The 57,671-nt window shown below is 42.7% G+C and carries 51 protein-coding genes (2 of these 51 running past the window's edge); 30 read left to right on the plus strand and 21 right to left on the minus strand.

The window, feature by feature from the left end; all coding sequences use genetic code 11:
* Window positions 1-1,127, plus strand: the 3' portion of a protein-coding gene (locus ABIB50_RS10185) for a hypothetical protein (RefSeq protein WP_429379542.1). 55 nt of this gene lie to the left of the window's left edge; only the last 1,127 of its 1,182 coding nucleotides appear in the window; its start codon lies off the left edge, out of view; it ends in the stop codon at window positions 1,125-1,127.
* Here ABIB50_RS10185 and ABIB50_RS10190 read toward each other — a convergent pair whose 3' ends face one another.
* On the minus strand, window positions 1,128-1,355 hold the full coding sequence (locus tag ABIB50_RS10190; protein ID WP_429379544.1) for a hypothetical protein: 228 nt from the start codon (window positions 1,353-1,355) through the stop codon (window positions 1,128-1,130).
* Between the two features lie 650 nt (window positions 1,356-2,005).
* Between ABIB50_RS10190 and ABIB50_RS10195 the strand changes: the two genes are divergently transcribed.
* The 5 genes from ABIB50_RS10195 (at window position 2,006) to ABIB50_RS10215 (ending at window position 10,079) form a co-directional block, all read left to right on the plus strand.
* Window positions 2,006-2,626, plus strand: a complete 621-nt coding sequence (locus tag ABIB50_RS10195; RefSeq protein ID WP_429379546.1) for a DUF6088 family protein — start codon at window positions 2,006-2,008, stop codon at window positions 2,624-2,626.
* Window positions 2,610-3,617 carry a nucleotidyl transferase AbiEii/AbiGii toxin family protein gene (locus ABIB50_RS10200; RefSeq protein ID WP_429379548.1) on the plus strand — a complete coding sequence of 336 codons (1,008 nt, stop codon included), beginning with the start codon at window positions 2,610-2,612 and terminating at the stop codon, window positions 3,615-3,617. The genes ABIB50_RS10195 and ABIB50_RS10200 overlap by 17 nt, the downstream gene beginning before the upstream one ends.
* 709 nt (window positions 3,618-4,326) lie before the next feature.
* Complete coding sequence (locus ABIB50_RS10205; protein WP_429379550.1) at window positions 4,327-7,635, plus strand: SusC/RagA family TonB-linked outer membrane protein; 3,309 nt, start codon at window positions 4,327-4,329, stop codon at window positions 7,633-7,635.
* Between the two features lie 27 nt (window positions 7,636-7,662).
* Window positions 7,663-9,447: a RagB/SusD family nutrient uptake outer membrane protein gene (locus ABIB50_RS10210; protein WP_429379552.1), complete on the plus strand. Its 1,785-nt coding sequence runs from the start codon at window positions 7,663-7,665 to the stop codon at window positions 9,445-9,447.
* Between the two features lie 281 nt (window positions 9,448-9,728).
* Window positions 9,729-10,079: a DUF1801 domain-containing protein gene (locus ABIB50_RS10215; RefSeq protein WP_429379554.1), complete on the plus strand. Its 351-nt coding sequence runs from the start codon at window positions 9,729-9,731 to the stop codon at window positions 10,077-10,079.
* 3 nt (window positions 10,080-10,082) lie between these two features.
* On the opposite strand, the gene ABIB50_RS10220 is transcribed toward ABIB50_RS10215, so the two are convergent.
* From ABIB50_RS10220 to ABIB50_RS10235, 4 genes are all read right to left on the minus strand, one after another.
* A complete protein-coding gene (locus ABIB50_RS10220) occupies window positions 10,083-11,741 on the minus strand; it encodes a glycoside hydrolase (RefSeq protein ID WP_429379555.1) in 1,659 nt (552 codons plus the stop codon).
* Between the two features lie 104 nt (window positions 11,742-11,845).
* Window positions 11,846-13,444, minus strand: coding sequence for a CotH kinase family protein (locus ABIB50_RS10225; protein WP_429379557.1), 1,599 nt, complete (start codon window positions 13,442-13,444; stop codon window positions 11,846-11,848).
* A 321-nt stretch (window positions 13,445-13,765) separates the two neighbouring features.
* Window positions 13,766-15,205 carry an arabinose isomerase gene (locus ABIB50_RS10230; RefSeq protein ID WP_429379559.1) on the minus strand — a complete coding sequence of 480 codons (1,440 nt, stop codon included), beginning with the start codon at window positions 15,203-15,205 and terminating at the stop codon, window positions 13,766-13,768.
* 11 nt (window positions 15,206-15,216) lie between these two features.
* Complete coding sequence (locus tag ABIB50_RS10235; protein WP_429379561.1) at window positions 15,217-18,216, minus strand: glycosyl hydrolase; 3,000 nt, start codon at window positions 18,214-18,216, stop codon at window positions 15,217-15,219.
* A 266-nt stretch (window positions 18,217-18,482) separates the two neighbouring features.
* Between ABIB50_RS10235 and ABIB50_RS10240 the strand changes: the two genes are divergently transcribed.
* The 3 genes from ABIB50_RS10240 to ABIB50_RS10250 all read left to right on the plus strand — a co-directional run bounded on the left by ABIB50_RS10240 (window position 18,483) and on the right by ABIB50_RS10250 (window position 22,977).
* Window positions 18,483-20,684 (plus strand): glycoside hydrolase family 3 C-terminal domain-containing protein, encoded by a 2,202-nt coding sequence (locus tag ABIB50_RS10240; protein ID WP_429379563.1) that lies wholly within the window; start codon window positions 18,483-18,485, stop codon window positions 20,682-20,684.
* Between the two features lie 6 nt (window positions 20,685-20,690).
* Entirely contained in the window at window positions 20,691-21,278 is a 588-nt protein-coding gene (locus tag ABIB50_RS10245) for a helix-turn-helix domain-containing protein (protein ID WP_429379565.1), read from the plus strand.
* A 130-nt stretch (window positions 21,279-21,408) separates the two neighbouring features.
* Window positions 21,409-22,977 (plus strand): CotH kinase family protein, encoded by a 1,569-nt coding sequence (locus ABIB50_RS10250; protein ID WP_429379567.1) that lies wholly within the window; start codon window positions 21,409-21,411, stop codon window positions 22,975-22,977.
* A 17-nt stretch (window positions 22,978-22,994) separates the two neighbouring features.
* Here ABIB50_RS10250 and ABIB50_RS10255 read toward each other — a convergent pair whose 3' ends face one another.
* Window positions 22,995-23,225, minus strand: a complete 231-nt coding sequence (locus ABIB50_RS10255; RefSeq protein WP_429379569.1) for a DUF4287 domain-containing protein — start codon at window positions 23,223-23,225, stop codon at window positions 22,995-22,997.
* Between the two features lie 158 nt (window positions 23,226-23,383).
* Between ABIB50_RS10255 and ABIB50_RS10260 the strand changes: the two genes are divergently transcribed.
* Window positions 23,384-23,743 (plus strand): hypothetical protein, encoded by a 360-nt coding sequence (locus tag ABIB50_RS10260; RefSeq protein ID WP_429379571.1) that lies wholly within the window; start codon window positions 23,384-23,386, stop codon window positions 23,741-23,743.
* Window positions 23,744-23,814: 71 nt separating this feature from the next.
* Here the strand turns inward: ABIB50_RS10260 and ABIB50_RS10265 are convergent, their stop codons facing one another.
* Window positions 23,815-24,009, minus strand: coding sequence for a cold-shock protein (locus ABIB50_RS10265; protein ID WP_429379573.1), 195 nt, complete (start codon window positions 24,007-24,009; stop codon window positions 23,815-23,817).
* Between the two features lie 294 nt (window positions 24,010-24,303).
* Between ABIB50_RS10265 and ABIB50_RS10270 the strand changes: the two genes are divergently transcribed.
* The 3 genes from ABIB50_RS10270 to ABIB50_RS10280 all read left to right on the plus strand — a co-directional run bounded on the left by ABIB50_RS10270 (window position 24,304) and on the right by ABIB50_RS10280 (window position 27,088).
* On the plus strand, window positions 24,304-24,441 hold the full coding sequence (locus ABIB50_RS10270; protein WP_429379574.1) for a hypothetical protein: 138 nt from the start codon (window positions 24,304-24,306) through the stop codon (window positions 24,439-24,441).
* A gap of 2 nt (window positions 24,442-24,443) precedes the next feature.
* Window positions 24,444-24,767, plus strand: a complete 324-nt coding sequence (locus ABIB50_RS10275) for a hypothetical protein (protein ID WP_429379576.1) — start codon at window positions 24,444-24,446, stop codon at window positions 24,765-24,767.
* Between the two features lie 182 nt (window positions 24,768-24,949).
* Complete coding sequence (locus tag ABIB50_RS10280) at window positions 24,950-27,088, plus strand: DUF6259 domain-containing protein (protein ID WP_429379577.1); 2,139 nt, start codon at window positions 24,950-24,952, stop codon at window positions 27,086-27,088.
* Here ABIB50_RS10280 and ABIB50_RS10285 read toward each other — a convergent pair whose 3' ends face one another.
* Together ABIB50_RS10285 and ABIB50_RS10290 are read right to left on the minus strand one after the other, a co-directional pair.
* Entirely contained in the window at window positions 27,089-27,457 is a 369-nt protein-coding gene (locus ABIB50_RS10285) for a response regulator transcription factor (protein ID WP_429379579.1), read from the minus strand.
* 114 nt (window positions 27,458-27,571) lie between these two features.
* A complete protein-coding gene (locus ABIB50_RS10290; RefSeq protein WP_429379581.1) occupies window positions 27,572-28,153 on the minus strand; it encodes a thymidine kinase in 582 nt (193 codons plus the stop codon).
* Window positions 28,154-28,228: 75 nt separating this feature from the next.
* On the opposite strand from ABIB50_RS10290, the gene ABIB50_RS10295 reads away from it, so the two are divergent.
* On the plus strand, window positions 28,229-29,242 hold the full coding sequence (locus ABIB50_RS10295; protein ID WP_429379582.1) for a hypothetical protein: 1,014 nt from the start codon (window positions 28,229-28,231) through the stop codon (window positions 29,240-29,242).
* Between the two features lie 95 nt (window positions 29,243-29,337).
* On the opposite strand, the gene rodA is transcribed toward ABIB50_RS10295, so the two are convergent.
* The 6 genes from rodA to purH form a co-directional block, all read right to left on the minus strand.
* Window positions 29,338-30,615: a rod shape-determining protein RodA gene (gene rodA, locus ABIB50_RS10300; RefSeq protein WP_429379584.1), complete on the minus strand. Its 1,278-nt coding sequence runs from the start codon at window positions 30,613-30,615 to the stop codon at window positions 29,338-29,340.
* A complete protein-coding gene (mrdA, locus tag ABIB50_RS10305; protein WP_429379586.1) occupies window positions 30,605-32,590 on the minus strand; it encodes a penicillin-binding protein 2 in 1,986 nt (661 codons plus the stop codon). The genes rodA and mrdA overlap by 11 nt, the downstream gene beginning before the upstream one ends.
* The gene (gene mreD / locus ABIB50_RS10310) at window positions 32,587-33,105 is read right to left on the minus strand and encodes a rod shape-determining protein MreD (RefSeq protein WP_429379588.1); all 519 of its coding nucleotides are present in this window, start codon (window positions 33,103-33,105) and stop codon (window positions 32,587-32,589) included. Before mreD ends, mrdA begins: the two co-directional genes overlap by 4 nt.
* Window positions 33,098-33,934 carry a rod shape-determining protein MreC gene (mreC, locus tag ABIB50_RS10315; protein WP_429379590.1) on the minus strand — a complete coding sequence of 279 codons (837 nt, stop codon included), beginning with the start codon at window positions 33,932-33,934 and terminating at the stop codon, window positions 33,098-33,100. Before mreC ends, mreD begins: the two co-directional genes overlap by 8 nt.
* Window positions 33,935-34,011: 77 nt before the next feature.
* Window positions 34,012-35,034 (minus strand): rod shape-determining protein, encoded by a 1,023-nt coding sequence (locus tag ABIB50_RS10320; RefSeq protein WP_214071454.1) that lies wholly within the window; start codon window positions 35,032-35,034, stop codon window positions 34,012-34,014.
* 136 nt (window positions 35,035-35,170) lie between these two features.
* Entirely contained in the window at window positions 35,171-36,703 is a 1,533-nt protein-coding gene (gene purH, locus ABIB50_RS10325) for a bifunctional phosphoribosylaminoimidazolecarboxamide formyltransferase/IMP cyclohydrolase (RefSeq protein WP_429379592.1), read from the minus strand.
* 152 nt (window positions 36,704-36,855) lie between these two features.
* On the opposite strand from purH, the gene ABIB50_RS10330 reads away from it, so the two are divergent.
* A complete protein-coding gene (locus ABIB50_RS10330; RefSeq protein ID WP_429379594.1) occupies window positions 36,856-37,395 on the plus strand; it encodes a Crp/Fnr family transcriptional regulator in 540 nt (179 codons plus the stop codon).
* 74 nt (window positions 37,396-37,469) lie between these two features.
* Window positions 37,470-37,838 (plus strand): hypothetical protein, encoded by a 369-nt coding sequence (locus ABIB50_RS10335; protein ID WP_429379596.1) that lies wholly within the window; start codon window positions 37,470-37,472, stop codon window positions 37,836-37,838.
* A 3-nt stretch (window positions 37,839-37,841) separates the two neighbouring features.
* Here the strand turns inward: ABIB50_RS10335 and ABIB50_RS10340 are convergent, their stop codons facing one another.
* The 6 genes from ABIB50_RS10340 to panB form a co-directional block, all read right to left on the minus strand.
* Window positions 37,842-39,068, minus strand: coding sequence for an MFS transporter (locus ABIB50_RS10340; protein WP_429379598.1), 1,227 nt, complete (start codon window positions 39,066-39,068; stop codon window positions 37,842-37,844).
* Between the two features lie 76 nt (window positions 39,069-39,144).
* Window positions 39,145-39,723, minus strand: a complete 579-nt coding sequence (gene purN, locus ABIB50_RS10345; protein WP_429379599.1) for a phosphoribosylglycinamide formyltransferase — start codon at window positions 39,721-39,723, stop codon at window positions 39,145-39,147.
* A 56-nt stretch (window positions 39,724-39,779) separates the two neighbouring features.
* Entirely contained in the window at window positions 39,780-40,283 is a 504-nt protein-coding gene (locus ABIB50_RS10350; protein WP_429379601.1) for a hypothetical protein, read from the minus strand.
* Window positions 40,284-40,358: 75 nt separating this feature from the next.
* Window positions 40,359-41,786, minus strand: coding sequence for an alpha/beta hydrolase family protein (locus ABIB50_RS10355; RefSeq protein ID WP_429379603.1), 1,428 nt, complete (start codon window positions 41,784-41,786; stop codon window positions 40,359-40,361).
* 28 nt (window positions 41,787-41,814) lie between these two features.
* Entirely contained in the window at window positions 41,815-42,537 is a 723-nt protein-coding gene (locus ABIB50_RS10360; RefSeq protein ID WP_429379604.1) for an RluA family pseudouridine synthase, read from the minus strand.
* 87 nt (window positions 42,538-42,624) lie between these two features.
* Window positions 42,625-43,440: a 3-methyl-2-oxobutanoate hydroxymethyltransferase gene (gene panB, locus ABIB50_RS10365; RefSeq protein ID WP_429379606.1), complete on the minus strand. Its 816-nt coding sequence runs from the start codon at window positions 43,438-43,440 to the stop codon at window positions 42,625-42,627.
* A 222-nt stretch (window positions 43,441-43,662) separates the two neighbouring features.
* Between panB and carA the strand changes: the two genes are divergently transcribed.
* The 14 genes from carA to dnaN all read left to right on the plus strand — a co-directional run.
* On the plus strand, window positions 43,663-44,763 hold the full coding sequence (gene carA, locus ABIB50_RS10370; protein WP_429379608.1) for a glutamine-hydrolyzing carbamoyl-phosphate synthase small subunit: 1,101 nt from the start codon (window positions 43,663-43,665) through the stop codon (window positions 44,761-44,763).
* Window positions 44,764-44,881: 118 nt separating this feature from the next.
* Window positions 44,882-45,106, plus strand: a complete 225-nt coding sequence (locus ABIB50_RS10375) for a hypothetical protein (RefSeq protein ID WP_429379610.1) — start codon at window positions 44,882-44,884, stop codon at window positions 45,104-45,106.
* The gene (locus ABIB50_RS10380) at window positions 45,090-45,443 is read left to right on the plus strand and encodes an addiction module toxin RelE (protein WP_429379612.1); all 354 of its coding nucleotides are present in this window, start codon (window positions 45,090-45,092) and stop codon (window positions 45,441-45,443) included. The genes ABIB50_RS10375 and ABIB50_RS10380 overlap by 17 nt, the downstream gene beginning before the upstream one ends.
* Window positions 45,444-46,021: 578 nt before the next feature.
* Window positions 46,022-46,786 carry an ABC transporter ATP-binding protein gene (locus ABIB50_RS10385; protein ID WP_429379614.1) on the plus strand — a complete coding sequence of 255 codons (765 nt, stop codon included), beginning with the start codon at window positions 46,022-46,024 and terminating at the stop codon, window positions 46,784-46,786.
* Window positions 46,787-46,854: 68 nt separating this feature from the next.
* Window positions 46,855-47,976, plus strand: coding sequence for an ABC transporter permease (locus tag ABIB50_RS10390; RefSeq protein ID WP_429379616.1), 1,122 nt, complete (start codon window positions 46,855-46,857; stop codon window positions 47,974-47,976).
* Window positions 47,977-48,075: 99 nt separating this feature from the next.
* The gene (locus ABIB50_RS10395) at window positions 48,076-48,369 is read left to right on the plus strand and encodes a DUF2490 domain-containing protein (RefSeq protein ID WP_429379883.1); all 294 of its coding nucleotides are present in this window, start codon (window positions 48,076-48,078) and stop codon (window positions 48,367-48,369) included.
* Between the two features lie 166 nt (window positions 48,370-48,535).
* Window positions 48,536-49,126 carry a PAS domain S-box protein gene (locus tag ABIB50_RS10400; protein WP_429379618.1) on the plus strand — a complete coding sequence of 197 codons (591 nt, stop codon included), beginning with the start codon at window positions 48,536-48,538 and terminating at the stop codon, window positions 49,124-49,126.
* A 149-nt stretch (window positions 49,127-49,275) separates the two neighbouring features.
* The gene (eno, locus tag ABIB50_RS10405) at window positions 49,276-50,571 is read left to right on the plus strand and encodes a phosphopyruvate hydratase (RefSeq protein ID WP_429379620.1); all 1,296 of its coding nucleotides are present in this window, start codon (window positions 49,276-49,278) and stop codon (window positions 50,569-50,571) included.
* A gap of 480 nt (window positions 50,572-51,051) precedes the next feature.
* Window positions 51,052-52,383: a DEAD/DEAH box helicase gene (locus ABIB50_RS10410; protein ID WP_429379622.1), complete on the plus strand. Its 1,332-nt coding sequence runs from the start codon at window positions 51,052-51,054 to the stop codon at window positions 52,381-52,383.
* A 180-nt stretch (window positions 52,384-52,563) separates the two neighbouring features.
* Window positions 52,564-52,854, plus strand: coding sequence for an FtsB family cell division protein (locus ABIB50_RS10415; RefSeq protein WP_429379624.1), 291 nt, complete (start codon window positions 52,564-52,566; stop codon window positions 52,852-52,854).
* A 101-nt stretch (window positions 52,855-52,955) separates the two neighbouring features.
* Window positions 52,956-53,663 (plus strand): ATP-binding cassette domain-containing protein, encoded by a 708-nt coding sequence (locus ABIB50_RS10420; RefSeq protein WP_429379625.1) that lies wholly within the window; start codon window positions 52,956-52,958, stop codon window positions 53,661-53,663.
* Window positions 53,664-53,743: 80 nt separating this feature from the next.
* Window positions 53,744-54,259: an outer membrane beta-barrel protein gene (locus ABIB50_RS10425; protein WP_429379627.1), complete on the plus strand. Its 516-nt coding sequence runs from the start codon at window positions 53,744-53,746 to the stop codon at window positions 54,257-54,259.
* Window positions 54,260-54,363: 104 nt separating this feature from the next.
* Window positions 54,364-56,763 (plus strand): gliding motility-associated ABC transporter substrate-binding protein GldG, encoded by a 2,400-nt coding sequence (gene gldG, locus ABIB50_RS10430; RefSeq protein ID WP_429379628.1) that lies wholly within the window; start codon window positions 54,364-54,366, stop codon window positions 56,761-56,763.
* Between the two features lie 37 nt (window positions 56,764-56,800).
* Window positions 56,801-57,671, plus strand: the 5' portion of a protein-coding gene (gene dnaN / locus ABIB50_RS10435) for a DNA polymerase III subunit beta (protein ID WP_429379630.1). It continues 254 nt past the right edge of the window; 871 of the gene's 1,125 nt are visible here — the first part of the coding sequence; the start codon lies at window positions 56,801-56,803; the stop codon falls past the right edge of the window.

A 57,671-nucleotide genomic window follows, 5' to 3' on the forward strand; every position in this document is an offset into this window, starting at 1 on the left:
AAAAACTGATTACAAAACAAATCCCGGCGGAGGAATTTAATAAATGGGACCACTTTATCCTAAAGGAAGTCGAGGCCCTAAAAATCTTAATTTATTTTTCTTCTGTAAAAGATAATGGTATAAATGAATGCTCAGTAACAAAATTGTTTAACCAATTAGTTAGTTTGAGTAACATCGTATCCTCTTATTTATTTAAAGGTTTTAATATTTTGAAGCATCACCCGCAAGCCAACGAAATAAAAAAGCATTATAAATTTTCGCGAAATCTTCTTGATGAACTGGTTAGTGGATTAGAGAAATCATTTCCTCAGGAAAGTAAAAAAATAAAAATCACGGCCTCAAATATGCCCGATGTTATAGGGAATCTAAAATATCTGTATAACAATATGCTTCAGAATATAAGTGGTACCAGCATAGATCACCAGTTACAGGAAATTCTAGATAGGGGGTTTAATTACTTAATTGGCAAAAAGGGTATAACAAATTCAGACGTTGAATACATCACGAGCCTGTGTTCTTTAATAATTCGGACAAAGCCGGAAAATTCACCCTCAATGATCGATCTCCTGTTAGCGAATGATTTTAACATTCCTGATTTTTTCCTTTACTGTCTGAATACCTGGGAAGAAAGATTGGTTGAGATACCCGGCCTGCATGAACAAAGTGAGATGTTATTGAGGGAAAAAGACCGGATATTGAAATTGAAGACTCAAAAAGGCTTGCGGATGCCAGGAGTTCCAATTCCATTAATTAAAGAAATGAAGCAATTTTTAAATGAAAAACAGGAGATCGTTGCTCAATTAACCAAAATAAGAAGGCAAGTTATTGAGGATAGTGAAAAACTAAAGTCCGGAAAACGTTTTTTAGTGAATTTACCGGTGTCGCAATTAGGGCTATTTATCCGTTTGCAAATTGAGATGGGGCTGTTGCTCAAAGAGCATGTCGGCGAAATATTTATTTTTTTTGCGACTCATTTTTACACAAATAATGCGTTGTTCATTTCACCGCAAAGTTTACAAAAAAAGTCTACGGATGTCGAATTCGCTACCGCGCAAAAACTTAAAAAGCAGATCATAGGGATGTTAAACTGGCTAAATACAAACTATAATCTTTCCAATTATAGCTAATTAAATATTTTTTTCCTGAAACAGAAGAAGGAGATCGTGCTTTTTAAGGAGATTAAGCAAATCATGGTACCAAAGATATGTAAATTCTTTCTGTCGCTTTAATTGGTTTAAATTCAATGACATTACATCTTCTAATGTACCAATACCCAGTCGTTCGGATTGTTCAATAAATGCATTTCCCATACCTAACTGAGAAAATGGACATTTTAAGGCAATCAGTTCTACCATACCTCAATCGTTTAATTTTAATTACAACAAAATACGAGGTATAAAGCATTTGTCAAGTTAAAAATTAAAAATATATTTCCCCAAAGGTGAATTAAACGTTATGATGCCTAATACAGTCGGCTGTTGTTACAGCTAAAAATGTTTATTATTTAAATACCATATTATGAAAACCAGATGAACGAAAGTTGAAAGCATTTTTATCGAAGCTACCGCATGAGTTCTATACTAAGTCAAAAAGAAGGTATTACTGTTGAAGCAGTTGAAATGAAAAAGTCTATGGCTCCAATCAGCAGAGTCCAGTGACAAAGAAGCTGAATAAACGCAAATCTTAATAGCACTTCATCCCGGATTTTTTAAAATAAAGACTATTTAATAGGATAGTTATGCGCTGTCTCTATTTGAGTAAGGGTGATATGACTTCAACTACAGTCATATCACCCCTAAAGAAAATCAACCTACGTTTTCTTTTCTGAAAGAAAATAAGACCATAACATTACCTTTCGGCCCTGTTCAAATAAGCCACTATACAACGAAATTTGGGACGTAAACACTTAAGTTTTTGTACTCCATTATTAATAATTCTATACAGTGATACTAAAATTTATTACGTCACATTAATATTTTGTCACATTTTTATATAATTTTGTGACATGAATTCTATTCATCAGGAAATATCAAGTCAAATAAAAGACTTTCAACCGGGTGTTATCGTATTCCCCACGGACTTTCGCGGTCTGGGTACGGATGATGCGATCAGGCAGGCTTTATCGAGATTAACCAAAGAAGGCAGAATCGAAAGGCTGGCTCATGGCATTTATTTCCTGCCAAATATACACCCCACTTTTGGCAAGCTATATCCATCGATGGAAGAAGTTGCTAACGCTGTAGCCGCGAATGAACATATGCGTATCAAACCGGCAGGCGCTTACGCCTTAAATAAATTAGGATTATCCACACAAGTACCGGCGCGATTGGTTTATATTACAGACGGACAGGCCAGGCAGATCACGATCGGGAAAGGTGGTGTTAAGTTCAAGCCCGTTAGCCCCAAAAAATTCGGCATGAAAGGGCCAATCAGCAGTTTATTGATTCAGGGGCTGGAAGAAATGAATATTAGCCAGATTACCCCTAATATGGAAGAACGCATTAAACAACTTTTGAACCAAGAAACCATGGATAATCTATATTATGATCTTAAACTTGCCCCAGCACGTATCAATGACTTTATTGTTAAACTATTAAAATATCCCCTAAATGGTCGAGTGGCTTAGTTTGTCAGACGAAGACCGGCTGATCTCTATACAGCAAGCCGCTAATAAAAGCGGGATGTCTACTAAAGTGATTGAAAAAGATTGGTGGGTAACGCTCGCATTGAAGGCCGTATTTCAAAGCGAGTTTGCACCACATTTATCCTTCAAAGGCGGCACATCGCTAAGTAAAGGCTGGCACTTGATCGAGCGCTTTTCGGAAGATATCGACTTAGCTATCGAAAGAAGTTTCTTAGGGTTTGAAGAAGATCTGAGCAAAAATGCAGTGAAAAAATTGAAGCGTGTGGCCTGTGATTTTACTTCAACCGCCTTAAAAGCAGCACTGGAAAAAGAATTAGCAAATTTGGGTGTACCTGACGGTGCTGTAACAGTAACAGCAGACCCCGTCAACCCTACTATTCCTGATACTGATCCGCAAACTTTGCGTATCGCTTACCGCTCTTTGCTTGACCCGCTGCCTTATATCGCGGATAGCGTAAAATTAGAGGTAAGTGCCCGTTCCTTGAACGAACCAGCAGTAGAGCGTCCTATATCGTCTTTATTAGGCGAATATATGCCTGGTTTCCCATGGTCGGGTGAAAGTTTCCCCGTAGCTACAGTAGAGCCTAAACGAACCTTTTTAGAAAAAATATTTTTATTGCACGAGGAATTTTTGCGGCCGGTTGATCGTATTATTTACGAAAGGATGTCCCGGCACTTGTATGACCTAGAGCGGATCATGGATACCGAACATGCGGAGGCGGCCTTAGCAGATCGTGCCTATTATGATTCCATCGTAGAGCACCGCAGGCACCTGATCTTTAAAGCAGGTGTTGATTACAATACGCACCAGCTGAAAACTTTGAATTTCATACCACCGACTAGTATTTTACAAGCATTTGAACAGGATTATTCACTAATGCGCGAACAGATGATTTATGATGAGCATACGAAGGACTTTGTAGATGTTATAGCCCGGTTAAACAATTTGTTAGATCGTATAAAGTTGGCTTAGCACCTTATATTTAACTTTTCTGATCGAAATAAATCTTATAATATTTTTTCCAGTATTAGCATCTACACCGTGCTCGATCAAATCCTGACATCCATGTATAAAACATTCAAGTTTTTGTCTAATTTAATCACACTTTTCATTGTACGAGAGGCTTTTTTAAGGCATTGCCTGAGATTTCAAAATCGTCCGTAATTGTTAGAGATTTTTTAAAATTGTTTTTACGGAATATTTTTTTCATATTTGTTATGAATTAATTGTGAATTTGAAAAATCGATTTATAATTACCTGATTCAAAGCCTACTATAAAGGTAGATCAAACGACTGAAAATCCTTGTGTCGCTGGTTCGATCCCAGCTGATACCACAATTGAAGAAACCTCTTAGTGTAAGCTAAGAGGTTTTTTTGTGCCTATACATTTGTTTTAAAACGACTTAGTGTCAACCCTTCTTGTCGCCTTCGTAATGCTGGCTTCCTGTTTTTAAGGCAGCTCCGGTACTGGTTTCGCACCCTCTTTCCTTCAATATTTATCCGCTTTAAAGAAACTGTGTGAATTGTACACGATTCCAGACCATGTGCCTCATAATATTTGCCATTAAAGCATAGAAATAAAAATGGGTTAACATAGGCTTTACATGTTACAAATAGCTTTGCCCCCATTCTATGCAGTTAAAAACATTAACGAAACTAACCCTAACTAATTTCTATTAAAATGAAAAAAACTTTACTATCCAGGCTCAAGGTAATGGTTTGCGCTTCATCTGCGTTTCTGTGCGCAAATGTAATTTCGGTGCAGGCTATTGCAACCGAAAGGCCGGGCAATTATGCCTACATGGTTAATAAACAGGAATCCGGAACGATAAGCGGAAAGGTAGTCGATGAAAAAGGCGAACCTCTTCCCGGAGCTACTATAACTATCAAAGGACTTAACCAATCGGTTATGAGTGCGGTTGATGGTAGCTTTAGCATAAAAGCTGCCGTTGGTACGTATGATGTTACAGTAACATATGTTTCATATGCTACTGTAACTTTAAACAAAGTTGTTGTGAAAGCCGGTGAAAATTCACCTTTAAACATAACCTTAAAAGGTGAAACAGGGTCTTTGAATGAGGTTATCGTAGTAGGTTACGGTACGCAAAAACGGGCTAATGCTACCGGCGCTGTTGATCAGGTTTCTTCTAAAAGCATTGAGAACAGACCTATCACCAATCTTTCACAAGGATTACAGGGCTTGCTGCCTAACTTAAACCTTAAAATGGGTGACGGTAAGCCAACACAATCTCCTGCCTATAACATCAGGGGTACCACATCTATTGGCCAGGGCGGTAACGCACTTGTGCTTGTTGACGGTTTTGAAGGCGACCCGAGTTTGCTTAATCCCAATGATATCGAAACTATATCTATTCTTAAAGATGCCGCCTCTGCCGCTATTTATGGTGCAAGAGGGGTGTTTGGTGTGGTATTGATCACTACCAAAAAAGGTGAAAAAGGACGTACCAGTGTTTCGTATTCCAGTAATTATGCTGTCAAGTCGCCGGTAACCAGGCCTGACTTTGTAACCGATGGTTACACGTGGGCCAAGATGTTTGCCGCGGCATTTGTTAACGGTGACGGCGCTTTCCCTCAGGCTGCTAACAAAACACAAGTATTCTCGCAAGCTTATCTTGATGAGTTTAAAAGGAGAGCAGAATCAGGCCAGCCATACAGCACTATTGATGTGAACCCTACCACCGGCGTGTACACTTACTATGGCAGCACCGATTATTATTCGTATTTATATAAAGACAATACCAGGGCGTTTGACAATAACGTTTCGGTAAGTGGTGGCAGCGATAAGGCAACTTTCCTGGTTTCGGCCCACCAAACAGATCAGGCAGGTTTGTTTAGATACAACAGCGATGATTACAATTTAAAAAACCTGCGTGCACGTGGTTCTATACAAGTATTCCCCTGGTTAAGTGTTGAAAACAATGCTGATTATTCAACAATGGACTACCACAACCCAATAAACGTGGGCGAAGGTGGTGGTATCTGGAGAAATATTGCGGATGAAGGCCACCCTACCATGCCGATATTTAACCCGGACGGTACATTAACTTTCTCTGCTGCTTATAACGTGGGCGATTTTATCTATGGCAAAAACGGTATTGATACCCATAAAGAGGTGTTCAGAAATATCACTGGCTTAAGAAGTAATTTCTTTAACAATAAATTACGTGTGAATGCCGATTTCACTTTCCGTAATACAGACAACAATAAAGAGCAAAGACGCGTTCAGGTACCTTATAGCAGTACAAAAGGTGTTATCGCTTACGTGGGTACTACTACCAACGACCTGGCGTTCGACTATCGCGAGACGAAATACCTGGCAACCAATATTTATTCTGAGTTTGAAAATCGTTTTGGTAAGGACCATTACCTTAAAGCTATGGTTGGTTACAACTATGAGCAATCAACCTATAACAGGTTGGCGGTACAACGTAACGGCCTGATTTTTGAAGACGCTACCGACTTAAACTTAGCGCTTGGCCAGGCAATTACTACCGGAGGTGGTTATGAGCAGTGGGCTATTTTAGGCGGTTTCTCAAGGTTAAACTACTCGTTTAAGGATCGTTATTTGGTAGAGGTTAACGCTCGTTATGATGGTTCATCAAAATTCCCGTCAAACCAACGTTACGGTCTTTTCCCGTCTGTATCTGCAGGTTGGAGAGTAAATAACGAACCGTTCTGGCATGTATCAGATAAGTTAATCTCTGACCTAAAAGTACGTGGTTCTTACGGTTCATTAGGTAACGGTAATATTGCTTCATACGCTTTCCAGGAAGCTTTCAACCTTAGCCAATCTGGCGTGATTTTAAATGGTTCAAAGCCGCAAACTACGCGTAACCCTAATGTATTGCCCGACGGTTTAACGTGGGAAACGTCAACAACCGCTGACCTGGGTTTGGATATAACTATGCTTCAAGGAAAGTTAAGCTTTAGCGGTGATGTATATCGTCGTAAAACTACCAATATGTTTACCTTAGGTTTAACACCTCCGGCGGTATTTGGTTCTGCCACACCAAAGGGCAATTATGCCGACCTAACTACCCGTGGATGGGAGGCATCAGTAACCTGGAGCGATAAAATTGGCGACAGTGCCAAGCCATTTAGCTACAATGTAAGGCTTACTTTGGCTGATAATATTACTAAAATTGATAAATACAAAAACCCTGATAAACTGATAAGCGATTATTACGAAGGACAGACTTTAGGCGAGATATGGGGTTACGAAACAGAGGGTTTCTTTAAAGATGCTGCCGATATCGCATCGCATGCCAAGCAAGATCCGGAAATGCGTGCATCACCTTCAGGCTTATGGTTCCCGGGCGATATTAAATTAAAAGATCTGAATGGCGACGGGTTCATTAACAGGGGTGAAAACAAAGTAGGCAAGTCCGGCGACAGGAGAATAATTGGGAATTCTGCCCCAAGATATACTTATGGTGTTAATCTGGGTGCAAACTGGCATAATTTTTCTTTCTCTACCTTCTTCCAGGGAGTTGGCAAACAGCAATGGTATCCAAGTACCGAGACAGAAATGTTCTGGGGGCAGTATAACAGGCCATATAATAACATTCCCAAATTTCAAGTGGGTAATATGTGGACACCAGACAATACTGACGCTTATTTCCCAAGAACAATGTCAAGGGCAGCTTCAAGCAATACCAACCGTACATTGGGCGTGGCACAAACCCGATACTTACAAAATGTTGCTTACGTTAGGATGAAAAATATCCAGGTTGGATATACGTTACCAACAAAATTGGTAAACCGTGTAGGTATGCGCAGCGCCAAAATATTCTTCTCTGGCGAAAACCTGTTCACTTATTCACCGATGTATAAAATTGTTAAAAATACTATCGACGTAGAGAACGCCGTACCTACAGATCAGGATCTGAATGCTGGTACTACTACCGGCGATGGTTACAATTACCCGATATTAAAAAGCTACTCTCTCGGTTTAAACATAGGCTTCTAATTAGAAAATTTAAAAGAATAGATCAAAATGAAAAAACACTATATATTAATTTTGCTGGGCTGCCTTAGTTTTGCAGCCTGCAAAAAATTAGACCAGGAACCACAAGCCACACCTACAAAAAAAGCTGTATTTGGTACTGAAAACGGATTGAAGTTGTATACAAACTCGTTTTACAACATGGGTTTTCTTCCAAAAAACTCTACCTCGCAGGATGCCATGTCAGATTACCTGGCTGTGAAGTCTGTGCCTGATTTTATCCGTGATGGTGCGTTTAGCCCAACTAACAGCTCAGGCTGGGACTGGTCGGATTTGAGAAATATTAACTACTTCATACAAAACTGTGTTGATCCGGATGTACCCGCTGCGACACGTAGGGCTTACCTTGGTTTGGCCCGCTATTTCAGAGCATACTTTTATATGGATAAAGTAAAACGCTTTGGCGACGTACCATGGATCAATAAACCAATTGACTATGATGACGCCGCAACACTTAATGCAGGTCGCGATAACAGAACGTTAGTAATGGACTCGGTATTGGCCGATCTGGACTATGCCTGCGCTAATTTACCGGCTGGTAATGATGCAAGCCGCACCACAGTTACCAAATGGGTTGCCTATGCTTTCAAATCAAGAGTTTGTTTGTTTGAGGGTACTTTCAGAAAATACCATACCGAGCTTAATTTAACTGGTACTGCCGACAAATGGTTAAATGAAACCGTATCAACTTCAGACCTGATCATGAAAAACGGTGGTTACAAAATCAACACTACCGGTGGTGCAGGTGTATCTTATCGCCAGGTGTTTACCAGTAATGCCCCGGTGACCGACGAGGTATTGCAATCTGCTGTTGCCGATATTAACCTGGCTGTATTAAACGAAGCTAACTGGTGGTGGACCAGCGGTACCTACGGTGCCAAAGCAAGCTTTACCCGTACCTTCATCAACACTTACTTAAAAATTGATGGTACGCCATTCACCAATGATCCGGCCTATAAGACCATGTTATTCAAAGATGAGGTGAAAAATCGTGACCTGAGGTTAAAACAAACCATCCGTATGGGCGATTACAAACGTATTACCAACGGGGTGCAGGTTCCGGCCCCTCCGGTGTTTTCATACACCTTTACCGGTTATCAGCCAATTAAATGGACACTTGACGATACTTATTATGATAACGGTGCCTTGAATACCAATGCGGTTTCTTTGTTCCGCTATGCTGAGGTATTGTTAAACTATGCTGAGGCAAAAGCCGAATTGGGAACTTTAACCGACGCAGAATGGGCTGCTACTATTGGTGTGTTAAGATCAAGAGCCGGCATCACCGGTGGCCTGGCTACAAAACCAACCGTTGCAGATCCATATTTGATGACAAATTATTTCCCGGGGATTACTGATCCAACTATACTGGAAATACGCAGAGAGCGCGGTATTGAATTAAGTTTAGAAGGGCTTCGTTTCGCTGATCTGTTAAGATGGAAAAGAGGACCATTAATGGAGCAAGAGTGGAATGGTTTCTATGTTCCGGCATTAAACACACCAATGGATCTGAATGAAGACGGCATACTGGATGTAGCTTTCTATCAGGGCACACGTCCAACACCTGCAGTAGCCGGTGTAACTTATGTTGATGTTTCGGCAAAAATAGGTTCTGCCACCAATTCGCAATTATTGAGAAATGGCACATCAGGCGAATTACTTTGGATGAACGAGATCCCAAGGAAATGGGCTGACAAAAACTACTATTACCCAATTCCTTTGGCTGATATTCAACGTAATCCTAACTTAAAACCACAAAACCCGGGCTGGAACTAAATACAGCTGTTTTAAAAACTGAAAACCCCTTTGCAATTTTGTAAAGGGGTTTTCGGTTTTTACTAAATTGAGAGCACCACTTCTCTGGATGATATTCAGCTTTATTCAACCAGGGTTATTCATTCATCAAATCCTTCAACTTTTCTAAAAACAAACTCAGGTGGTAACCATCAACCAGGGCATAGGCCGTAAATTTATCACAACTTTTTATTCTATTTTTCAAATCGATCTAATATTGCATCCGGCAAAATAATTATCTTTAATTTCTATACGAACTAATTATGATACCCACCCTAGAAGCTTATTATGCGTCGAAACCAGAGCCATATCAAAGCTGCCTGTTAGCCTTAAAGGACATTATACTACGCACTAATGCCCGTATTTGCCATGAACGTAAATTCCAGATACCTTTTTTTACTTACAAGGGAAAAAAACTGGGTTATTTATGGTTGAATGGGAAAAAACTAATGGTTGGTTTTTGTTGGGATAAAAGCCTGCAGGAAGTTATCCCTAATGTAAAACCAAAAGACAAATATGAATCTATGCGTATAGACCCTAATGCAGATATCCCTATCGATATTATCCTGGATAAGCTTAATTATTATTTAGAACTGATAGACAAGGCAGAATGATTTTTACCGCTGAAATATCTCGGGGTATTTCCTGATAAAATATACCGGCGTACAGCTCCACGCATGGCAATAACTGTTTACCGGGAAGAACTTATAAGGCGATTTTAATTCGTCTGTAGGGTCATAAACCTCCCAGAAGGTATCCGCACCTTTTTTGATCATGCCACCCCAATAATTTGTTAACGCTTCTTTCGCTTCAGCCTTTAAGCCGCTTTCAATTAATGCGGCTACATAATAGTGAAACATATAAGGCGCACCGGGATGTACAGCATTACTAACTGACGGCAGCGCTTTTAAAGCCTTTTGTGCTTCGGCTTTTGATGCTACGCCGCTTAGCACCATCCATGCCTGCCCGCCATAAGATACCTGCTTGTTTACCCCGCTCACAAATAGCCCCGACGCTTTATCATATAGGTTTTTATGTGCTGCGTCTTTTAATTTTTTGGCAAGTGCAGGCACCCAGGCTATATCATTTTGCTTGCCTAATAACTTAGCCAATGCATAAGTTTGATTTAAAGTATAAATTGTGATGCCTTGTACCGGGGCTTGTTTGTCAAGTCCGTCTTTCCAGTCAAAAAATACCCACCATTCTTTTTGGGCTTTTTGATAGTCCATCATACCTTCTTCGCCGGTATATTTTGTGGCAATGTCCAACTGCTTTTTGGCAACCGGCCAAAGGTCAAGGCCGGTTTGTTTATCGCCGGTGGCTTCAACGTAATCTTTAAGCGCTACGTTATACAAAAAGCAATAATCAAATAAGCGGCTTTTTTGCGCATGAGGTTGGGGCAGCTCAAACGCGTTGGCGTTAAGTATGCCATCGTCATTAGCCAGGCCGGCCAGCATATACAAACAACGTTTAGTAAGATCATTGTTTTTAAACGAGTAAACGTTAGCCAGGGCCTCTAAATACGTATCACCTATCCATAACCGCTGGTCGCGTTTTGGCCCGTCCTCATACACGGTTTGCATGCATTCTTTAAGTGTGATGAGGCCTACGCGGTCAATGTCTTTTATAATAGCTGGTGTGGTAGCTGCCAACGGCGGCGGCGTAACTGTAACCGAGGTAGTGGCGTTAAACCGGATATCAGCAAACCCAAAATCAAAGCTTGAGGACGCCCCTAACCATTCTATTTTAACGTACCTGAAAGCCACCCGGCGTGGTATGGTTATAGTTGCAGGCAAAACAGTAACAGTTACTGTTTCGTCCTGTAACCAGGCACGGCTTAAGCTGCCGGGGTAGGGGTCAAACGGAGTAGCCAGTTCTGAGGGAACCTCGCCAAAAGTCAGTTTTAGCCTAAGAGGGGCATCCATATCGCCCCTTAGGGTTTTAAGGGTGAAAGTGCAGTACCCGGTCAGGTGTTCGCCAAAGTCAACCACTATGCCGCTATTTTTTTTGTTAAATGATGAGTTGTATAGCTGCGCTATCCCGCCGGAGTTTATGGCCTTCCATCCCTGGAATGCAGCTGTATCCTTTGTTATCTTTACAATACCTACTGGTTTTTTTATAGTTTCCTGTAATACAGGTTTAAATTCTTCGGCTTTTTTAAGCCAGCCTTGACGGTAGGCGGCGTAAATATCCTGAGCCTGTGCGTTATTGACAGCAATGGTTATAATGCACGCTAATAAAAACAATAACTTGTAGTTAGGTAATTTTAATGGCATATCGTTGTAAAATTGGCTAACGCAATATACAAACGTTAGGTTATCAATTTCTTAATAACCGTCATAACCTTTGCGGCGGTCTATAATGCTCAGGCCTACCTTAACTATAGGTTATTAATATAGGTATTAAACAGATCATATTGAGCGCTATACCAATTTGTCATATAGGTTGCTTCTGCGTTTAGGTCGGGTTCAACAACAAGCCATATTGCCCGCTCGCGCGAAAAAGCACCGGTACTCACCATAGCTTTTCTATAAGCCTCTATCCGGTTGGCCACCACACTTTTGCTTAATTGATTATTTTTAAGATTGTCCCATCTTGATTTTAGCAGTTCTTTAAAGTTTGCCGGATTTAAGCTAAGTAGCCGCTGGTAAAGATGATTGCTTCCGGCTCCTAATATTTCATGGGATAAAGGTGTGCCATCATAATCACGCCCCATTGTACCATCAAGGTCCCATACAGAATAAAAGAAGCTACCCGCGGTACGATAATCATAAAAACTGAAGAAAGTATTTTTTGCCTGATTGTCCTTAGCTTCCAATACATTCATGAAAATAAAATAATCAACCAAATTATTAATATCTACCTTGTTTTTAATATCGCTGCTAAACGCTTTATCGCTGGCTGAAGTAACAAAGTTTACGATATTATATAAATACTTCCAGTCGGGTGCAGGCGTGTCGCCAATTTCAGGATATGCAAATTGCCAGCCTCCTCCCCAATCAGCATAGTCATTGCTAAACGGGTTAGTTATAGCCGAAAAATTTACCTCATCGCTCCAGTTGTCGGCCTTATACATATTGCCATATTGCTTTTTTACTTTTAATTGCTTGCGGTCAAGCCTTTCGGTAAGACAATAAACGCCCTGGTATTGATCATTAAAAAACACCTCGGTTAAGTACCCCCGCGTGCCGTTAAGAGCATCTGGTTCATCCTCAATATAGGGTACATTATTAAAACTGTTCCATATATCCGTACACAACCTGTTACGCATACGCGACGGATCAATATACATGGCATCCAATATCCAGCCATCATCGTTTCGTAAACCTAATAATGGAATATTAGTGTCGGCCCCTGCATCATCAACCAGCTTTACCGAATATGATTTTTTAGGTAAATTACGTGCGGTAGCACCTCTTAAAGAGATCTTAATATTTGTGGCTATTTCTGCTTTGCTGCTTTGCGTCTGGTAATTGGGATTAATAAGCTTTAATGAGGCCGGTACCTTGTCATCGCCAATAGTAAATGCGGTAGTCTTTAAGATAACTACTGGCAGCCCGGTTATAATTAATTTATAATCGGTGGATGTATTGAAAATGCCCATTGCTTTAATGGCAACAGTCTCGTTAGTAGTAAGCGTATAATCTATGGTCGATCCGGTTTTTGCCTGAACATTGTCCATCAAGAGGTATTTGGTAGAAACGGTGTCGAAACTAATAGCTAATCCCGCTATTGATGTACCTGAAGCAACAGGGTAATAATAAGAATTACTTGTGCTGTCAAACGCGCAACTTACGCCGTTTATTTTGAAGTTTTTTAGCTTGGGCGGAAACGTTGATATAGAAGGATCAGATCCATTGCCGCCCCTTACTCCTGTATTGGGATCTATGGTATAATCAGTGTTAAATTTATCGCTTTTCTTACAAGCAGCCAGCAATAACGTTAGCAATAGCCCATAAAATAAGTAATATTTTTTCATGAATAGGTAAATTAGGTTAGGTACAAAATACAGGGGAAACAAAGGAAAATATTTCTCGATAAACGGGGATTTTTTATCGATGGTAAAGTTTTTTATTGCCTAAAAACAGGCAACTTTCGCCGGAATAAAGACGACCACCAGGGTCTCTTTAAAGCTAATGCCACCAACATAACTGATTGGCAGCCTGTATAATCAAGTCGTTTTTATAATTAGGTTATAAAAATTGCTTTGGTTTGGTAGTGCAAATATAAAAATGAAACTGATATAGAGAATTTTCGATAGGAAAAAAAATCAGAATTTATACAGATTCTGACGTATTCGTCAGCAAACCTTAACAAATTCTACCTCAAGCAACTTGCTTAACTTCTCTATTTTGGAAGCGATATGTCCTTTCCCAATTGCGCAATGGTGCGCCGGGCCATGCGCGTTCCAGGCTTCAACAAAGCTGCGCGCTCCAATAGCGAACTTATATCGGCTATTGGTATTGCCAATTTCCAATATCGGCCCGGCGACTGATTCTGCTTCGGCCACCAGCAGCATGATCTTCCCGTCGACAGTTTCAACAACGGATAACAGCGTAACAGGGCCATGCTTTACCGACATCTCTACAGATAAGCCGCTGCCCACTTTGCCATGGTAAACTTGCAAAGGCTTAACTTTGATTTTGCCTTCGGCGATGGCGGGGTGGCAGGGGCCGTCATGTCCCATCAATACCACATCATCATTAAAATCCATGGCGTAGTATTCAGTGAATGAGCCGCCTGCGCCAAAACTATCCATGATCTTCATAGCCTGGGCGTTTTTTATTTCATACTCGCCGGCTACAGGTATATTATGCCCGGTTAGTAATGAAGTGCCCAGTATCACCGAACTCATCGTATCGGCATTTACATTACCTGTGCCTTTATGGTAATATGCCATCGAGCCTAAATTATATTTAGCCACCAGCTTATCCAAAGCTACGGCTGTAACCGCGGCGCGTTTCAATTCTTCTGCCGAACAATCGGGCTGCACTTCAAACCAGGTATTAAATACCTGAAGCTTTTCTTCAATATCGGCTGCCGATACGCCGTCGCGCAAGCCCGACAATTCATCAACCTCAATAATTTCAATATGCCCGCCAAATGTAGCGCATTGCAGGGTAAGATTGCTGTAGATATCAAGCATCCCGCCATAATAATTGCCCATTACACCAAGGGTGTTGTTATACATTGTATGCGCAACTTTAGCGGCCGCTATCCATTCTTCAACCTCGCGCCAAACGTGGGGGTCGTTATGCAGCATGCCTGTAATTTGATGGAAGGGGATGTTAGACCGCTTAAAAACGTTAGCTATCTCTGGCACCGAACATGCCGAACAGCTGGCCAGCCATTCGCCGGTCATTTTGGTACGGTTGTTTAGTTGGTTAAAGGTGGCGTAATCAATAGCCGCCTCCGGGCTAAGGTTTAGGACTATAACCGGTACTTTGGCCTTTTTTACAACCGCCAATACTGTTGCCGATAGGGCGTAGGTAGTGACGTATAAAAATATTAAATCAACATCCTCGCGCCTGAACCGGCTGCCCGCCTCGAATGCCTTTTTTGTATCATCTATTAGCCCTAAATTAACCACATCAGCACCATAATTACCCAAATTATCACCTACAATAGCTATATAAGAAGCTAACTTTTTTTCCAGTCCTTCAAACTGATCCCAATAAGTATTCAGGCCAATTCCAAAGAGGCCGATTCGTAGTTGCGTGGATTTTGTTGCTGTTGTCATTTTTTAGAATCTCAATTTTTTTGCACGGTTACCGGACCCATCAGGCCCGAGCTTAGCAGTGTTGCGTTTTTATTATATGGGTTGAACGATGTAAAAGTGTAACGTTTACTTTTGCGGGGCTGACCTTTCAGCAACCACTCGGGCCATTTGCCATTTCGTGGTCCATCATCGGGGATTGACGAGTCGCCAATTAAGCGGTTGGGCCAAAGGTTGGCTACTTCAATCTCCAGCTTGTTTTGCTTTTGGAGTAAGCCTGCCGGTATCTCTACCCGCCAGGGCGCAGTCCATACTACGCCCAGATCTTTGCCATTGAGTTTTACCCGGGCAAGGTTTTTAATTTGGCCCAGGTCAATGAAAAGTTTACCTGTTGTAGCCGGCATATCAAACTGCTTGGTATAAGTGGCTAAACCCGAGTAATATTTAATACCTTCTTCGGGTCGTAAGGTCCAATCCTGCAAGTCATCAAAAACAATATTTGTTGGTCCGCCCCATTTGGGGTCGAACGATACATTCCAGGGTCCATTCAAAGTAGTTAGGGTAACGGGTGTGGTAAAGTTTTTCTTTTTTGCTGCCGCGATAGCCGGGGTAGCGTCTTTAGCAAATATCACAAAGTAGCTTTGGTAAGCTGCCAGTTGTACCGGGATAGTGGTTTGTGCGCCCTGCTTTTTAAACTCAGTCAGTACGGTCACTTTTCCCGTCAGTGGGTCCCAAAGCTGTGGCGTGCCTTTGGTGCTGCGGAAGGTGGCATTAGCCGTAATGGTTTCGCCGGTTTTGTTGGCGATAAAGTAAGCGTCCCAATTCGGGCTGGCGCGATGGGTATAACGAATTGGTCCATCTGAAGAAAAATCTTCATCGACCTTCATGTCTTTTAAAATATTGGCCGTAACATCATAAACAGGGTAAAGGTTATCTAATCGGTCACCAATACCTCTCCATATAACCTTGCCTTTACCATAGGCCTGCGCTTTTTGTCCACCATCCGGGCTCGATCCCCAAACTGTTTCAACCAACGATGCGATCTTGCTGTCGACAGCCGGGTAGCCTGCCAAACTTGGCGATTTGCCTGGCGGCGAGCCATAAACCGTGGCACCGGCCTTAACCAGCGCCGCTATCTTTTGGAGCAAAGCAGGTGTCATAGTCGGTACAGCGGGCAATACCAATAGCTTATAGCTCGCGCCGCCCGGGAATACAATATTCCTGTTAACTACGCTGGCTTTATATAATTGGCCTGGCGCACATCCGTCAAAATTATAGCCTTTCCTGTCGGGGATGGTATCATTACCCGTTAATGCCGAAAATGGCGGGCGGAAAACATGCGGCGATCCTTCCGGATTTAAATATAAAATATCAGCAACTGTATTCCCCTGCTGTAAAATATAGCTGCACCGGGTAATGTATTGGTGATAGCTGCCCACCATTGGCCACCAGGTTTGGTTACGATCCCAATGCACGCCGTATGGCCCCATGGTAGCGCCGGGGCGTAAGGTGTCGTTCAGGAACTGGTTTTGGAACGTATGATATACAAACCTGTTTACCCCAGCTGCAAAAGCCCAATCGCCCTGGTTTTTCATAGAGCCGGGGTGTTGCTTCCAGTCCTCGCCGTGCGCGGTGAATGCTTCGGCAGGTGTCAATGACCGGCCGTTAACATGCGCTATCGAAGTAGCCTCGACCGTGCTGAACGACGAGTTAAAGCCATAGCCTTTGCTCCAAAACTCGCTCATGGGCACATCTGCAATGGCACCCAGCTCCAGGTCGGCGGTTGGGTTCATGTCATAGGGCTCGATGGATAAGGTCATCCCGTTTTTATGCGCGTATTTTTTTACGGCGAGCGCATGGTATTCCAATATCAACTCTTGCGATGTTTGGCGCAGATCCCATAAAAAGCGTTCGCTTATCTCGGGGCTTTCTACAATACTGCCGGCGTAAACCGGGTAATAGGGTAGCGGGTCGTACCCGCGGCGCTTAATAAACTCGGCACGGAAATGCGGCGTCCAGTTTTGCGCGCCCATTTCCCAGCTATCCATGTGCAGGCGTTTTAAGCCGCCACCCAGTTTAGCATTTGGCTTGCCTGTTTTGCGCAGCAGTTTGCCTACATAATTATCCAGGTGATCGTACAAAGCAACGGTATCAAACTTATCAGCCTCGAAACCAAGACCGGGTACGGGGGCGGGGCGGGTAATGGCGCCATTGTTACGGCGGCCAAAACGTACAATCGTCCAGTTGCCGGCGGGGGCGGTCCAGTTTAAGGTGCCGTCCTTTTGCAGGTATTTTGTCAGGTCGGCTATTTTATTTTTGGGGATAGCAGTTTGCGGATTTGCAGCGGGATAATCAATCGCCGCAGGCAAATATTGCTTAACGTTAGGTGCCGATGAATAGGGCGCACGATAGTACAGCGCCTTTTCATCAATGTCTTTTATTTTTTCTTCGGCTAATGGTGTTGGGTAAGCCAATATGGCTACGTCCTCATAAAAGTCGCTCCATTCTTTTTTTAGTTCGGGAGTGAAGGCGCCGTCGCCAAAGTAAGGCTTTTTAGGTAGTGGTTTGGGCAGTTTGATGTTGCTTTCGCCGCCTGAAACTTTTATTGCTGCCGATACCAGGTGTTGCATTGATTGTTCGGGTTTTACCCAAGGGCCACCGCTGCCTGTCCAGCCCGGGCCAATGCCCAAAGTTATTTCAATATTTAAACGTTCGCTTTCGCGCACGGCATGTTTAAACAGGTCCTGCCATTGCGGGCTTAAAAAGTCAACCGGGCCGCGCGGTACACCAACATTCACCTCCAAAAACACCAAATTACCAATACCCGCTTTTTTCATCGACTCCAGGTCGGCAGTGATGGAGGCTTTGGTCATGTTGCCATCCATAAAATACCAGTAAACGCCCGGCTTAGCGGTATTAGGCGGAGTTATGAACCCCGCTTTCAGCGTGTTTATTGTAGGGTTAGTTGTTGCCTGGCCATAGCATGACAGGCAGGCAGCAACAATAGTACAGGTTAATAAAAAGCGTCTGTTCATACAGAAAGATATTACCCCCGGCTATGCCGGATGGGCTGTTACAATTGGTTACTGTAAACATAAATAAAAAGCTACTATAATATCATCCTGTACTGTCTGTATTGGTTGCTCCGCTCATATTAAGGCGTTAGCCACATACGTGGATAAATAAAACTGGTCAATTATTTTGTTGCGATTTAGATTTCTATATATTTGTTCAACAGTGTTGAATGAGTATAAACTTTGTTTTCGCTGACCCAATTATCCCTTTACCCTAATTAAATCAAATGAGAATTATGTTTCATGCTTGTAGCGTGCTTAAAGCCACGTTATTAATTAGCCTTATGGGCGTAGCTGCCGGTAATACCTTAATGGCACAAACGGCCGATAAACCTTTATATCTTGACTATACCAAGCCGGTTGATGCAAGGGTGAAAGACCTGATATCGCGTATGACGCTGGAAGAAAAGGCCCAATACTTAAACCATGTCGGGCCCGAGATCCCGCGGTTTGGTATTAAGTCTGATAGATGGAACCAGGCGCTGCACGGCGTTGTCTGGACCCGGCCTACTACTATGTTCCCGGTGTCAATAGCCATGGCTGCAACCTGGGATACAAAATTGGTATATAAAGAAGCTACCGCGATATCTGACGAGGCGCGTGCCATTTATAATGGCTGGCACCAGGACCCTGATTTTAAAGGCGAAAAGAAAGGCCTGATCTATCGCACCCCGGTTATCAATATCAGCCGTAACCCATATTGGGGACGGATTAACGAGTGTTTTGGCGAAGATCCGTTCCTTACCGGGCGCATTGGTGTGGCACACGTTACAGGTTTGCAGGGTAATGATCCTAAATATTTGAAACTGGTATCAACCTTAAAACATTATGCGGTTAATAACGTAGAAACTAATCGTACCAGCCGGTCGGCAACAGTAAGCGAGCGGATGCTGCACGAGTTTTGGCTGCCGCATTTTAAAGATTGTATAGTTGAAGGTGGCGCGCAATCAATCATGGCATCTTATAATGCTATCAACGGCGTGCCCAACAATATTAATCATATGATGCTTACAGATATCCTGAAGAACCGCTGGGGGTTTAAAGGCTTTGTGGTATCAGATCTGGGTGGGGTAAATACCATGGTAAACGGGCACGAAAAAGGTAAAATGAGCTATGAAGAAGCCGTGGCACAATCCATTAACGCCGGTTGTGATTTCTCTGATAAGGAGTTTATGCAATACATCCCCGTAGCGGTAAACAAAGGTTTATTGACCGAGGCTAAACTAAACGAATCGCTTGCCCGTGTAATGCGCGACCGCTTTTTACTGGGCGAGTTTGATCCGCAGGAAATGGTGCCTTATAGCAAGATCCCGGTTAGTGTAATTGGTAATGCAGAACACGTTGCCCTCTCGTTAAAAGCCGCGCAGGAGTCGATGGTATTGTTAACCAATAAAAACCATATCCTGCCTTTAAATAAAGACAAAATTAAAACCATAGCGGTTATCGGTCCGCATGCTGATCTATTTACAGCGGGTGGTTATAGTGGCCGACCAATTGATGCCATAAACCCAATGCAGGGTATTAAGAACCGGATGGCTCCTGGTACTGAAATTATGTATGCGGCAGGAGCCGAGATTACCCCGCCACGCCGCAATCAGCCCGCATTTGATAAAGCTGCCGAATTAGCCAAAGCGGTTGACGCCGCTAAAAAAGCCGATGTTGCTATCCTTTACATAGGTACTACGCTTGACATTGAAGCAGAGGGCCGCGACCGTACCTCGTTAGAATTACCGGGTAACCAGGAAGAGCTGGTTAAAGCCGTATTGGCAGTTAACCCACGTACTATTGTGGTGTTAATGAATGCCGGGCCGCTTACCATACCTTATGTTAAAGAAAACGCGCCGGCTATTTTAGAAGCCTGGTGGCCGGGCGAGCAAGGCGGTAATGCTATTGCTGATGTGCTTTTTGGAAATGTTAATCCCGGCGGTAAAATGCCGTTAACGGTATATGCCTCTGCCGAGCAGGTGCCATCGCAGGATGAGTATGACGTTACCAAAGGCTTTACTTATATGTATATTAATGGCAAGCCGTTGTTCCCGTTCGGCCATGGGTTAAGCTATACTACCTTTAGTTACAGCAATTTAAAATTATCGGCCAAACAAATTGGTGCTGGTGGCTTGCTTACTGTAACTGTCGACGTAAAAAACACAGGGAAAGTTGCCGGCGACGAAGTGGTGCAGTTATACATTCATGATGTTTCGCCAAGCCTTAAACGCCCTGCGGAAGAGCTGCGCGGATTTGATCGCGTTAGCTTACAACCCGGCGAAACAAAAAAGGTAACCTTAAAATTGCCCGGCAGCAAACTGGCTTTTTATGACGAGAAGATCCATGATTTTAGGGTGGAGCCCGAAATGATTGATGTATTGGTAGGCAGCTCATCAGCCGATATCAGGTTAAAATCGCAGTTTAGGGTAACTGCAGCTAAATAATTTAAAATGGACGAAAACGCAATTGCAACGATGCTGTTAAATATGGATGAAACCGACAGCTTTATCCAGATAGGCGACCGTATAAAAAGTTTGCGCATAAATCAGAAACGTACATTGCAGGAGATCGCTGACAGCAGCGATCTTTCAAAGAGCATGATCTCTAAAATAGAGAACAACAAAGCTGTACCGTCTATAGCGGCACTGGTTAAGATAGCCAAAACATTAGGCACCAATATATCTAACCTGTTAGAGCAGGATGGCTGGGCGCGCACAGTTTTTACCACGCAGGACGAGGCGCAGCGCAATTTAACACGCACAGAAAAAGGCTATTCTGTTTTCCCGTATGCTGCCAGCTTTCACGGAAAAAAGATGCAGCCCTTTTTGTTTAGCGCCAAAAAGGGCGAGGTGGTGCCACACCGCCTGTCGCACGAGGGTGAGGAGTATGTATTTATCGTATCAGGTGAAATGAAAATGACCGTTGGCGAAATAGAATACGTTTTAAAACAGGGTGATAGCCTGTATTTTAGCTCGCTGCAAAAACATGGCATTATGCCGGTGAGCGATGAGGTAATTTACCTGGATATATTTGTATAAATACCGCGCTTACAAAGGGTGGAGTAAATAAATCACAGTCTGCTTATTCTTCGTTTTTTTTAAGTTTAAAATAAATTATCTTCTTGAAAACTAAATAGTTATCTTTGTAGATTGGTTTAACTATTGATTAATGATTAGAAGATATTTGCTGTTAATTTTGTTAATAGCCGTAACCCTATGGGGTTGTCAAAAAACTACCACCACCTATGGTGGCGGAACCCCAGGTACTACAACTGATGAAGCTGGATTAACGGCAGTTAAAATTGAAGCAAAAAATAATGCCGGTAAAATAACGGCAGATGTGGCTTGTACAATAGCCGGCGATTCGATAACCGCGATCATTCCCGACAGGTTAACTTTAAGGAAACTGGCCCTGACGTTTACGCCGAAAACTGCCGGAACAGTAGTTAAAGTTGGCGACACTACACAGGTAAGCGGCACTACGGTTACTGATTTTTCTAAGATAGTTACCTATGCTTTAACGTCGCCGAAAGGCGTTACAAAAACCTATAAGGTAATTTTGCGCGAGTTTACCGGCCTGCCTATCCTGTATCTTACCACCAGCACGGGTGCCGATGTAACATCAAAAGATGTTTATATTAACGGTAATGTTGTGGTTGATGCCAATAATGGTTATCAGCAGGATGTAACTAATATCCCATTACAAGTAAAAGGCCGCGGTAACTCTACCTGGACACTTTATCCTAAAAAGCCATATAAGCTTAAGTTTAACAGCAAAGCTGCTATGTTGGGTATGCCTGCAGCTAAAAACTGGGCATTGCTGGCTAACTATAATGATAAAACATTAATGCGTAATAAAATTGCCTTTGAACTGGGCAGGCGCATCGGGGCCGATTATACACCCGACAGCCGGTTTGTAGAGGTTGTTTTAAACGGGCAGTATTGGGGTAATTATATGCTGACTACCGTGGTCGAAGTGAATGACAATAGAGTGAAAATTAATGCATTAAAGGCAACAGATACGTCGCCGGAAGCAATTACAGGCGGCTATATTGTGGAGTTAGACTATAAGTTAGATGCAGATTATTTCTGGAGATCGACAGCCAGGAACTTACCATTTACTATTAAAGAGCCTGAGACAATAACAACTGATCAGTTAGCTTATATTAAAGGCTATATGCAGGCAACTGAGGATGCACTTTACGCATCAAACTGGAAAGACCCCGATAACGGCTATGCAAAATATATTGATGCCGACTCGTTTATGCGCTGGTATGCGGTTAATGAAATAGTAAAGAACCAGGACTCGTGGGATTTTAGCAGTATATATTATTATAAAGACCGTGGCGGCAAATTGGGCATGGGCCCGATATGGGATTTTGATATAAGTATGGGTAATTGTGATTACTCGGTATCAAAGGACCCGCAGAACTGGTATACCCGTAACGGATCATGGATGATACGCCTGGCGCAGGACCCTACCTGGAACTTTAAGTGGCGCGCCAAATGGGCGGCTATGAAAAGCAAAGAAGTACAGCAAATTTTTACTGATATTGATAAAAACGCTGCTTACCTTAAACTATCGGCAGCCGAGAATTTTAAAAGGTGGCCAATACTTGATAAGTACGTATATCCCAACGCGGTGTATTTAGGTACTTATGATAAAGAAGTAGCCTACCTAAAAGACTTCATGACGCAACGTGTCGCGTGGATAGACGCGCACATCAGCAGTTATTAAAAGAAACTCAAGAGGGCCTATTTATCGCCCTCTTTTTTTATGCCTTTTAACAGCGCGTAAATTGCCATGGCGTGGCCATGCCCCAAATCAAAATCAGCTTTAAGCCAGCTTACAATATCGCCTGCTTTGGTGGTGGCTTTAAGTTGTCCTCCTTGGGTAAAGCCCTTCTCTTCTGCTAACTGTTTAAAATCATTAGGCGTTTTGCCTGTTTTTGCCTGTATGTTATCTAAGTATGCCTGGTATGACATGGTGTTAAATTAGGATGATTTAACAAACATCGGTAACAGAACGCTTATCTGCAAGTGAATAAAACCGGAATATAAAATAAATATAGTATTATGTATTGCATAGTACCATATAAAACATTATGTTTGCTGAGGATTAACAAACAGCAAAACATAATAACATGGAAAATTTTAAAATAACAATAGTAGCCATCGGCTTACTTGTCCTGGCATTTGGATGCCATATGAACCAACGGCATACAGTAATAGCGGAGAATAACGGTCACGAAAATACCAGGATTGAATACGGTGGCAGAACTTATTTTAATTATGATAGCACCGCTATTGCCAAAATAACGCCAAATGGTTTTGTAAAATATAAAAAAGACGACCAGTCCTTTGTAGCCGAAAGCGATAACAGCGGCAATATTACCTACCGGATAAACGGCGGCGAAAAACAAACAGCATTAAATGCAGAGGATAAAGTGTTTTTAGCACAAGCCGTTAAAGACATGATTAAACATGGCCATTATAAAGACTAATAAATAATTACGATATAAAAAAAGCACCCCGATGGCTCGGGGTGCTTACGATTAAGTTATGGAGTGATTTTTTAAATTACTTTTACATTTACCGCGTTAAGGCCTTTTTTGCCTTCTTCAATATCAAACGATACTTTGTCGTTTTCACGAATCTCATCGATCAGTCCGCTTGAGTGTACAAACACGTCGCTTCTGTCGTCAGTTTGTGAAATGAATCCAAAACCTTTTTCGGTGTTGAAAAACTTTACTGTTCCTTCTTTTTGCATTATATATTTTATTAGGGGCGTAAGGTAGTCATATATAGTGGCATAACTGCTTCGGTTACTATATTAAATTCATTTACAGGTATTTATAATCAATTGTAAGCTGATATTCAATAAACTATGCCTACCTTTAAACAATTACTACACAAATACGTTTAATTATTGCCCAGTCCTGGTAGGGCAATATTATCCTCTGCACTACATTACACCAGCATAATAAACAACTAACTACTATCCTTAAAATACCTGCTCTTGCAATAGGGTGGCTTTTTTGGCGTCACCACTAAAAATATCGTTATGAGCAAAGACAGAAAAACAGTTAAAGAAAAGAAGAAAGAACCCAGCGCCAATGTCAACAAAAAGGTATCCAGCTACCAGTCTGATAAAGGATCAATGTCACAGTCAGATTCGTCGATAGGAAAAAAAGCAAAATAATTATGAAAGAGCAATCAATAGAAAGCGAGACCCGTATGTATTTGTACGATCTTAATAATACCGCTAAAGAATTTGGTTTTAAAGGCGAAGACAGATGGGAACTGACCATGGTAACCGATACCGAAAGAAAAAAGATCCAGAAGGATTATTATCCAACTATAGCAGCCAAAATTATCCCTGAATTTTTATTGCAGGTATTTAATTTAACCAAAGAGCGCCTTAACCAATCATTCAGTAAAACTAATGAAGAGACAGCTAACCGCAATGTGGCGGTCAGCGAGTTAAATTATATTGTAGCTTTTAATCCAAAGCGCCCTCGTGCTTAAAATTTAAGTATATACCACCGTCTGATAATATTAGTAGTATGCCTTGCACCCTTGCGTGTTAAGGCATATTGTGTTTAAACGCACCAGGCATCAAATAAAGTTAATAATAGAGATACTACTATATTTCTTAAACATTAACTTTACCCTAACCCATAGGGCTATAAACCGAAATAAGTTTTTTCATGAAGACAATATCACAGTTAGCAATAGCTTTAACCTTGCTATGCGTTGCGTTTGTTGCAAAGGCAAAACCTCGTTTTGATAAAGAGGTAATAATCCAGGACGACTCACTTTTAGTTGCTTTTGATGCCGGCACCGGCGCGTTGGTACGCATGGAACGAAAATCAACCCATTGGCTGATAGAACGCAGGCCCGAGTTGGGCACATCCTTCAGGATGTTGGTACCGCTACCCAAACAAAGAAGCAACTATATAATGGGCCAGGGCCAGCCAGCCCGCGTCGAAAAGATCTCAGAGCATGAAGTGCGGATCCACTGGGATAAACTAACCAGCGACCGTGGCGGTGTTTTACCCATGAAGTTTACCGGTACAGTTACTTTAAATAAAGGCGAGCTTACCTTTAATGCATCCCTTGAGAATAACTCGGCATTAACTGTCGAGACTATTGACTACCCATATCTTGGCGATTTTAGCCGCCCGTCGGCAAATGCGCCTATGCAGGCTAAAACCATGTGGTATGGCAATTTAGAGTCGGCGGAGTTATACCCTAACTTCGGTAATGATAAGGGCTATTGGGGCACGTTTACGGCTATGAAAACATTCGATTCGCACCGCAGCCTTTTTTGCCTGATCCAAACGCCGGGGCAGGGGATGTATGTGGAGATGAAAGACCCTTACCAACAATACCTGTTGCAGTTTACCTTCAATCAAAACCCAGGTGTAGAACAATCTGTAAACGCGGCCGTGCCAAACGTTGATATGATTGACGGGCATGCAGTGAACTTAGAGTTCAGGACCTGTCATTTTATTTTCGCGCATCCGCATACAACTTTTAACCTGGTGCCGGTGGTAATGAAATGTTATAACGGCGATTGGCATAATGGCGTGGATATTTACAAACAATGGCGCAATACCTGGTTCAAGCAACCGCATGTACCTGCCTGGATAAACGATGTCCATTCCTGGTTCCAATTGCAAATAAGCTCGCCCGAACAGGACTATAGGGTTAAGTATAAAGACCTTGTACAATATGGTAAAGAATGTGCTGACAACGGCGTTACCGCTATACAATTGGTTGGCTGGAACGAAGATGGACAGGATGGCGGCGACCCAAGCCAAAACACCGACCCGGGGCTGGGCACAACACAGGAATTGAAAAACTCCATTGCCCGGATACAGGCAATGGGCGTAAAAATGATCATGTTTGGTAAACTAAACTGGGCCGATAAAAGCAAGGACTGGTATAAAAAAGAACTATATAAATATGATGCTACCGACCCTTATGGCATACCCTACGAGCATGGTGGATATAGCTATTATACACCTACACAATTGGCCGGCATAAATACCCGCCGCCGCGGAGTTATGGATTTTGCAAGCCCGGCCTATCGCAATTTAATTACTAAAGAATTTCAGAAACTGTTGGACCTGGGCGGCTCAGGCTGGCTGTTTGATGAGAATTGCCACCACGGCCCGGTTAAATATAGTTTTGCAACAGATCATGGTTATACCGCGCCCGGTTATATTTATGGGGGCGATATGCCTTTGGCTTCGCAACTGCGTGCTGCAGCAGATAAGATAAGCCCTGATTTTCTGTTTGCAGGCGAGGGGCACATGGATTGGCTGATGCAATATTATTCAACTTCGTATTTCAGGATCAACGGCGGTTCAACCCCGGTATGCCGCTACCTTGACCCGCAGGCCCCGCTTATTGTAGCGGTAAACGGATTTGACGACCGCGAAATGCTAAACCTGATAATGATGGAACGCTACATTATCAGCTATGAGCCCTACAACTTTAAGGGCCATATCACCGATTTTAAAATGACGCTTGATTACGGCAAAAAAATAGATGCATTGCGCAAACGTTACAGAGCTTATATATGGGATGCCGAGTTTCATGACACCCTGGGCGCAACCGTTACGGCCAGCGGACCGGTAAAATATTCGGTATTTACAACTACCACCGGTAAACGTGCGGTTATAATAGTTAACCCTATGCGTGCGGCAATCAGCAGTAAAGTAAACATGCCAAACCAGGGTAAATTAGTTGTAGCATCGCCAGAGGAACAGGATGCAGTGGCAACCGGTGGTACAGTGCAGATCCCGCCGCGGTCGGCAGTAGTTATTATGGAGCAGTAGTTATTTAAGGTGTTTTTTTACGAGTTCTGTAAGTTCTGTCAAATCGAAAGGTTTGCGTAAAAATGCGTCGGCCAAACCGTTTTTGGCAATTTCTTTGATGTTGCTTACTGCCGATATAATAATTACCGGGATATGGCTGGTGGCAGTGTTACTTTTCAACTCACGGCTTAACTGTTCGCCATTGGCATCGCTTTTCCATTCGGTAAGCCAGTTATCCAACAAGATCATATCCGGGGCTATTTCATTTACAGATTTTAGAATTTTGGCGTTTTCTGAAGAGATAACTTCATAATTTTCCTCTTCCAAAACATATACAATAGATTCTCTGATGTCTTTGTCGTCTTCAATTACTAATATCTTTTTCGCCATTTCAGTTAGGTAATAATACCTATAACAATCAAGTGCATGCCTTTTGTTTTACCGCAAACCCAAAATTGGCATAATTATGACGAAAAAGACAGTAAACCAGGAGTTAAATGGGTGTTAAAATGTTTTGCTGTTATAGCAAATCCGGCAGCGCGGCTCATAGCTGTCTTTTTCGCCAAGCAATACTTTTTCTTTACTGGGTACCAAACGGTAGGAGTACAGGGCCGGATTACCGCAGCGAAGGCATACGGCATGTACTTTTGTTACAGACTCGGCAATGGCCATCAATGTGGGCATAGGGCCAAAGGGACGGCCTTTAAAATCCATATCCAGGCCTGCTATAATTACCCTGATGCCTTTGTTGGCTAAAGTAGTGCAGACATCCGGAAGTTTATTGTCAAAAAATTGCGCCTCGTCAATGCCAATCACCTGTGCATGGCCCGCTAATAATAAGATCTCTGATGATTTGCTTACCGGGGTCGATGCCTGCGCCGTAGCGTTATGCGATACCACGTCGGTTTCATCATAACGCACATCAAGTTTAGGTTTAAAAACCTTAACACTTAATTTTGCATAACGGGCCCGGCTTATCCGGCGGATCAACTCTTCAGTCTTACCAGAAAACATGGATCCGCAAATAACCTCTATCCCGCCACCGCTTTCATTTTTTCTATTAAAAACCTCTTCGGTGAGCTGCATTGGTAAACTTTTTGTGAGGGTCTAATATCAGAATTTAATGCTTAATTTTGATGAGCATTTTTCTAAAGTATTGCAATGAACCAACTGGATGTATTTAATAGGATAGGCGGGATTATAAAAGAGCTTAATGAGCAGTATAAATACCTGGAATCAAACCCACAAAAGTTAAACGACCTTGAGCTGGAATTATTTGTAGCTAACGCCCACTTTTTAGCCGACCATGCCGAAATATTAAGCAAGTTGCAATCGCGCGTTATAGCCGAAAAACCACAAGAGATTGCTCAGAAAGTAAACACAAAAGCCGAAAACATAGTTGAAGAAATAAAAAAGGTTGCACCTGTTACAAGGGTAACCATCCCTGAGCCCGTTAAAGCAATTGAACCGCCGGCTAAACCGGTGGAGCCGGCTATTAAAGCAACCGAACCGAAGAAAAGCCTGATTGAAAAGTTTTTTGAGCCGGTAGTGCAACAACCCAAGCGCGATTTAAAACGCGGAGTTGAGTTGGCTGACACACCTACGGCGGATGAGCCGGTGCCGCATATCGACCTGGCAACCGAAGCCCCAAAAGATGGCTACACCTTTATAATGGACGAACCCGAAGTTATAAGGCATGAATTGGTGGTTGATGAGGACGACGATATGGGCGAAGATATTGAAGAAACCACAGTGGAAGAAGAGGATGAGGCTGATGAAGTAATAGCTGTTGATGAACCTAAAGCTTCGGTTAAGGAGGTTGCACCAATTGAAAAGGATGAGCCCGCGAAGGATAAAGATGACGTAATGACCATCAATCAAAAAATATCAGCGCAAATGGGCAGCGCTAATAATATAACCGAACAGGCCGGCGCACAACCGGTGTCTAACCTGAAAGCAGCCATCACCCTTAACGATAAACTATTATATATTAAGGACCTGTTTAACGGCTACAGCCTTGCTTACAGCGAAGCCATTGAGATACTGAACCGCTTTAATACATTTGAAGAAGCTAACCGGTTTCTCAATAAAAACTACATCGCCAAAAATAACTGGGACGCCAAGCCGGAAACCATGGATAAGTTTTTTACGCTTTTGAAGAGAAGGTATAGTTAATATTGGTGATTAGAGAATGGTGATCAGAGATTAGTAATTATTTGATCCGGGTAAACCATATCGCCATATCACTCCCCCTTTAGGGGGCTGGGGGGCTAAGCATAAATCATTCCCATCCTGTTCGAATCAAGCTTTATCAGGATAAACAACATAATGGTAAAGCTTAGTAGCGACGAGCCGCCATAGCTTATTAATGGCAGCGGGATACCTATTGATGGTACAATACCGATGGTCATGCCGATATTGATAACTACGTGGAAGAAAATAATGGACCCCACACCATAAGCATAGATCCGCGAGAAGGGCGATCGCTGTCGCTCGGCAATGTAAATTATTCGTAATACCAGCAGCAGGTATAATCCCAGCACCACAACTGATCCGGCGAAGCCAAACTCCTCGCCAACCGTGCAGAAAATATAATCGGTGCTTTGCTCCGGCACAAACGAATACTTGGTTTGCGTGCCTTTCATATATCCCTTGCCCCACAGCTTGCCCGACCCAATTGCAATTTTTGACTGGTTAACATTATAGCCCTTTCCGCGCGGGTCGCTGGTTAGGCCCAGTACAATATCAATACGTACTTTTTGGTGTGGCTTTAATACTTTGTTGTACAGAAACTGCACGCTAAAAACAAAGGTTATCAATATACCGGCGCCAATAAGCATGGTAAGCATCAGCTTACGGTTTCGTTTAAACAAAAATATAACTATTGCAGCAACCGCAACTATGCCGCCAATAACCAGGGGTAAGTTATTTAGCTTAAGCGTTAATACAAACAGGGCTATAAATAAACCCTCCAGTATCAGGAAGTAAGGCGACAGGCCCTCGCGGTATAAAACAAACAATAACGAGCTAAATACCAGGGTCGACCCGGCATCCGGCTGCAGTAAGATCAGTACCATGGGGAAAAAGATGATGCCAGCAGCTATCGCAAATGATTTGGGCTCGCTCACTTTGATGTTTGCCCCGCTTAAATAACGGGCAAGCAACAGGCAGGTAGCAAACTTGGCAAACTCCGAGGGTTGCAGCCTAAAACCGCCGGGCAAAGAGATCCAGGCCTGGTTACCGCCTACATTTCGGCCGATTACCAATACCAGTATCAATAATACCGTAGTTATACTGTAAATAGCGGGGGCCAGCGCAGAGAGGAACCTGCTCTCTAATAACAAAATAAAGATGCCCAGTATAACAGCTACAATAACAAATACAAACTGTTTGCCGTAGTTGGTATCAAGGTCAAGTATGGAATGATTTTTAGGATCATATACCGCCGAGTGGATGCTTAGCACGCCAATTGTACAAAGCGCCAGGTAAATAAATACCATTAGCCAGTCTACATTAAAAAAGAAGCTGCGTTGCTGGTTACTCATCATCTTTTGGTTTAATGGCTGCCATATATTTAACCGATGACTGATTTTTATTGTTTGCCGATTTAACAGGTGCTTTTTTACGTGCTGAATCAGTTTTTAGTTTTTTAATGCTATCGGCTGTAGCTTTTTGAGCCGGGGTTGTTTTAACAACAATTTCAGGCAGCAGGTTAGCGTTCATGTAATAATTCGGCTCAATACCAGATGGACGGCTGGTAATGCTGTCGCGCAAATATTTTTCAACTATAAAACTGGCAATTGGCGCGGCCCAGGTTGCGCCCTGTCCAGCATTTTCGACCACTACGGCTATTGCTATTTTCGGATTTTCTCTCGGTGCAAATGCAACAAACACCGAATTCGGTTTACCATGTGAATTATCTGCAGTGCCCGTTTTACCACACATTATAATACCTGGGATTTTTGATCCGGCAGCTGTACCATAATCAACTACATTCTGCATGCCGTTGATAACCGATTCAAAGTATTGACCATCTACCGCTACATAATTTTTTACAGTATACTCGTTTTTTATGATCTGCTTGCTGCCGATAGATTTGATAAGATGGGGCTTATAATAAAAACCACGATTAGCTATAATAGCTTCAATATTAGCCAGCTGTAAAGGAGTAGCCTCTAATTCGCCCTGCCCGATACCTAATGAAATAACGGTGCTTGACCGCCAGCTGCCTTTGCGATATAATTTATCATAATACGATGCCTTAGGCAAATACCCGCTCCCTTCAGCCGGCAGATCAAGATTAAGCCTTGAACCTAAGCCAAATTTGGCCACGTTGTTTCGCCAAATGGTAAAGCTGGTGTCGGTTTGCTTTGGTCCTTTTTGGTTGATCAGTTTTTCAAAAACCATATCAAAGTAACCATTGCATGATTCGGCTATAGCGCTGCTTAGGGTAACCAATCCATGCCGTTCACCATTAAAACATTTTATACGGCGATTACCAGCCGTATAATACCCGGGGCAATTGTAGGTAGTTTGCGGCGTGATAACGCCTTCCTGCATCGCAATAAGAGCGCTTAGTGGCTTAAATGACGACCCCGGATGGTAATTTGCCTGGATGGGCCGTATCAAAAAAGGTTTGTAAGGATTATCATTCAACATAGTGTAATTAGTACCACGCTTACCAACCATTAAGTTAGGATCATAACCGGGACTACTTACAAAGGCCAGGATTTCGCCGGTCGATGGCTCAATAGCTACAATGCTGCCTACCTTGTTTTTCATTAACTTTTCGCCAAGCTTTTGCAGCCTTAAGTCTAATGATGAGGTTAAGCGCTCGCCGGGTACCGCCAAGGTATCGTAGACGCCGTTCGCGTACGATCCTTTTTGCACGCCCCTGGAATCTACCATCATGTTTTGCACGCCGCGCTGGCCGCGTAACACATCCTCATAAGCTTTTTCGACACCGGATATGCCGATATAATCACCCAAACGATAATAACCGCCGGACTTTGCAATTTTATCAGTTGATGCTTCGCCGATGTAGCCCAAAAACTGTGCTGCAACCGAATCGGGGTAAGTGCGGATAGGGTGGGGCTGTACAGAAAATCCCTGGAACTCTGATAACCGTTCCTGTAACGATGCTGTTAATTGGGGTGATAATTGTTTCTCGAAAGGCGAAGACAGGTTTGGCGAATATTTGATGGCCTTTGCAAAACGCTTATCAAACTCGGGTTTATCTATACCTATAAGCTTGCAAAACTCAAGGGTATCAAAAGGTTTAACTTCTTTAGGGACAACGGTGATGTCGTATACCAAGTCGTTGGTTACCAGTACTTTTCCATTACGGTCTAATATTGGCCCGCGGGCCGGGTATTGAATAATTGGGCGGATTACGTTTTTATTGGCATACAGCGCGTATTTATCATCAATTATCTGGATATAAAATAAGCGTGCAAGAAGTATGAGAATTATAGTAATAAATATGCCCCCAATTACATATCGCCGCTCAAAAAATTGATTCATTTACGTTCTTTACTTTTAAAGAATAACAACCCCGAAACCAATATCAAAAATACAGTAAATAATGAGCTTAGTAAAACGCGGCCAAGCGTATATTGGATCTCAGAGAAACGAAAAACTTCCATGTTGAACAGGAAGAAATGATGAAAAACTGTGAGGATAAGCGCATAAGTAAAAAACCATCTGAAACCCATAATACTAAGCGTAGGTTCTGGCTCATTATCAAAACCTTCCTTTTGTACGGTTATGCTGATGAATAGGATACGCACAAATGCTAATAATACACATGCGGTAGTATGCAGGCCCGGCGTATCGTAAAAAGCGTCAATCGTCAAACCTAATATAAATGCTAATATAAACAGCACAAGGTTTGGTGTTTCAAACGGCAGCAACAGGATAAAAAGAATATACAGGTAAGGTGTAGAAAGGTTATAAAGCGTGATGTTTTTTAATAAAAACACCTGTATAAAAACCAGTACAATAAACCGCAGTATGTTAATTATTATGGCCCTACTCATCTTTTTTCTGCTGAGCCTCCAATCCCAATTGCTCTTGTGCCAACTTGTTATTTACTACGTAAACATATTGCAGCTTACTAAAATCAACAGCTATATTTACATCCATGTTTAAGAATGCCCCTTTGGCTGATTTTGAATGAAGGTTGGTGATCTTGCCGATAGGTATGCCCGCCGGAAATAACGACAGATCAGACGTTACCACCAATTCGCCAAGCTTTGGTGTAGCATTATTTGATACGTTGTACAATAGCCCTACGCGGGGATCAAGATTATCGCCCCAGATAAATGAACCCAGGTCTTTAGTGCCGGCAAGCGCGGCGCTTATGATAGTTTCTTTATGCAGTAATGATTGTACCACCGATAGGTGTTCGCCTACAAAAACCACTTTTCCTACAACACCCTGCGCACAGATAACCCCCATTCCTTTTACAATGCCTGCACTGCTGCCCTTGTTTATGGTAAGGTAATTATTACGATGATTGGTAGAGTTGTTTATTACCGCGGCATCAATATATTCATATTGTTGCTTGTAAATGGTATCAACCACTTTATGGTGAGCAGCAGAATCTATATAAAATGATGTTTTAAGCTGGTTACGCAGCCGGGCATTCTCCAGGGATAAGCTATCATTTACTTCGCGTAAAGAAATGTAGCTTTTTAACTGGTCTACCTTTGCGTATAAATTGCCGGTAACCTGGTTGGTGCTGTTAATGAAAGTAGCTTTTTGGAAAGAGTTGTATTTGATATAAATAACCAGCGCACTAACCTCAAATATAATGAACAGAAAAAACGCGTTGTACTTGCTGATGAAGATTAACAAATTACGCATTGTAGGTGATGAGTTTTGAGTAATGAGTTTTGAGTAGTAAGCAACTCATCACTCACTACCCAAAACTCACAACTAATTTACTGCATTAAAAATTTAAAATTACCAATATTTTTAAGGGCGGTTCCGGTGCCGCGTACTACCGCGCGTAACGGATCCTCGGCAACGTGTACCGGTAGTTTTGTTTTGGCAGAGATCCTTCTGTCCAAACCACGCAGTAACGCTCCGCCACCTGTCAGGTAAATACCGGTTTGGTAAATATCTGCAGAAAGCTCCGGCGGAGTGATCTCCAATGCTTTTAATATCGCTTCTTCAATTTTCGAAATAGATTTATCAAGGCAATGCGCAATTTCTGTATACGATACCATGATCTGTTTAGGTACACCGGTCATTAAATCGCGGCCCTGTACAGCAAAATCAGCAGGCGGGTCGCTTAGTTCAGGTAATGCGGCACCAACTTCTATTTTAATTTTCTCGGCAGTACGGTCGCCAATCATAATGTTGTGCTGGCGACGGATATATTGAACAATGTCAGAGTCGAAGTTATCTCCCGCTACGCGGATAGACTGATCGCATACAATACCAGATAAGGCAATAACCGCGATCTCGGTAGTACCACCACCGATATCAATGATCATGTTACCCATTGGCTCTTCCACATCAATACCAATACCTACGGCTGCTGCCATTGGCTCGTGGATCAGGTAAACCTCTTTGGCACCTGCTATCTCGGCCGAGTCGCGCACCGCACGTTTCTCCACCTCTGTAATACCTGATGGGATACAGATAACCATACGTAGCGATGGGAAGAACCATCCTTTACCCTGGTTTATCATTTTTATCATGCCGCGTATCATGTGCTCGGCAGCGTTAAAATCGGCAATTACACCGTCTTTAAGCGGGCGAACGGTACGGATATTGTCGTGGGTTTTACCCTCCATTTGCATGGCCTGGCGCCCAATGGCAATAACTTTGTTGGTTGTGCGGTCAAAAGCTACTATCGACGGTTCGTCAACAACAACTTTATCATTGTGTATGATGAGGGTATTTGCGGTACCTAAATCTATAGCGATCTCTTGTGTGAAAAAATTAAATAAACCCATTTGTAGTTTGCTTCAAAATAGTTTGCAAGTTGTTAAATTTAGTTGATTAAGTTGGAATAAGTTGATTAAGAGAACGGTTTTATTTTGAAAATAATATAAATTATTCACTTAATTACTATTTACGACTTATCAAGCCTTAATGTTTAAAATGACGGACGCCGGTAGTAACCATGCTGATGCCTTTTTGGTTAGCCATATCAACTGATAATTGATCTTTGATGGAGCCGCCCGGTTGTAAAACAGCCGATATGCCGGCATCAGCAGCAATCTCTACACAATCAGGAAACGGGAAAAAAGCTTCTGATGCCATAACTGCTCCTTTTACATCAAAGCCAAACGCTTCTGCTTTTGCTAATGCCTGTCTTAACGCATCAACACGCGAGGTTTGACCTACGCCGCTGGACAGCATCTGGTTATTTTTCACCAATACAATGGCGTTGGATTTTGTATTTTTTGTGATCTTGTTGGCAAGGAAAAGATCTTTCAATTCCTGCTCGGTTGGCTGGCGTTCAGTTACGGTTTTCATGTCTCCCGGGCCTTCAATTACATGGTCCTTATCCTGCTCAATTACTCCGTTTAGTAGAGTTTTAAATTCTTTTTGCGGTAATTCAACCGGTTGACGTACTAATACAATGCGTCCTTTACGTGCCGTAAGAATGCTAACAGCTTCATTTGTATAAGCTGGCGCTATCAACACCTCGTAAAACAACTTGTCTATTTCTGTAGCTGTTTCTGCGTCTATCTCTGTATTAGTGATGATGACACCGCCAAAAGCTGAAACCGGATCGCAGGCCAGGGCATCTATCCAGGCTTCTTTAATAAACTGGCGGGTAGCTACGCCACAGGCGTTAGTGTGTTTTAAGATGGCAACGGTAGGTTCGGTAAATTCATCTATCAATGCAACAGCAGCATCAACGTCTACCAGGTTGTTGTACGAAAGTTCTTTGCCCTTGTCGCTAAGGCTATTAAACATAGCATCAAGGTTGCCATAAAAAACACCTTTTTGATGCGGGTTTTCGCCATAACGCAAGGTTTGGCTGGTTAATATGCTATGTTTAAATACAGGTAGCGGTTCGTCCTGGTTAAAATATTGGAATATGGCGGTATCGTAGTTTGAGGTTATGTTAAACGCCTTCCGTGCGAACATAGAACGCTGATCAATAGTCGTTGTTCCGTTTTGGGCCTTTAAGATGGTGTCAAGCTCGGTATAATCATCTTTAGATGCCAGTATAACAACATCCTTAAAATTCTTTGCCGCTGCGCGGATAAGTGAGATGCCACCAATGTCTATTTTCTCGATCACATCATCATGGCCTGCGCCTGATTCAACCGTTTCTTCAAACGGGTAAAGATCTACAATAACCAGGTCGATTTCCGGGATCTCGTACTGTGCTAATTGCTCTTTGTCGCTATCATTACTTCGGCGCGCCAATATACCGCCAAATACTTTTGGGTGCAGTGTTTTAACACGGCCGCCAAGGATAGACGGGTAAGAGGTAAGATCCTCAACAGCAATAACATCAACCCCAAGGCTGCGGATAAAGGTTTCGGTACCACCGGTTGAGTATATGGTAACTCCTAAACGGCTTAACTCTTTAATAATAGGCTCCAGGTTATCTTTATAATAAACGGAGATAAGGGCATTTTTAATGGCAACAGGCTGACTCATTTAACGGATTTTTTTGAGCCGCAAAGGTAGTGATTAGTGATTAGAGAATAGGGGTTAGCGGTTAGTTTTTTTAAGAAAAGTTAACGCGTATTAAAATCAGTTACGGCAATAGATCGAGTTTGTTATCTTCGTGGATACCACCACCTATAAAAATGTCAGCCAATCCCGATATAGTCAGAGCCACCTGGAAAAAATATCACCACTTGTGGAAGCGCGAGGAGGCAAACGCACGGCATGTTTTGTTAAACGAGGGCGATATTAGTAGAAAGATTTATGTTTTAGACAAAGGATGCATACGCAACTGGTTTTATCATGATGGCAAGGAGATCAGTTTCCAATTCTTTTTTGAGGGCGATGTAGTCTATTCGCCTGAGAGTTTCAGAAAGAATACACCAAGCCAGTTTAGTATAGAAGCCATTGAGCCGGTTAGCCTTCGCTGGTTGAGCCAGAAAGATATGGATTTGGTGCGAGAAGATCCGTTATTATATAATGAGATGATCGAACGTTCGGCAGATAAACAGGCTGAATTTATGCGGCATTTTTTCTCCTATTTGAAAAATACACCGCAAGAGCGCTACAAATTATTATTGCAGCAGCAGCCTGAGATCATTAAGCGGGTACCATTGCAGCATATTGCTTCTTATTTGGGTATCACGCCGGTTTCTTTGAGCCGTATCCGCAACCGGCGATAGCATTTCTTAACAATTGTAAAGTGATATCTGGTTTTTGAGGCCGAGTTTTGGATAAATTTTAAATCAATAACAATATGAGACTAAACAAAGTGATCCCCAAGATATTTTATTCAGACATCAATCATGGCCTGGAGCTTTTTATTGATGTTCTTGGCTTCACCATAAAATACAAAGAAGATCAACCCGGGTTTTACATTGTCGCCCGCGATGGGGTGACACTGTTTTTGGTTGAGGATGATGAGTTTGCCAAAAAAGACCGCCCTGAAATTCGTATCGATACGGATGACATTGACGCACTGTATCAGGAACTTATTGCTAAGCCAAAACAACTCTTTCATTCTAATCTTGCTACAGTAAAGTTGCAGCCCTGGGGACTAAAAGAAGTTGCATTGCGCGATAAAAGTGATGTTTGTGTAATTTTGCAGCAAGATATGGGTGAGTAGGTACTACACTTCTGTAAACTCCAACTCCTTACCATAAGTTTCGTCCAGAAACCAGGCAGCGGTAATGCCTATAGCAAATATAATTAGCCCGGTTACCCAGCCGCCTACAACGTAATTGTTAAAAAAGACGCGGGTAAACTTGAAAAGTAAGATCATTAATGGCAAAGTGCCACGCACCATATTAGGGATGCTAATACCTGCGGATGCACGCAGGTTGGTGCCAAACTGCTCCACACTGCTGGTTATATAAACTACGTTTAACCCGGCGCCATAACCCAGGCCGGCGCAAATAAAGTAGAACCACGCGGGGCTGCCACCGCTTTGCAAAAAGTAAAGCACTGTAAATACTATAGCTATGCCGTAAAATATAAACAGGGTTTTTTTGCGGCTTTGTAAGCGCTGGCTTAACCAGCCCACGCTAAAATCTCCGGCGGCTATGGCCATGTACAGGTACATAATGGCAGTGCCCGGCTCAACGCCGCTTATGCCCATGGCTTTACCAAATTGGTCAGAGAAGGTAACCAGGATGCCAATGATGTACCAAACCGGCAAACCTATCAGTATGCATTGCATGTATTTTGCAAAGCGTTTCCGGTTATTAAAGAACATCAGGAAATTGCCCTTGCTTAACGTGGTCGATTCCTGCACGGTTTTAAATATGCCGCTTTCCTGTACCTGTATCCGCATTAATAATAATACCAGGCCAAGCAAACCGCCAATATAATAGCAGGTGCGCCAGTCTACCATCTTGCTAATTAGCGATGCTGCTACTACACCAAACAAGCCGAAGCCGGCAATAAAGCCCGCGGCCATGCTGCGTTTTTCTTTAGGCAGTAATTCGCTTACCAGGGTTATGCCTGCACCAAGCTCGCCGGCAAGGCCAATGCCTGCTATAAATCGTAAAATTATATATTGGTTTAAAGTGGTGACCATGCCGTTGGCCAGGTTGGCAATTGAGTAAAGCAATATCGATCCAAACAAAACTTTAAGCCGGCCTTTTTTATCGCCCAAAATACCAAAGATGATACCGCCGATAACCATACCAATCATTTGTATGCTGATCAGGAGTTCGCCTTTTGAAAGTATGTCGGCAGGGTTTAAGCCAAGCGCTGCAAGGCTGGGTTTGCGGATAATGGCAAATAATAAAAGATCATAAGTGTCAACAAAGAAACCAAGCGCGCTTACAATTACAGCAAGCTGGAAAATACTGGTAGAGGGTTTGACGGTCATTGTGGCTAAAGATTGGTTTGTTGGTGCGCTAAAAGTAAGTATCTAACCGCTAATCTCCAACCACTAATCGCTACACCTAACTCTTCATTTTTTTGAGGAGATTTTCAATGACTTTAGGAAAGTGTAAGTGTTCCAGCTGCTGGCCTTTAAATTTTACCATTTCCAGGTTGTCGCCGGGTTCGATCTTGAATTTAGATTGATGGATGATCTCACCCTCATCAAACTGTTCGTTGACAAAATGTATGGTAATTCCAGATTCTTCTTCGCCGGCATCCAGAATGGCTTTATGCACATTGTCGCCATACATGCCTTTGCCACCATATTTGGGTAACAGGGCAGGGTGAAGGTTAATAATTTTATTGGGGAAAGCAGCCAGTAATGATTGTGGAACCAACCATAAAAAACCCGCAAGAACTATCAGGTCAACCTGTAAGGTTTTAAGCATGCGGATCACATCGTCGCTGTTATAAAACTCGTTACGGTTAAAAACGTGCGATGGTATCTCGAAGTTATCGGCCCGTTGCAATACGTAAGCCTGTGCGTTATTAGTTAATATTAATACAACTTCGGCTTCTGCACTGCGTTTAAAATGCTCCATTATTTTTTGAGCATTTGACCCTGACCCTGAAGCAAAAATGGCTATTCGTTTTTTCAAAATTGTAAATAAAAGTTAGTTACGACCCAAATATAAAAGTTTAAGCCATTTAAATACTATTGCGCGGCAGCTTTTTGCCTTACAAAACCATAACGTATAACCTTACGTTTTGTGTTGATGGTATAGTTTTGGATATCGCCGGTTAATAATACTAATGAGTATTGGCCGATATTATAGATCTGTGCATTGGCAAACGGTTTAGAGCTGCCTACAACCGAAGTATCCTTACAAACGATATCCGAATTTAAAAACAGGTTGTTCTCTGCTAAACCCCAATGCCCGCTGGCGGTTGGTTGATGCACGCAATTAAAATTTGTGTAGGTACATGTTTTATCATCTTTAAAAGTGAATACCTGGGTAGTATCGCAGGCGGTATTTAAAGTGGTGTCTAATTTTATAGTATCGCCTACAGAAATGGTATACCTAACCGATGCCAGTTGCCAGGCACTACTGCTAAAAAGATTTTCGATATAGTTTTGCTTTTCCTTTTTGCAGGAATTGCTTAGCAGGTTTATCAATATCAACCCCGCTATAAACAGAAATGGTAATTTATTTTTCATTTAACAGATGGCACAAAAATAAAGTAACGCAGGCAATTATAACTGTTTTAAATGGCTAATATTTTAACAACATTCTTATTTTCTTGGTTTGAGGCCATTTATCCATTTGGTAATGATGTCTAACACTTCGGGCGATATGGTTTCGTCGATAGTACTGTACTCACTAACATCCCCTGTGCCGGCGTTTTGAAACATATGATTCAGGTTAGGCAGCAGCACCGTATTAAAATCTTTATTGCCTGCTTGTGTAAGTAATGCGTTAAAACCGGCCAGATTTTCTTTTGCGCTAACCTGCACGTCTTTGCCGCCATTTAAAGCTAAAACCGGGATCTTGATTTTGGTTAATGTGGTGGCTGGATCATAATTCAGAAAATAACGCATCCAGGGCATAAACATCGTCGCCGATAGCTGATTTAAAAGCGCCTCCGAACTCTTACCCTTTAAACCTGCTTTGGCAAGAAATGCGTCGGGCTGTTGCTTCAACCAATCCGCTTTTGACTGTTCATAAGCCGCTTTCAACGAATCCCTGTTAGTGTACCGGTCTGCTAAGGTACGGGCCATTAGCATAAATGATTCCGTCCTGGCTACGTCGTCCTCTGTAAATCCGTTTTTAAGATAGGCCGTGCGGTTTTGTATTTTCATCAGATCTTCCCCTTTAATACCTACGCCGGCAAGGCTTACTATAAACGCTACGTCATCTGTTTGTACAGCAATCAACGGTGCTATTACCCCACCTTCGCTATGCCCTATCAGCCCGATATTTTTGATATCGATACCCGGGTGTCCCTTCAGGTAATCAATACCAACCATTACATCTTTAGCAAAATCGGCTGACGTAGCACCCATTACGTCGCCGGTTGTTTCGCCAACGCCCCGGTCATCAACACGTAATACAGCAATACCGTTTCGGGTTAAATGGTCGGCAATTACCCAAAATAGCTTGTGCCCAAATATGGTTTCGTCACGATCTTCTTGCCCCGACCCTGTTATCAAAATTACCGCAGGTACATTTTGAACTGACTTAGGGATGGTTAAAGTAGCTCCATACTGGATAGATCTATCTTTATTATAGTATATAACTTTCTCTTCCCGGTACGGAAATGGCGCTTTAGGCATTTGAGGCCTGTTATAACCAGCTTTGTTAGCTACTCTTTTAAGCGTTAGCGGATAGGTGCCCCCGCGTTGTTTCCATAAGCCCGTTAGCGTTGTTTTATTTGAATTAAAAGCTGCTGTATATGCAGAACTCATCACCGCGGCATCAGCCGTCAGGCTATCGGGTGTGATAATTAACTTCGAAACCTTAATCCCTGTCGCGTTTTGTTGCGGCACAGCAAATTCGGCCGTTTTTTGTTTGGTAAGGCTATCTTCTGAGATCGTTAAAATTATACCGAGATTGGCTAAAGTTCCCTCCCAGGTTGTTTTAGCCGGAAGGTTCTGTGCCGATAGTTTAACGGCGCTGGTACTTAACAGTAATAATAGGGTGAAGAAGCGATTTAGGTTCATGATGATGAATAAAAAGGTAATGTAGCAATTATCCCATCATCCCTTCAAACTTTTCCCAAAAGCCGTCTTTAGGTACCGGCGCGGTAATTAGTATCGGTTCTTTTTTTATGGGATGGATAAACTGCAATCTTCGGGCGTGCAGGCAAATGCTTTTACGCAGGCTGCCACGCGGGTAGCCATATTTATTATCACCAACTATGGGGCAGCCCAGGGTTGACAGTTGCACTCGGATCTGGTGGGGGCGGCCTGTTATGGGGTCAACCTCTATCAGGTAATAGCCTTCCAGCTCGCCAACCAGTTTATAGTTTAGCTCAGATCGCTGGCTGCCGGGCACTTCACGGTCGTGCGCCTTGGTAACGTTTTTCTGCGGATTTTTTATCAGGTAATGCACCAGCGTTCCGGCTTCAGGATTAGGCCGTTTACGCACTACAGCGTAATAGGTTTTATGCATTTCGCGGGCTTTAAACATCTTGTTTATCCGCTCTAATGCCTTGCTGGTTTTGGCAAACAGGATAACCCCGCTAACGGGCCTGTCTAACCGATGCACCACGCCTAAGAAAGCGCCGTTAGGCTTGTCATATTTTTTGGCGATGTACTTCTTTACCTTTTCATCAAGGCTCTCGTCGCCGGTATCGTCAACCTGCACAATATCACCTGCACGCTTGTTTATAGCAATAAGATGGTTGTCCTCATAAAGTACATCCTTATCGGTAATATCGTAGCTGGTATAGTTAAATTCAGGTCTGGCCATAGTTTTAGTCATTAGTCATTGGTCATTAAGTCATTAGTCTTGATTGTATTTCTTGCTCAAGACTTAGGGCTTCCGACTTCAAACTATCTAATATTGCTCTTTCTCGTTCGGGAAATCTTTAGCTTTTACATCGCTAACGTAGTTCTTTATCGCGCCGTTCATTACTTCGGCTAAATTGGCGTACTGGCGCAGGAACCTTGGTTTAAAACCTTTGTTAATGCCCAGCATATCATGGATCACCAATACCTGCCCGTCGCAATGCTGGCCGGCGCCTATGCCGATGGTTGGGATAGCTAAGCTTTTTGAAACCTCATCAGCTAATTTAGCAGGGATTTTCTCCAGCACAATACCAAAGCAACCCAGTTCCTGTAGTTTCAAAGCATCGTCGCGTAGTTTTTGTGCCTCGACTTCTTCCCTGGCGCGAACGGTATAGGTGCCAAATTTGTATATCGACTGCGGTGTTAAACCCAGGTGCCCCATAACCGGGATACCCGCGGTTAAGATCCGGCTTACAGATTCGGCTATCTCTACACCACCTTCTATCTTTACCGCATGCGCGCCCGATTCCTTCATGATGCGGATGGCCGATGCCAATGCCTCTTTACTGTTACCCTGGTAGGTGCCAAATGGTAGGTCGACTACAATCAATGCCCTTTTAACTGCCCGCACCACTGCCGAAGCGTGATAGATCATTTGGTCAAGCGTGATGGGTAGGGTAGTTTCATGGCCGGCCATTACGTTGGATGCCGAGTCGCCTACTAATATAATGTCCATCCCGGCGGCGTCAACAATGGCAGCCATCGAGTAATCGTAGGCGGTAAGCATGGCGATCTTCTCGCCACGGCTCTTCATTTCCTGCAGGGTATGGGTGGTAATTCTTTTTACTTCTTTATGTACAGACATGCTGATGGCTTTAAGCTGAGGGCAAAGTTAGGATATTTTATTTCGGATTTAAGAATGGAAAAATGACATAAAAAATCCAAAATCCCACTTCCGAATTCCGAAATAATTCCCTATTTTTGCAGCCGTGAATAAAGGGGTTTCTCACTTCATATTTCCAATCCAATTTTACGGCGCATCACACCAGACCAGCCGTTATTTTAACCATTCAATTTATTTAAACAGATGACTTATTTCACCAAATTACCGGCGGTATTACTGTTAGAGGACGGAACTGTTTTTCATGGCAAAGCTGCCGGAAAGATTGGCACTACTGCCGGCGAAATTTGTTTTAATACCGGCATGACCGGCTACCAGGAGATTTTTACCGACCCATCTTACTTCGGGCAGATAATGGTGGCTACCAACGCGCATATTGGTAATTATGGTATTGCTAACGAGGAAGTAGAATCGGGCAATATCCAGATAGCGGGTTTGGTTTGTAAAAACTATAATATTGCTTACAGCCGTAAACAGGCGGATGAGTCGATACAGGATTATTTCCAGGAGCAAAATATTGTTGGCATCTCTGATATTGATACCCGCCAGCTGGTGCGCCATATCCGCGATAAGGGCGCAATGAACGCCATCATATCGTCAGAGATATTGGACCTTGAAGAGTTAAAAGCTAAACTGGCCGAAGTACCTTCAATGGATGGGCTGGAACTATCATCAAAAGTATCAACCAAAGAAACTTATACTTTCGGTGATGAAAACGCTTCTTACCGTGTTGCCGTGCTTGACCTGGGTGTAAAGAAAAACATCCTGCGTAATTTTGACGACCGCGACGTTTACGCTAAAGTTTACCCGGCCAAAACCACTTTTGCCGAAATGGAGCAAGATTTTGCACCAAGCGGCTATTTTATATCAAACGGCCCCGGCGACCCGTCGGCTATGCCTTACGCGGTTGAAACTGTAAAAGATATTTTGGCCAGCGATAAACCAATGTTCGGTATTTGTTTGGGCCACCAGCTATTGGCTTTGGCTAATGATATCCCAACCAAAAAAATGTTTAACGGCCACCGCGGATTGAACCACCCGGTAAAAAATATCATCATTAATCATTGCGAAGTAACGTCGCAAAACCATGGTTTTGGGGTAGTGCCTGATGCGGTTAGAGCATCGGACAAAGTAGAGATCACCCACGTAAACCTGAACGACCAGTCGATAGAAGGCATCCGTGTAAAAGATAAAAAAGCATTTTCGGTACAATATCACCCCGAGTCGTCGCCCGGCCCGCATGATAGCCGTTATTTATTTGATGATTTTATTAATTTGATGAAGTAAAATCTGATAAGGATTTATAATGCAGAGCCGCCCGGATATATTGGGTGGCTCTCTTTGTTTAACATGCTTAGTAAACTGTAAAAAGTTTTTTCTTAAATTAGCATAAAAAAACAAGACAATGTCATCCGCAGTAAAATATATAATTGACGATAACGGGCATAAAACAAGTGTTTTAGTGCCGGTTAAAACGTGGGAGGATATTAATGCTAAATACAAAAAGCTAAGTAAAAAATTGGCTATTTTAACAGGTATCCGCCATGGACTTAACGAAGTTAAAGAAAGCCAAAAAAATGGAGACAGCCTGCAAACGTTATCAGATTTTTTAAGTGAAAGTAGCAGTTAAAGTTACTGCCAACTTTAAAAAGGAAGCAAAGCCTCTGCTCAAAAAATATAAATCGCTGGCAAAAGATCTGGCTGATCTTGAAAAGCAATTGCTATCAGATCCAAAACTCGGTGTATCACTCGGCAGTAATGCATTTAAGATAAGGCTTAAAATATCAAGTAAAGGCAAGGGGAAAAGCGGAGGTGCACGAGTAATAACTTATCTTGAAACTGATTTGATAGCTAAGTTAGAAACCGACGGCGAAGAAACGACTGTTAATTTGATTTCGATCTACGATAAATCAGATACTGAAATAATTACAGATAAAGAATTAAAAAGATTAATAGCTAACGTATAACTCTGTTATTTGATGATTTTATTTTTTTGATGAAGTAAACAAATTAAAATCCATACTGTAGAGACGCTCCGAGATATCGGGCGTCTTTTCTATTTTATGGCTTTGCGAGCTGAAAAAGGGTAAGAAGTAAACTGTCCAAGGTGTGCCAGCTGTGCCAGGTGTACCAGGTGGTTCACCTGTACCTGGCACAGTACAGTCAACTTGCCTCATTCACCGACACATTTATTCTTACTTACCATTTTCGCCGACAGGTTACAGAAATTGCGGACTAAATTCTCCATTTCACCGACAATATCCCCCATCTTACCTAATAACCCTGTGCAAAAATTGATTTTCAGAGCAAATTTGACCTATAAATCATCACAAACTATGGCACCATTTTTAATAAAACCTGCAATGTTGGTACTTGCTAAATTTATTGCCCACGCTATCGCGGCATTACACCTGTTAGGCCACCTGGTAAAATAATACGACTACCTACTACCTATCTATGTTAAGTTTATGCGGATTACTGTAAATAAAAGCAGTAATTCGCTAAAAACTTAGGTTATTCCAATTTTCTGCACCATTTTTACGCTATGGCAAAACAACCCATAATTACAGTAAATAACCTGGTAAAAAATTACGGCGACTTTAAAGCGGTAAAAGGCATCAGCTTCGAGGTTTATGAAGGCGAGATCTTCGGACTGCTTGGCCCCAACGGCGCCGGTAAAACCACCACCTTAGAGATCATTGAAACCCTGCGCGAAAAAACCTCGGGCGAGATAACCGTTGATGGCTTTAATATTGATACCGATGCCGGCAGTATTAAAAAGCGGATAGGTGTGCAATTACAGGCTGCGGGTTATTACCCCAACTTAAACTTATCAGAGCTGATTGAGCTTTTTTCGGGCCTGTATGGCATACAACGCAGCCCAATGGAAATGCTGGAAAAAGTGGCGCTTACTGACAAAGCCAAAGCAAAATATAAGGACCTGTCGGGCGGGCAAAAGCAGCGCTTCTCTATCGCCACCACATTAATAAATAACCCGCGTATTGTGTTTTTGGACGAGCCTACTACTGGCCTCGACCCACAGGCGCGCCGCAATCTTTGGGACCTGATCCGCGAGATCCGTGACCAGGGAACCACCGTTGTTATCACCACCCACTATATGGACGAGGCCGAAGTACTGTGCGACCGCGTAGCTTTTGTTGACGGCGGTAATATAATAGGTGTTGATACGCCCGATGCCTTTATTGATAAGCTGGTGGCAACCGGCTTTGAGCCACCTAAAAAAGTAAAGCTTGCCAGCCTGGAAGATGTGTTTATTAATATGACAGGCAAGGAGTGGAGAGAGGAATAGCCCCCCAGCCCCCTGAAGGGGGAGTACTTATAAAAGCGAAAGGTTAACGATTAACTACCAATGAACTAATGACTAATAAACCAATGAACCAAACAGATAAACCATACAGTAATTTTAAAGCAACGCTGGCTATAGCTAAGGCAAGTTTCAGGTCGATAGTACGCAGCCCGTCATCGGTGGTGTTTACGCTGCTTTTTCCGTTGATATTTATTTTGGTGTTTGGCTTTATCAGCGGGGGCGGGGTTATATCTGTTGATGTAGGCGTGGCCAAAACCAATGATACTATTAACCCGGTTTACCAGGCGTTAAAAAAGGTGAGCGTAGTGCGTTTGATCCACAACCAAACGCCCCAAGAAATGGAAGCCAACCTTAAAAAGGGAAGCATTGACGCGATATTAAATATCCAGAAAAATACTAAACCGCCGTACTTTACTGTAAATATAAAATACAGCCAGGCATCCGGCGATAAGGAGGGAATCCTGAAATCGGCACTTAACAATATATTTTATGAGCTAAATACGCACATGCCTGACGCGCCGCCACCGGCAGCCATCATCAAAGAATCTGAAGTAAAAACCCGCGAGTATAAAACTATCGACTTTATTTTACCGGGCCAGCTGGGCTTTTCGCTATTAAGTACGGGTGTATTTGGTACCGCTTTCGTGTTTTTAAGCCTGCGGATAACCCTGGTTATTAAACGTTTTTTTGCTACGCCGGTTAAACGATACAGCATTGTAATTGGCGAGGCACTAGCGCGGATAACCTTCGCGCTGATAGGCGCCTTATTTATTATAACTATAGGCCACTTTGCATTTGGGTTTACGTTGGTGCACGGGTTTGTAACGGTCCTTAATATGCTCTTCCTCTCGCTAATAGGGGTGCTGGTGTTTATGGGGTTTGGTTTTGTAGTATCGGGTATTGCCAAAAACGAAAGTACAGTACCGCCTATAGCTAATATGATAACCCTGCCGCAGTTCCTGTTGTCGGGTACATTCTTTTCAATCAATGTTTTCCCGGCGTGGTTGCAGCCAATAAGCAGGGCGCTGCCGTTAACTTATTTAAACGATTCGTTACGTAAAGTAGCCTTTGAAGGTGCAAGCCTTTTTGATGTATCGCACCAGATCCTGATCATGTGTATCTGGGGCGTGGTGATCTATGCTGTTGCGGTTAAAACGTTTAAGTGGGAGTAGGCAGATTTGTAAATGTTCATATATACGATGTGCGGATGCTTATATAATTAATGGTTTTAAATAGTTTAAGGACAGACATATTTATTTAATGTTAAGGCGATATCTTCGCCGCTCTACTTCACGTTAGAAAGATCGAGCCCAAAACCTGGTTTATCTGTAGACAACGAGGTGTTTATTAATAATAAGGCCCCGCATTTTGAGCGTAACCGATTTTCTGCTGCGCTTGGCTACCAGTTTGATCAATCAATAAACGTACAAGCCGGCTGGCTCAACCAGTACAATTACAGCCCCACTTTTGCTGCCGATAAGAACAATCTGGCGCTAACATTTATGTACCGCATTAATCGCAAAAACGCCAAACCGCGCGAGCACATGCCAAGTACCGGCGATTAATGATCTAAATTATAATTTCAACGTAATTTTACTTTATAATAGCTGATAATCAAATATCTGCATTATCTTTGCGCCGATATTCTCTTAATGCCATTTGGAATTTGGGGTCGCCTTAATGGTTTAATGCCATTAAAAGGTAAGGTGTGGTGGAACGATAAATTTGCAAATGAAGTCAGGTGCGTTTAAAATAGCCGCTATGTATGTAGTAGCCGGCTTAGTGTGGATCGCTTTAAGCGATAAAGTGTTAGAACTTACAAAAGGCGGTACAGATATTTCTTTTATCCTGTTTATAAGCAGCATAAAAGGATTTGTTTATGTGCTGGTAACCGGGTTCATATTATATAAACTCATCCTGTCGTACCATGGCCGGTTGGAGGAGAGCGAGAAACAATACCGCAGTTATTTCGAGGCCAACCCGTCCCCTATGTGGATCTATAATCGCCGTACCCTTAATTATACCGCCGTTAATAATGCCGCTATTGCCAAATACGGGTACACTTTAGAAGAGTTTAAAAACATGACGATACTGGACATCCGGCCGAAAAGAGATGTGAGTAAAGTATACAGTGTTATAAAGGACTTTAAAAATCAGTACAACGATTCGGGCATCTGGACCCATCTTAAAAAAGACGGTACGGCTATACAAGTGCATGTAACATCACATATCATAACATCGCCCGGCAAAGAAGACCATATAATGGTTATGGCCACCGAGATTAATTTGCCGGCAGAACCAACCCTTAACAGGTTCGGCTAAACCCCTGTATATTAACCTTTGTAACATTAAATTTATGTTAATGTTAAAGTTAAATTCCTACATATTTAATGGAAGTTGTATATTTGAAAACTAAACGTTTTAAGTGTATTACTTACACTAAGTTATAAAACCGAATTAATCAGAAAAAAATGAGTTTAATAATTGATGTTCACGCCCGCCAGATTCTTGACTCGCGTGGAAACCCTACTATTGAGGTAGATGTATTGACCGAAAATGGCTTTTTAGGCCGCGCCGCTGTACCGTCTGGTGCATCAACCGGTGCTTATGAAGCTGTTGAGTTACGTGACAATGATAAAGCTGTTTACATGGGTAAAGGTGTTTTAAAAGCCGTTGCCAACGTAAATGATATTATAGCAAAAGAATTACAAGGTGTTGATGTGTTCGATCAGAACGGTATCGACAAACTAATGATCGACCTTGATGGTACGCCAAACAAGGCGAACTTAGGCGCTAACGCTATTTTAGGCGTGTCGCTTGCTGCTGCTAAAGCTGCCGCGCAAGAGAGCCGCCAGCCTTTATACCGCTATGTTGGTGGTGTAAACGCTAACACGCTGCCTATCCCGATGATGAACATCGTTAACGGTGGATCACACTCTGATGCGCCTATCGCGTTCCAGGAGTTTATGATCATGCCGGTTGGTGCTTCTTCATTCTCTGAAGCATTACGTTGGGGTACTGAAGTATTCCATAACCTGAAAAAGATCCTGCATGACCGTGGTTTATCTACAGCAGTAGGTGACGAAGGTGGTTTTGCTCCAACTTTTGATAGCACCGAAGATGGCGTTGAAACCATCCTTAAAGCTATCGAAAAAGCAGGCTACAAAGCTGGCGAAGATATCTTCTTAGCTTTTGATTGCGCTGCATCTGAGTTTTACAAAGACGGTAAATACGACTACACTAAATTTGAAGGCCCTAAAGGCGCTATCCGCACCAGCGAAGAGCAAGCTTCTTATTTAGCCGAATTAGCTGCTAAATACCCTGTTATCTCTATCGAAGACGGTATGGCTGAGGATGATTGGGCTGGCTGGAAAATATTAACCGACAAAATTGGTGATAAGGTACAGTTAGTAGGTGATGATTTGTTTGTAACCAACGTTATCCGTTTACAACAAGGTATCGATGACCATACTGCAAACTCTATCCTTGTAAAAGTTAACCAGATAGGATCATTGACCGAAACTATTAACGCGGTTAGCCTGGCACAAACAAACGGTTATACCTCAGTAATGAGCCACCGTAGCGGCGAGACTGAAGATGCTACCATTGCAGATTTAGCTGTTGCCTTAAACTGCGGCCAGATCAAAACCGGTTCGGCTTCACGTTCAGACAGGATAGCTAAGTACAACCAGTTATTACGCATAGAAGAAGAATTGGGCGAGAGCGCAAAATTCATTGGTAAAGCGTTTAAATACTATAAAAAATAAGCTGTTTTTAGCTGAAAGGCTAAAGCAGAAAGCTAAAAGCCTCTCGATTTATCGGGGGGCTTTTTTTGTGAGTTTAGGTGTACCATTTTTTGAAAGTGGAACACCCGGAACACTATGGAACGGGGTGGAACACCACACTAGTTAAAAAAAATAACTTAGGCAACGCCCAAAATAAACACGTGCCGTCGACTCACCCCGCGGCACTTCGTGCGCGACCCTCTCTTCGCCTTTAGCGGAAAGAGGGTTGACCCAGAGAAAAACAGCCCTCTTTCCCGCTTGCGGAAGAGAGGGTGGTCCAGCGAAGCGCAGACCGGGTGAGTCGACGCGTTTCAGTAACGAAGCCGCAATACCCACATCCCAATTAAAAACCGTATCTTCGCAAAAATAATTTAATACCCGTTAGCTTACGGTTTTGATCACCGACAAACTCTTCAGATCCGCTATGCAATCGCGTTAGCATATAATATTAAGAAACAATACATGTCATTCGAAAATTTAAAATTGATTGAGCCAATTCTCAGGGCTTTAAAAACTGAGGGATATACTACACCTACGCCTATACAAGAGCAAGCCATACCCATTGTACTGCAACGCCGCGACCTTTTAGGCTGCGCGCAAACCGGTACCGGTAAAACGGCTGCTTTCTCTATACCTATTTTACAGTTATTATACCAGGACAGGCTACAACACAAAGAACAAAAAACCATTAAGGCGCTGATACTTACCCCAACGCGCGAACTGGCTATCCAGATAAACGAGAGCATTGCCGCTTATGGTAAACATACAGGACTGAAACACCTGGTTATTTACGGCGGTGTATCGCAAAATCCACAAGTTGATGCCTTGCGCCGTGGTATTGATATTTTAGTGGCTACTCCGGGCCGTTTATTAGACCTGATGCAGCAACGCTTTGTACACCTTGACCAGATAAAAATGCTGGTTTTGGACGAAGCCGACCGTATGCTGGACATGGGTTTTGTAAACGATGTTAAAAAGATCATAGCTAAAGTGCCGGCTAAAAGGCAGACGTTGTTCTTTTCGGCTACTATGCCTAAAGAAATTCAGCATTTGGCGGATAGCATATTAACCAACCCTGAAAGGGTAGAGGTTACGCCGGTATCATCAACAGCTGATACTATTCAGCAGGAGTTATATTATGTAGAGAAGAACGATAAGCGTTCTTTACTTGCCCACATATTAAAAGATAAAGATATTAAAACCGCGCTGGTATTTACCCGCACCAAACATGGTGCCGATAAGGTGGTTAAGGATATGCATAAGCTTAACATTACTGCCGAGGCTATCCACGGTAATAAATCGCAAAATGCGCGTCAGCGGGCTTTAACAAACTTTAAAAATCGTACTACCCGCGTGTTAATTGCTACCGATATTGCCGCTCGCGGTATTGATATTGATGAGCTTACCCACGTTATCAACTACGAGATCCCGAACATCCCCGAAACTTACGTACACCGTATTGGCCGTACCGGCAGAGCGGGAGCAAGTGGTATTGCATTAACTTTTTGCGATGCCGAGGAGATTGAATTTTTAAGAGACATCCATAAACTGATAGGCAAAGAGATCCCGGTTAATGCTGAGCATCCGTATGTGATGAGTCCGCAGAGTATTGTGGCTAACCATGCCGCCAATAAGGATAAACCGAAAGGCAAAGGCGGCGGACAAAAACGTGGCCGTGCTTTTGGCAGGGCCGATAAGCGCCCTGCTGGCGGTAACCGGGGTGGCAGCGGTGGCGGTAAGCCATCGTCTGACGGCAGCATGAGCGGCGGCAGGCCAAGCGGTAACAGGAGATAGTGATCAAATAATAAATTTGTCATCTCGAGCATAGCGAGAGATCTATACACACGTAAGTAGCAAATGTATAGATCTCTCGCTATGCTCGAGATGACATTTGGGTTTTGTTAATAAGTTAATAAGCATATTTGCAGCAGGTAAACTTTTTACCTAATTTTATAAAAATTACGTTTGAACGGTATGAAACGCCTGATAGATCTTTTTAAAAATAAGTTTTTCCTGTGTACGGTAGCATTCGTGGTATGGATGGTTTTTTTTGATAAGAACGATCTGCTGTCTCAATACCAGTATCGCCAGGAGGTTAACGGCCTTAAAGAACAGCGCGATTTCTACAAAACCCAAAACGTTAAAGTTGCCAGGGACCTTGACGAATTGACCTCTGATCCCCAGAAACTCGAAAAATTTGCCCGCGAAAAATACCTGATGCGGAAGGATAATGAGGATGTTTTTGTGGTTGTAAAAGAGAAATAAGCCCCACCCAACCCTCCCCGGTAGGGAGGGCTATAAAAAAAGTTTTTAAAAAGTCTCCCCAACCGGGGGAGATTTAGAGGGGGCTTTACTACATTTGAACCATGAGCATCCGTGTTGAAGGTTTAACAAAGATTTATGGCGAACAAAAGGCGGTAAATAATATCAGCTTTAGTGCAGCGCCGGGCGTACTGGGTTTTTTAGGCCCCAATGGCGCGGGTAAATCAACCACCATGAAGATTCTTACCGGGTTTATCCCCGCAACCGGCGGCAAGGCCGACGTATGCGGATTTGATGTGGCTACACACCCCACTGAAGTTAAACGCTGTATTGGTTACCTGCCTGAGAGTAACGCGCTTTATACGGATATGTATGTTAAGGAGTCGCTTGCATTTATAGCGGATATTCATCAACTGCATGAGCCGGCTAAACGCATAGCCGATGTAATTGAAATGACCGGCCTTGGCCCCGAGCAGCATAAAAAAATAGGCCAGCTATCAAAAGGCTACCGCCAGCGGGTGGGCCTGGCACAGGCTATTTTGCATGATCCGCAGGTGTTGATATTGGATGAGCCTACCTCGGGCCTCGACCCAAATCAACTTATCAGTATCCGCCAGTTAATAACAGATTTGGGTAAAACCAAAACCGTGATCCTGTCAACCCATATCATGCAGGAGGTGGAGGCGGTGTGCAATCACGTTATCATTATCAACAAAGGTAAAATTGTAACTGATGACAGCCTTAAAAACCTAAAGGGAGCAAATGGGAAAACCTCGTTGGAAGATATATTTATTAAATTGACCAATCAATAATATAATTGACTTGTGTAAGCTTGTTGCATATTAATTTCGTTTTTATAGTTTTGTGCTATACCAATTAACCCATTATATCCATGAAAAAAATATTACTTATCCTGGCTTTAGTAGCCGGTACAACATTAAGTACTTTAGCACAAAAAACAAGCGGCAAATTTAGTATTGGCCTTGAGGCTGGCAAAATAACAGGCGACTTTAGCAAGTTCGTTGATTTTGCTTTTGGCGCGTCATTAAAATATAATCACCCTATAGCAGATAAGATGCTTTTTACTGTATCAGGCGGTTATACTTATTTACCGTATAATAATGATTTTAAAACCGCAACCTTAGGCTTTGGAGTTGCCTCATCGGGCGAAGGCTTCGTGCCTTTGAAGGCAGGTATCAAATATTTCTTTAATAGTATTGTCTATGGCGAAGGACAATTAGGAGCAGCTATATCAACCAACAGCGGTGGCGGTACTGCTTTTGCCTACGCGCCCGGTATTGGTGTCGAATTTGGTAGCGGCGCAGATTTAGGTATACGTTATGAGGGTTGGTCTAAAGGCAGTACAACAATTAGCCAGATAGCGCTACGTATAGCATATAGTTTTTAATTTATAATTACTCACAAAAGGCTTCCGGCAAACCGGGAGCTTTTTTGTTTTGATTGAATACCATTAGCAAATATTGTTGTAAATTCGGCGTTTAAGGCTTTGCAGTGTATAGTATCCTCAAAAAAGAAATAACCGCTTATCTCAGTTCATTAGTAGCCTATGTTACTATTGGCGTTTTTCTGTTAGTACTGGGCCTGCTTTTATGGGTTTTCCCGGATTCATCTATCCTGGATTATGGCTATGCAGCATTAGACAGCCTATTCAGCACGGCACCCTATTTGTTCATGTTCCTTATCCCCGCCATCACTATGCGGTCGTTAGCCGGGGAACGTAATGCCGGTACTTTCGAGCTGCTGTTAACCCGGCCGTTAACCCACCTGCAAATTGTATTGGGCAAATATTTTGCCACGGTAATAATTGTGCTGTTTGCGTTGGTGCCAACGCTGGTCTATTATTACTCAGTTTACACGTTGGGTATCCCGCAGGGTAATATTGATACCGGGGCCGTTATTGGCTCTTATATCGGTTTGTTTTTATTGGGATCGGCATTTGCTGCCATAGGTTTGTTCGCCTCGGCAATTACCAAAAATCAGATCATAGCCTTTACTGTAGCCATATTTCTTTGTTTCTTTTTTTACAGCGGATTTGACTCGTTAAGCGGATTATTATCGTTGCAAAGCTCAGGTATCCAAAGCCTGGGTATAACAGAGCATTACCAGGCGGTAAGCCGCGGTGTTTTAGATACCCGAGACCTGGCTTATTTTATCATATTAACTGCCGCATTTATCTGGCTAACGTTGTTTGTATTGTTAAGGCAGCAGCAAAAAAGTTTAAACAGAACTATTATGCTAAGTGCAGCGGGTATTATGTTTGCTGTCGCGATATTTAGCAATACCATATTTACCCGTTTTGATTTTACCAAAGAGGGGCGTTATAGCATATCGCCGGTTAGCCGTAAGGTGTTGGATAGCCTTGATAAACCGGTTAAGGTTACAGTTTACCTGAAAGGCGACCTTACCGGGGGTATGAAACGCCTGCAACGCGCTACCAATGATATGCTGATAGATCTGCAGGCCTATAGCCACCACAAGCTGCAGTTTGAGTTTATTGACCCGCTGAAAGGATTATCGCCAGAGCAGCAGGAACAGGCGGTAAACGACTTACATACGCGCGGCGTTGAAGCAACTGCCCTTAGCGTTAAAACGGATGACGGTGTAACACAGAAAACCATCTTCCCGGCAGCTATCGTATCTGCCAATGGTAAGGACCTGCCGGTTACGCTGTTGTACCAGCAAAGCCAAATGGGGCTTACCGCCGATGAAGTTTTAAATAATTCCATCCAGAATTTAGAATATGCCTTTACATCTGCCATAAAAAAAGTGACTAAAGAGGGTAAGCCGCGTATAGGGTTTACCATCGGGCATGATGAATTAAAAGATGCCCAGTTAGACGGCGCCATGAGCGGATTGTCTGACGGTTTTTTGGTGGGGCGTATCGAGTTGAACACTATACCGTTTGATAGTTTGATGAAGATCAAACTGGTGGTTGTGCCCAAGCCCAATAAGCCATTTACCGAAGCCGAAAAATTTAAACTTGACCAGTACCTGATGCGCGGCGGTAAAATAGTGTGGACGATTGACCAGGTTAGCGCCGAGCTGGACAGCCTGCAGGGCCACGGCGGCGAGCAACTGGCCTTCCCCAAACAATTAAACTTAGACGACCAACTGTTTGTATACGGTATCCGCATAAATTACGATTTGATAGCCGATATCAGCGCGGCGCAAATACCAATCAACACCGGCAGTATTGGCGGGCAGGCGCAAATACAATTGGTGCCCTGGTTGTTCTACCCTATATTTATGCCGCTTGCAAAACACCCTATCATCAAAAACCTGGATGGTATCCGCAGCGAATTTGTAAGTACCATTGATATTTTGGAAACTAAAGATATTGCAAAGACTATTCTTTTAGCGTCATCACCCTATAATAAAAAAATCTCTGCGCCGCACCTGTTATCATTGCAGGCTATAGAGCAGGAGCCCGATCCGAAGGCTTTCCAAAGCGTACCAAAGGTTACCGGTGTTTTACTGGAAGGTAAGTTTACGTCCGATTTTAAAAACCGGTCAGCGCCCGATGGCGTAGGCGAAAATATAGCTATAAAAAATGAGAGCCAACCCACTAAAATGATTGTGATAAGTGATGGCGATGTGTTTAAAAATGACTTAGCGGCCGATGGCTCGCCATACCCGTTAGGTTATGACCATTATACCCGCCAAACCTTTGGCAACAAAAACTTATTGTTAAATATTGCCGATTACATGACCGACGACTCGGGCCTTATCGCTTTGCGAAATAAAGAGATCAAACTGCGCCTGTTGAACCGTGCCCGCGTGCGTGGCGAAAAATTATACTGGCAAATTATTAATACTACTATTCCTTTGTTATTAGTGTTAATATTTGCTATTTTTCAACATTATACGCGCAAGCGAAAGTATGCTCATTAAATTTTATACTTTTGACTAATTAACACTAAATTTATATATGAGATTCATAGTTTCAACATCAACTTTATTAAAGCAATTACAGTCTGTAAGCGGTGCATTAAGTAACAGTACCGTATTGCCTATACTGGAAAACTTTTTGTTTGAGATAAAGGATGGAAACTTAACTATTTCTGCCACCGATCTGCAAACCAGCATGACTACATCTTTAACCGTTGAGGCTAAAGAAAATGGCAGGATAGCTATCCCATCGCGCATATTGTTAGAAACCTTAAAATCATTGCCAGAGCAGCCGGTGGCTTTTTCGGTTGATGATGCTACGTTTGCTATAGAGATAAACGCCGGCGACGGTAAATATAAATTAAGCGGCGAAAACGGCGAGGACTTCCCTAAGATCCCGACGGTTGAGAACGCTTCATCTGTAAACTTACCTGCATCTGTTTTAGCAGAAGCTATTAACAAAACTATTTTCGCAGTAAGTAATGACGAGCTGCGCCCGGCCATGACAGGTGTTTATTGCCAGTTATCAAGCCAGTATTTAACCTTTGTAGCTACAGATGCACACAAGCTGGTACGCTACCGCAGGTTAGATGCCAAAGCCGAAAGCACAACCTCATTCATCCTGCCTAAAAAGGCATTAACGCTGCTAAAATCGGCTTTGCCAACCGACGATGTAAATGTATCAGTTGAGTACAACAGCACCAGCGCGTTCTTTAAATTTAACAACATTAACCTGGTTTGCCGCTTAATTGATGAGCGCTACCCTGATTATGAAGCGGTTATTCCATTAAATAACCCTAATAAATTAAGCATTGACCGTTTGGCATTTTTAGGCTCGTTAAGCCGTGTTGCCATTTACGCTAACAAAACCACGCACCAGGTTAGGTTAAAAATAACGGGCAGCGAGTTGC

The sequence above is a fragment of the Mucilaginibacter sp. UYCu711 genome (assembly GCF_050433825.1).
Taxonomy (GTDB): domain Bacteria; phylum Bacteroidota; class Bacteroidia; order Sphingobacteriales; family Sphingobacteriaceae; genus Mucilaginibacter.

Bases quoted from the DNA above. Each gene is read 5' to 3' on its own strand.
- ABIB50_RS10190 (WP_429379544.1), bottom strand. From the start codon at position 1,355: ATGGTAGAACTGATTGCCTTAAAATGTCCATTTTCTCAGTTAGGTATG.
- ABIB50_RS10195 (WP_429379546.1), top strand. From the start codon at position 2,006: ATGAATTCTATTCATCAGGAAATATCAAGTCAAATAAAAGACTTTCAA.
- ABIB50_RS10200 (WP_429379548.1), top strand. From the start codon at position 2,610: ATGGTCGAGTGGCTTAGTTTGTCAGACGAAGACCGGCTGATCTCTATA.
- ABIB50_RS10205 (WP_429379550.1), top strand. From the start codon at position 4,327: ATGAAAAAAACTTTACTATCCAGGCTCAAGGTAATGGTTTGCGCTTCA.
- ABIB50_RS10210 (WP_429379552.1), top strand. From the start codon at position 7,663: ATGAAAAAACACTATATATTAATTTTGCTGGGCTGCCTTAGTTTTGCA.
- ABIB50_RS10215 (WP_429379554.1), top strand. From the start codon at position 9,729: ATGATACCCACCCTAGAAGCTTATTATGCGTCGAAACCAGAGCCATAT.
- ABIB50_RS10220 (WP_429379555.1), bottom strand. From the start codon at position 11,741: ATGCCATTAAAATTACCTAACTACAAGTTATTGTTTTTATTAGCGTGC.
- ABIB50_RS10225 (WP_429379557.1), bottom strand. From the start codon at position 13,444: ATGAAAAAATATTACTTATTTTATGGGCTATTGCTAACGTTATTGCTG.
- ABIB50_RS10230 (WP_429379559.1), bottom strand. From the start codon at position 15,205: ATGACAACAGCAACAAAATCCACGCAACTACGAATCGGCCTCTTTGGA.
- ABIB50_RS10235 (WP_429379561.1), bottom strand. From the start codon at position 18,216: ATGAACAGACGCTTTTTATTAACCTGTACTATTGTTGCTGCCTGCCTG.
- ABIB50_RS10240 (WP_429379563.1), top strand. From the start codon at position 18,483: ATGAGAATTATGTTTCATGCTTGTAGCGTGCTTAAAGCCACGTTATTA.
- ABIB50_RS10245 (WP_429379565.1), top strand. From the start codon at position 20,691: ATGGACGAAAACGCAATTGCAACGATGCTGTTAAATATGGATGAAACC.
- ABIB50_RS10250 (WP_429379567.1), top strand. From the start codon at position 21,409: ATGATTAGAAGATATTTGCTGTTAATTTTGTTAATAGCCGTAACCCTA.
- ABIB50_RS10255 (WP_429379569.1), bottom strand. From the start codon at position 23,225: ATGTCATACCAGGCATACTTAGATAACATACAGGCAAAAACAGGCAAA.
- ABIB50_RS10260 (WP_429379571.1), top strand. From the start codon at position 23,384: ATGGAAAATTTTAAAATAACAATAGTAGCCATCGGCTTACTTGTCCTG.
- ABIB50_RS10265 (WP_429379573.1), bottom strand. From the start codon at position 24,009: ATGCAAAAAGAAGGAACAGTAAAGTTTTTCAACACCGAAAAAGGTTTT.
- ABIB50_RS10270 (WP_429379574.1), top strand. From the start codon at position 24,304: ATGAGCAAAGACAGAAAAACAGTTAAAGAAAAGAAGAAAGAACCCAGC.
- ABIB50_RS10275 (WP_429379576.1), top strand. From the start codon at position 24,444: ATGAAAGAGCAATCAATAGAAAGCGAGACCCGTATGTATTTGTACGAT.
- ABIB50_RS10280 (WP_429379577.1), top strand. From the start codon at position 24,950: ATGAAGACAATATCACAGTTAGCAATAGCTTTAACCTTGCTATGCGTT.
- ABIB50_RS10285 (WP_429379579.1), bottom strand. From the start codon at position 27,457: ATGGCGAAAAAGATATTAGTAATTGAAGACGACAAAGACATCAGAGAA.
- ABIB50_RS10290 (WP_429379581.1), bottom strand. From the start codon at position 28,153: ATGCAGCTCACCGAAGAGGTTTTTAATAGAAAAAATGAAAGCGGTGGC.
- ABIB50_RS10295 (WP_429379582.1), top strand. From the start codon at position 28,229: ATGAACCAACTGGATGTATTTAATAGGATAGGCGGGATTATAAAAGAG.
- rodA (WP_429379584.1), bottom strand. From the start codon at position 30,615: ATGATGAGTAACCAGCAACGCAGCTTCTTTTTTAATGTAGACTGGCTA.
- mrdA (WP_429379586.1), bottom strand. From the start codon at position 32,590: ATGAATCAATTTTTTGAGCGGCGATATGTAATTGGGGGCATATTTATT.
- mreD (WP_429379588.1), bottom strand. From the start codon at position 33,105: ATGAGTAGGGCCATAATAATTAACATACTGCGGTTTATTGTACTGGTT.
- mreC (WP_429379590.1), bottom strand. From the start codon at position 33,934: ATGCGTAATTTGTTAATCTTCATCAGCAAGTACAACGCGTTTTTTCTG.
- ABIB50_RS10320 (WP_214071454.1), bottom strand. From the start codon at position 35,034: ATGGGTTTATTTAATTTTTTCACACAAGAGATCGCTATAGATTTAGGT.
- purH (WP_429379592.1), bottom strand. From the start codon at position 36,703: ATGAGTCAGCCTGTTGCCATTAAAAATGCCCTTATCTCCGTTTATTAT.
- ABIB50_RS10330 (WP_429379594.1), top strand. From the start codon at position 36,856: ATGTCAGCCAATCCCGATATAGTCAGAGCCACCTGGAAAAAATATCAC.
- ABIB50_RS10335 (WP_429379596.1), top strand. From the start codon at position 37,470: ATGAGACTAAACAAAGTGATCCCCAAGATATTTTATTCAGACATCAAT.
- ABIB50_RS10340 (WP_429379598.1), bottom strand. From the start codon at position 39,068: ATGACCGTCAAACCCTCTACCAGTATTTTCCAGCTTGCTGTAATTGTA.
- ABIB50_RS10350 (WP_429379601.1), bottom strand. From the start codon at position 40,283: ATGAAAAATAAATTACCATTTCTGTTTATAGCGGGGTTGATATTGATA.
- ABIB50_RS10355 (WP_429379603.1), bottom strand. From the start codon at position 41,786: ATGAACCTAAATCGCTTCTTCACCCTATTATTACTGTTAAGTACCAGC.
- ABIB50_RS10360 (WP_429379604.1), bottom strand. From the start codon at position 42,537: ATGGCCAGACCTGAATTTAACTATACCAGCTACGATATTACCGATAAG.
- panB (WP_429379606.1), bottom strand. From the start codon at position 43,440: ATGTCTGTACATAAAGAAGTAAAAAGAATTACCACCCATACCCTGCAG.
- carA (WP_429379608.1), top strand. From the start codon at position 43,663: ATGACTTATTTCACCAAATTACCGGCGGTATTACTGTTAGAGGACGGA.
- ABIB50_RS10375 (WP_429379610.1), top strand. From the start codon at position 44,882: ATGTCATCCGCAGTAAAATATATAATTGACGATAACGGGCATAAAACA.
- ABIB50_RS10385 (WP_429379614.1), top strand. From the start codon at position 46,022: ATGGCAAAACAACCCATAATTACAGTAAATAACCTGGTAAAAAATTAC.
- ABIB50_RS10390 (WP_429379616.1), top strand. From the start codon at position 46,855: ATGACTAATAAACCAATGAACCAAACAGATAAACCATACAGTAATTTT.
- ABIB50_RS10400 (WP_429379618.1), top strand. From the start codon at position 48,536: ATGAAGTCAGGTGCGTTTAAAATAGCCGCTATGTATGTAGTAGCCGGC.
- eno (WP_429379620.1), top strand. From the start codon at position 49,276: ATGAGTTTAATAATTGATGTTCACGCCCGCCAGATTCTTGACTCGCGT.
- ABIB50_RS10410 (WP_429379622.1), top strand. From the start codon at position 51,052: ATGTCATTCGAAAATTTAAAATTGATTGAGCCAATTCTCAGGGCTTTA.
- ABIB50_RS10415 (WP_429379624.1), top strand. From the start codon at position 52,564: ATGAAACGCCTGATAGATCTTTTTAAAAATAAGTTTTTCCTGTGTACG.
- ABIB50_RS10420 (WP_429379625.1), top strand. From the start codon at position 52,956: ATGAGCATCCGTGTTGAAGGTTTAACAAAGATTTATGGCGAACAAAAG.
- ABIB50_RS10425 (WP_429379627.1), top strand. From the start codon at position 53,744: ATGAAAAAAATATTACTTATCCTGGCTTTAGTAGCCGGTACAACATTA.